The sequence below is a fragment of the Burkholderia sp. HI2761 genome (genome assembly GCF_002223355.1).
Classification (GTDB): domain Bacteria; phylum Pseudomonadota; class Gammaproteobacteria; order Burkholderiales; family Burkholderiaceae; genus Burkholderia.
Genome location: NZ_NKFN01000005.1, coordinates 113281 through 167880 on the forward strand (window position 1 = coordinate 113281; position 54600 = coordinate 167880).

General features: G+C 66.7%; 55 protein-coding genes, 2 tRNA genes and 1 pseudogene (2 of these 58 cut by a window edge). 29 read left to right on the forward strand and 29 right to left on the reverse strand.

Annotation, left to right across the window (positions count from 1 at the left end; genetic code table 11):
- On the forward strand, nt 1-2353 hold the 3' portion of the coding sequence (locus CFB46_RS16270) for an FtsK/SpoIIIE family DNA translocase (protein WP_089500499.1). The gene continues 2180 nt to the left of window position 1, outside the view; the window shows 2353 of its 4533 coding nt (coding positions 2181-4533); its start codon lies off the left edge, out of view; the stop codon is at nt 2351-2353.
- 94 nt (nt 2354-2447) lie between these two features.
- Here CFB46_RS16270 and CFB46_RS16275 read toward each other — a convergent pair whose 3' ends face one another.
- Nucleotides 2448-3692 carry a lactonase family protein gene (locus tag CFB46_RS16275; protein ID WP_027785052.1) on the reverse strand — a complete coding sequence of 415 codons (1245 nt, stop codon included), beginning with the start codon at nt 3690-3692 and terminating at the stop codon, nt 2448-2450.
- 165 nt (nt 3693-3857) lie between these two features.
- On the opposite strand from CFB46_RS16275, the gene CFB46_RS16285 reads away from it, so the two are divergent.
- Entirely contained in the window at nt 3858-5687 is a 1830-nt protein-coding gene (locus CFB46_RS16285) for a glycoside hydrolase family 15 protein (protein WP_027785053.1), read from the forward strand.
- Nucleotides 5688-5899: 212 nt separating this feature from the next.
- Nucleotides 5900-7390, forward strand: a complete 1491-nt coding sequence (locus CFB46_RS16290) for a polyhydroxyalkanoate depolymerase (protein WP_089500500.1) — start codon at nt 5900-5902, stop codon at nt 7388-7390.
- 109 nt (nt 7391-7499) lie between these two features.
- On the opposite strand, the gene CFB46_RS16295 is transcribed toward CFB46_RS16290, so the two are convergent.
- Nucleotides 7500-8132, reverse strand: a complete 633-nt coding sequence (locus CFB46_RS16295; RefSeq protein ID WP_027785055.1) for a TetR family transcriptional regulator — start codon at nt 8130-8132, stop codon at nt 7500-7502.
- A 156-nt stretch (nt 8133-8288) separates the two neighbouring features.
- On the opposite strand from CFB46_RS16295, the gene rsxB reads away from it, so the two are divergent.
- Together rsxB and nth are read left to right on the forward strand one after the other, a co-directional pair.
- The gene (rsxB, locus tag CFB46_RS16300) at nt 8289-9290 is read left to right on the forward strand and encodes an electron transport complex subunit RsxB (RefSeq protein WP_089500501.1); all 1002 of its coding nucleotides are present in this window, start codon (nt 8289-8291) and stop codon (nt 9288-9290) included.
- Entirely contained in the window at nt 9287-9931 is a 645-nt protein-coding gene (gene nth / locus CFB46_RS16305; protein WP_089500502.1) for an endonuclease III, read from the forward strand. Before rsxB ends, nth begins: the two co-directional genes overlap by 4 nt.
- A 58-nt stretch (nt 9932-9989) precedes the next feature.
- Here the strand turns inward: nth and CFB46_RS16310 are convergent, their stop codons facing one another.
- On the reverse strand, nt 9990-10919 hold the full coding sequence (locus CFB46_RS16310; RefSeq protein WP_027785057.1) for a DMT family transporter: 930 nt from the start codon (nt 10917-10919) through the stop codon (nt 9990-9992).
- 266 nt (nt 10920-11185) lie between these two features.
- Between CFB46_RS16310 and CFB46_RS16315 the strand changes: the two genes are divergently transcribed.
- Nucleotides 11186-11653 (forward strand): DUF1841 family protein, encoded by a 468-nt coding sequence (locus tag CFB46_RS16315; protein ID WP_373558192.1) that lies wholly within the window; start codon nt 11186-11188, stop codon nt 11651-11653.
- 100 nt (nt 11654-11753) lie between these two features.
- Here the strand turns inward: CFB46_RS16315 and CFB46_RS16320 are convergent, their stop codons facing one another.
- Nucleotides 11754-12113: a c-type cytochrome gene (locus CFB46_RS16320; protein WP_006490657.1), complete on the reverse strand. Its 360-nt coding sequence runs from the start codon at nt 12111-12113 to the stop codon at nt 11754-11756.
- A gap of 40 nt (nt 12114-12153) precedes the next feature.
- Entirely contained in the window at nt 12154-12513 is a 360-nt protein-coding gene (locus CFB46_RS16325) for a c-type cytochrome (protein WP_027785059.1), read from the reverse strand.
- Between the two features lie 245 nt (nt 12514-12758).
- Between CFB46_RS16325 and CFB46_RS16330 the strand changes: the two genes are divergently transcribed.
- The 5 genes from CFB46_RS16330 (at nt 12759) to CFB46_RS16350 (ending at nt 17892) form a co-directional block, all read left to right on the forward strand.
- On the forward strand, nt 12759-13601 hold the full coding sequence (locus CFB46_RS16330; protein ID WP_089500503.1) for an AAA family ATPase: 843 nt from the start codon (nt 12759-12761) through the stop codon (nt 13599-13601).
- Between the two features lie 27 nt (nt 13602-13628).
- Nucleotides 13629-14804 carry a vWA domain-containing protein gene (locus CFB46_RS16335; RefSeq protein WP_089500504.1) on the forward strand — a complete coding sequence of 392 codons (1176 nt, stop codon included), beginning with the start codon at nt 13629-13631 and terminating at the stop codon, nt 14802-14804.
- A gap of 54 nt (nt 14805-14858) precedes the next feature.
- Nucleotides 14859-16070: a benzoate/H(+) symporter BenE family transporter gene (locus CFB46_RS16340; protein ID WP_089500505.1), complete on the forward strand. Its 1212-nt coding sequence runs from the start codon at nt 14859-14861 to the stop codon at nt 16068-16070.
- Nucleotides 16071-16240: 170 nt separating this feature from the next.
- Nucleotides 16241-17194: a transaldolase gene (gene tal / locus CFB46_RS16345; protein ID WP_027785063.1), complete on the forward strand. Its 954-nt coding sequence runs from the start codon at nt 16241-16243 to the stop codon at nt 17192-17194.
- Between the two features lie 242 nt (nt 17195-17436).
- Nucleotides 17437-17892, forward strand: a complete 456-nt coding sequence (locus CFB46_RS16350; RefSeq protein WP_027785064.1) for a VOC family protein — start codon at nt 17437-17439, stop codon at nt 17890-17892.
- Nucleotides 17893-17980: 88 nt separating this feature from the next.
- Here CFB46_RS16350 and mctP read toward each other — a convergent pair whose 3' ends face one another.
- From mctP to CFB46_RS16365, 3 genes are all read right to left on the reverse strand, one after another.
- Complete coding sequence (gene mctP, locus CFB46_RS16355; protein WP_027785065.1) at nt 17981-19531, reverse strand: monocarboxylate uptake permease MctP; 1551 nt, start codon at nt 19529-19531, stop codon at nt 17981-17983.
- A complete protein-coding gene (locus CFB46_RS16360; protein WP_006478185.1) occupies nt 19528-19770 on the reverse strand; it encodes a DUF3311 domain-containing protein in 243 nt (80 codons plus the stop codon). Before CFB46_RS16360 ends, mctP begins: the two co-directional genes overlap by 4 nt.
- Before the next feature lie 198 nt (nt 19771-19968).
- On the reverse strand, nt 19969-20886 hold the full coding sequence (locus CFB46_RS16365) for a spermidine synthase (protein WP_027785067.1): 918 nt from the start codon (nt 20884-20886) through the stop codon (nt 19969-19971).
- Between the two features lie 268 nt (nt 20887-21154).
- Between CFB46_RS16365 and CFB46_RS16370 the strand changes: the two genes are divergently transcribed.
- From CFB46_RS16370 to CFB46_RS16380, 3 genes are all read left to right on the forward strand, one after another.
- Nucleotides 21155-21409, forward strand: coding sequence for a DUF5336 domain-containing protein (locus CFB46_RS16370; RefSeq protein WP_027785068.1), 255 nt, complete (start codon nt 21155-21157; stop codon nt 21407-21409).
- A gap of 102 nt (nt 21410-21511) precedes the next feature.
- Nucleotides 21512-22105 carry a nucleotidyltransferase domain-containing protein gene (locus CFB46_RS16375; protein ID WP_027785069.1) on the forward strand — a complete coding sequence of 198 codons (594 nt, stop codon included), beginning with the start codon at nt 21512-21514 and terminating at the stop codon, nt 22103-22105.
- The gene (locus CFB46_RS16380; protein WP_080681356.1) at nt 22083-22517 is read left to right on the forward strand and encodes a hypothetical protein; all 435 of its coding nucleotides are present in this window, start codon (nt 22083-22085) and stop codon (nt 22515-22517) included. Before CFB46_RS16375 ends, CFB46_RS16380 begins: the two co-directional genes overlap by 23 nt.
- A 263-nt stretch (nt 22518-22780) precedes the next feature.
- Here the strand turns inward: CFB46_RS16380 and CFB46_RS16390 are convergent, their stop codons facing one another.
- From CFB46_RS16390 to CFB46_RS16405, 4 genes are all read right to left on the reverse strand, one after another.
- A complete protein-coding gene (locus CFB46_RS16390; RefSeq protein WP_027785070.1) occupies nt 22781-23269 on the reverse strand; it encodes a DNA-deoxyinosine glycosylase in 489 nt (162 codons plus the stop codon).
- Nucleotides 23269-23865, reverse strand: a complete 597-nt coding sequence (locus tag CFB46_RS16395) for a chorismate--pyruvate lyase family protein (RefSeq protein ID WP_027785071.1) — start codon at nt 23863-23865, stop codon at nt 23269-23271. Before CFB46_RS16395 ends, CFB46_RS16390 begins: the two co-directional genes overlap by 1 nt.
- Before the next feature lie 8 nt (nt 23866-23873).
- Entirely contained in the window at nt 23874-25772 is a 1899-nt protein-coding gene (gene htpG / locus CFB46_RS16400; RefSeq protein WP_027785072.1) for a molecular chaperone HtpG, read from the reverse strand.
- A gap of 154 nt (nt 25773-25926) precedes the next feature.
- A complete protein-coding gene (locus CFB46_RS16405; RefSeq protein ID WP_027785073.1) occupies nt 25927-27387 on the reverse strand; it encodes an aminotransferase-like domain-containing protein in 1461 nt (486 codons plus the stop codon).
- A gap of 253 nt (nt 27388-27640) precedes the next feature.
- Between CFB46_RS16405 and CFB46_RS16410 the strand changes: the two genes are divergently transcribed.
- The 7 genes from CFB46_RS16410 to CFB46_RS16445 all read left to right on the forward strand — a co-directional run bounded on the left by CFB46_RS16410 (nt 27641) and on the right by CFB46_RS16445 (nt 35992).
- Nucleotides 27641-28333, forward strand: coding sequence for a VOC family protein (locus CFB46_RS16410; RefSeq protein ID WP_089500506.1), 693 nt, complete (start codon nt 27641-27643; stop codon nt 28331-28333).
- Between the two features lie 47 nt (nt 28334-28380).
- Nucleotides 28381-29289, forward strand: coding sequence for a DMT family transporter (locus CFB46_RS16415; protein WP_089500507.1), 909 nt, complete (start codon nt 28381-28383; stop codon nt 29287-29289).
- A 152-nt stretch (nt 29290-29441) separates the two neighbouring features.
- Nucleotides 29442-30623 (forward strand): aminotransferase-like domain-containing protein, encoded by a 1182-nt coding sequence (locus tag CFB46_RS16420; RefSeq protein ID WP_089500508.1) that lies wholly within the window; start codon nt 29442-29444, stop codon nt 30621-30623.
- A gap of 43 nt (nt 30624-30666) precedes the next feature.
- The gene (locus tag CFB46_RS16425; protein ID WP_089500509.1) at nt 30667-31125 is read left to right on the forward strand and encodes a RidA family protein; all 459 of its coding nucleotides are present in this window, start codon (nt 30667-30669) and stop codon (nt 31123-31125) included.
- 14 nt (nt 31126-31139) lie between these two features.
- On the forward strand, nt 31140-32024 hold the full coding sequence (locus tag CFB46_RS16430; protein ID WP_089500510.1) for a PhzF family phenazine biosynthesis protein: 885 nt from the start codon (nt 31140-31142) through the stop codon (nt 32022-32024).
- A gap of 216 nt (nt 32025-32240) precedes the next feature.
- On the forward strand, nt 32241-34580 hold the full coding sequence (locus CFB46_RS16440) for a bifunctional diguanylate cyclase/phosphodiesterase (protein ID WP_089500522.1): 2340 nt from the start codon (nt 32241-32243) through the stop codon (nt 34578-34580).
- Between the two features lie 203 nt (nt 34581-34783).
- Nucleotides 34784-35992, forward strand: coding sequence for a chromate transporter (locus CFB46_RS16445; RefSeq protein WP_089500511.1), 1209 nt, complete (start codon nt 34784-34786; stop codon nt 35990-35992).
- Between the two features lie 43 nt (nt 35993-36035).
- On the opposite strand, the gene CFB46_RS16450 is transcribed toward CFB46_RS16445, so the two are convergent.
- On the reverse strand, nt 36036-36482 hold the full coding sequence (locus tag CFB46_RS16450) for a multidrug/biocide efflux PACE transporter (RefSeq protein WP_089500523.1): 447 nt from the start codon (nt 36480-36482) through the stop codon (nt 36036-36038).
- Between the two features lie 112 nt (nt 36483-36594).
- Here CFB46_RS16450 and CFB46_RS16455 point away from each other — a divergent pair, with 112 nt between their 5' ends.
- Complete coding sequence (locus CFB46_RS16455) at nt 36595-37479, forward strand: LysR family transcriptional regulator (RefSeq protein WP_089500512.1); 885 nt, start codon at nt 36595-36597, stop codon at nt 37477-37479.
- Between the two features lie 51 nt (nt 37480-37530).
- Here the strand turns inward: CFB46_RS16455 and CFB46_RS16460 are convergent, their stop codons facing one another.
- From CFB46_RS16460 to CFB46_RS16495, 8 genes and pseudogenes are all read right to left on the reverse strand, one after another.
- Nucleotides 37531-37989: a CopD family protein gene (locus CFB46_RS16460; RefSeq protein ID WP_027785083.1), complete on the reverse strand. Its 459-nt coding sequence runs from the start codon at nt 37987-37989 to the stop codon at nt 37531-37533.
- Nucleotides 37990-38233: 244 nt separating this feature from the next.
- Nucleotides 38234-40555, reverse strand: a complete 2322-nt coding sequence (parC, locus tag CFB46_RS16465) for a DNA topoisomerase IV subunit A (protein WP_089500513.1) — start codon at nt 40553-40555, stop codon at nt 38234-38236.
- Nucleotides 40556-40624: 69 nt separating this feature from the next.
- Nucleotides 40625-42607 carry a DNA topoisomerase IV subunit B gene (locus CFB46_RS16470; RefSeq protein ID WP_089500514.1) on the reverse strand — a complete coding sequence of 661 codons (1983 nt, stop codon included), beginning with the start codon at nt 42605-42607 and terminating at the stop codon, nt 40625-40627.
- Nucleotides 42608-42827: 220 nt separating this feature from the next.
- Complete coding sequence (locus CFB46_RS16475) at nt 42828-44777, reverse strand: ATP-binding cassette domain-containing protein (protein WP_089500515.1); 1950 nt, start codon at nt 44775-44777, stop codon at nt 42828-42830.
- A gap of 263 nt (nt 44778-45040) precedes the next feature.
- Nucleotides 45041-45445, reverse strand: coding sequence for a DUF4399 domain-containing protein (locus tag CFB46_RS16480; RefSeq protein WP_089500516.1), 405 nt, complete (start codon nt 45443-45445; stop codon nt 45041-45043).
- A gap of 47 nt (nt 45446-45492) precedes the next feature.
- A pseudogene (locus CFB46_RS36760) lies at nt 45493-45696 on the reverse strand (Arm DNA-binding domain-containing protein); the annotation flags it as partial.
- Between the two features lie 136 nt (nt 45697-45832).
- Nucleotides 45833-45907, reverse strand: a tRNA-Arg gene (locus CFB46_RS16490).
- A 144-nt stretch (nt 45908-46051) separates the two neighbouring features.
- The gene (locus CFB46_RS16495) at nt 46052-46234 is read right to left on the reverse strand and encodes a rubredoxin (protein WP_027785088.1); all 183 of its coding nucleotides are present in this window, start codon (nt 46232-46234) and stop codon (nt 46052-46054) included.
- A 15-nt stretch (nt 46235-46249) separates the two neighbouring features.
- On the opposite strand from CFB46_RS16495, the gene CFB46_RS16500 reads away from it, so the two are divergent.
- Nucleotides 46250-46573 (forward strand): hypothetical protein, encoded by a 324-nt coding sequence (locus CFB46_RS16500; RefSeq protein ID WP_089500517.1) that lies wholly within the window; start codon nt 46250-46252, stop codon nt 46571-46573.
- Here CFB46_RS16500 and CFB46_RS35310 read toward each other — a convergent pair.
- From CFB46_RS35310 to CFB46_RS16520, 5 genes are all read right to left on the reverse strand, one after another.
- A complete protein-coding gene (locus CFB46_RS35310) occupies nt 46570-46917 on the reverse strand; it encodes a hypothetical protein (protein ID WP_143751624.1) in 348 nt (115 codons plus the stop codon). The genes CFB46_RS16500 and CFB46_RS35310 overlap by 4 nt on opposite strands.
- 169 nt (nt 46918-47086) lie before the next feature.
- Nucleotides 47087-47809: an O-methyltransferase gene (locus CFB46_RS16505; RefSeq protein WP_089500518.1), complete on the reverse strand. Its 723-nt coding sequence runs from the start codon at nt 47807-47809 to the stop codon at nt 47087-47089.
- 96 nt (nt 47810-47905) lie between these two features.
- Nucleotides 47906-48202, reverse strand: a complete 297-nt coding sequence (locus CFB46_RS16510; protein WP_027785090.1) for a 4Fe-4S binding protein — start codon at nt 48200-48202, stop codon at nt 47906-47908.
- A 2-nt stretch (nt 48203-48204) separates the two neighbouring features.
- Entirely contained in the window at nt 48205-48513 is a 309-nt protein-coding gene (locus tag CFB46_RS16515) for a hypothetical protein (RefSeq protein WP_027785091.1), read from the reverse strand.
- A 12-nt stretch (nt 48514-48525) separates the two neighbouring features.
- Nucleotides 48526-49107, reverse strand: a complete 582-nt coding sequence (locus tag CFB46_RS16520; RefSeq protein ID WP_027785092.1) for an RNA polymerase sigma factor — start codon at nt 49105-49107, stop codon at nt 48526-48528.
- 173 nt (nt 49108-49280) lie between these two features.
- Here CFB46_RS16520 and CFB46_RS16525 point away from each other — a divergent pair.
- Both CFB46_RS16525 and CFB46_RS16530 read left to right on the forward strand, forming a co-directional pair.
- Nucleotides 49281-49357 (forward strand) — tRNA-Met (locus tag CFB46_RS16525).
- Between the two features lie 218 nt (nt 49358-49575).
- Nucleotides 49576-49905, forward strand: a complete 330-nt coding sequence (locus CFB46_RS16530; RefSeq protein ID WP_027785093.1) for a hypothetical protein — start codon at nt 49576-49578, stop codon at nt 49903-49905.
- A 47-nt stretch (nt 49906-49952) separates the two neighbouring features.
- Here the strand turns inward: CFB46_RS16530 and CFB46_RS16535 are convergent, their stop codons facing one another.
- On the reverse strand, nt 49953-50693 hold the full coding sequence (locus CFB46_RS16535; protein ID WP_027785094.1) for an SDR family NAD(P)-dependent oxidoreductase: 741 nt from the start codon (nt 50691-50693) through the stop codon (nt 49953-49955).
- 115 nt (nt 50694-50808) lie between these two features.
- Between CFB46_RS16535 and CFB46_RS16540 the strand changes: the two genes are divergently transcribed.
- Nucleotides 50809-51432, forward strand: coding sequence for a TetR/AcrR family transcriptional regulator (locus CFB46_RS16540; RefSeq protein WP_027785095.1), 624 nt, complete (start codon nt 50809-50811; stop codon nt 51430-51432).
- 21 nt (nt 51433-51453) lie between these two features.
- Here CFB46_RS16540 and eco read toward each other — a convergent pair whose 3' ends face one another.
- The gene (gene eco / locus CFB46_RS16545; protein ID WP_027785096.1) at nt 51454-51954 is read right to left on the reverse strand and encodes a serine protease inhibitor ecotin; all 501 of its coding nucleotides are present in this window, start codon (nt 51952-51954) and stop codon (nt 51454-51456) included.
- A 143-nt stretch (nt 51955-52097) separates the two neighbouring features.
- Here eco and CFB46_RS16550 point away from each other — a divergent pair, with 143 nt between their 5' ends.
- Complete coding sequence (locus CFB46_RS16550) at nt 52098-52418, forward strand: hypothetical protein (RefSeq protein WP_027785097.1); 321 nt, start codon at nt 52098-52100, stop codon at nt 52416-52418.
- Nucleotides 52419-52613: 195 nt separating this feature from the next.
- Here CFB46_RS16550 and CFB46_RS16555 read toward each other — a convergent pair whose 3' ends face one another.
- On the reverse strand, nt 52614-53018 hold the full coding sequence (locus tag CFB46_RS16555; protein WP_027785098.1) for a hypothetical protein: 405 nt from the start codon (nt 53016-53018) through the stop codon (nt 52614-52616).
- A gap of 117 nt (nt 53019-53135) precedes the next feature.
- Here CFB46_RS16555 and CFB46_RS16560 point away from each other — a divergent pair, with 117 nt between their 5' ends.
- Nucleotides 53136-53516 (forward strand): DUF5594 family protein, encoded by a 381-nt coding sequence (locus CFB46_RS16560; protein ID WP_027785099.1) that lies wholly within the window; start codon nt 53136-53138, stop codon nt 53514-53516.
- Nucleotides 53517-53701: 185 nt separating this feature from the next.
- Nucleotides 53702-54600: the 5' portion of an MFS transporter gene (locus tag CFB46_RS16565; RefSeq protein WP_027785100.1), read on the forward strand. The gene runs 469 nt beyond the window's last position; only the first 899 of its 1368 coding nucleotides appear in the window; its start codon is at nt 53702-53704; its stop codon lies off the right edge, out of view.

Consider the following 54600-nt stretch of genomic DNA (forward strand, 5'->3'; position numbering starts at 1 on the left):
CGGCACGGCGTCCGCTTCGCCGTCGCAACCGGCCGCATCGGCACCGCCCGTTGCTTCCGCCGCGTCGGCGGCGCCGGCCGGTGTCGCGGGCATGACTTACGGTTCACTGTCCCGCGCTTCGACACCCGCATCGACCGATGCGCCCGCCGTGACGCCATCGGAGACCGGCGCATCGGGTTCGACGTTCGGTTCGACCGAGCAGGCGCCCGCAACGCCGGCGCCCGCCGCCGCGACACGCGCAACTTTCACGTCAGCGCCCGTCACTGCACCGTCGTCCGCGTCGGCATCGGCGCTTCCGGTCGACACGGCAACCCCGTCGACCGGCACGACGATCTTCGCTACATCCGGCTCATCGGGCACGGTCGCGCCGCAGCCGGCCATCAGCCTGCCCGTGTCGCCAACCGCGTCCGCCCCGGCGTCACCGTCCTTCAGCGTGATCGCGCCAACGACCACGGCCGCCGCCGCTCCGGCTCACCCGATCGCAGGCTCGCCTGCCGGTGCGGCCGGATCGCCGATGTCGATTGGTGCAACCGCTGCGACGCAGGCTCCGGCGATCACGTCCGTCCCCGCCGCAGTCGCAGCCCAGACGTTCACGACACAGCCCGCCCCTGCCGCGTCGTCGGCAAGCTGGTCGATGTCGCATGACGTGAGCGCAACGCCGGCCGCGACACCGCACGCGACACCCATCCCCGGCGCGAACCTCTCGCCCACGCCGGCAGCCGCGGTTTCCGCGCCGACGTCGCCCGCTACCCCGTCGATCGGCGCACCGGCCGCCGAAGCCATCGAAGCCATCGAGACAGCCGAACCGGCCCCGGTCGCCCCCGCCCGCCCGCCGCACCCGAACGCATTCGAATTCCACGCACCCGCGTCGTTCAACGTCGAACTGCCGACGCTCGACCTGCTCGAGCCCGCATCCGACGACGTCGAAACGATCACCGAGGAACACCTCGCGCAAACCGCGCAGGTGATCGAACAGCGGCTGCAGGAATTCAAGGTGCCGGTGACGGTGGTCGGCGCATCGGCCGGCCCCGTGATCACGCGCTTCGAGATCGAACCCGCGCTCGGCGTGCGCGGCAGCCAGATCGTCGGGCTGATGAAGGACCTGTCGCGCGGCCTCGGCCTCACGTCGATCCGCGTCGTCGAGACGATCCCCGGCAAGACCTGCATGGGCCTCGAACTGCCGAACGCGAAGCGCCAGATGATCCGCCTGTCGGAGATCCTCGAATCGCGCCAGTACCAGCATTCACCGTCGCAACTGACGATCGCGATGGGCAAGGACATCACCGGCCACCCGGTCGTCACCGATCTCGCGAAGGCGCCGCACATGCTCGTGGCCGGCACGACGGGTTCGGGCAAGTCGGTCGCGATCAACGCGATGATCCTGTCGCTGCTGTACAAGGCGACGCCGGAAGACGTGCGACTCATCATGATCGACCCGAAGATGCTGGAGCTGTCGGTCTACGAAGGCATCCCGCACCTGCTCGCGCCGGTCGTCACCGACATGAAGCTCGCGGCGAACGCGCTGAACTGGTGCGTCGGCGAAATGGAGAAGCGCTACCGGCTGATGTCGGCCGTCGGCGTGCGCAACCTCGCGGGCTTCAACCAGAAGATCCGCGACGCGCAAGCGAAGGAAAAGAAGATCGGCAACCCGTTCTCGCTGACGCCCGAGGACCCGGAGCCGCTGTCGAAGCTCCCGCTGATCGTCGTCGTGATCGACGAGCTGGCCGACCTGATGATGGTGGCCGGCAAGAAGATCGAGGAGCTGATCGCCCGCCTCGCGCAGAAGGCGCGCGCGGCCGGCATCCACCTGATCCTCGCGACCCAGCGGCCGTCCGTCGACGTGATCACCGGCCTCATCAAGGCGAACATTCCGACGCGCGTCGCGTTCCAGGTGTCGTCGAAGATCGATTCGCGCACGATCCTCGACCAGATGGGCGCGGAGTCGCTGCTCGGGATGGGCGACATGCTGTTCCTGCCGCCGGGCACCGGTTATCCGCAGCGCGTGCACGGCGCGTTCGTCGCCGACGAGGAAGTGCACCGGATCGTCGAGTACCTGAAGCAGTTCGGCGAGCCGCAGTACGAGGAAGGGATTCTCGACGGCCCGGCCGCCGACGGCGCGACGCAGGACCTGTTCGGCGATGCGCCGGATGCGGAAGCCGATCCGCTGTACGACGAAGCCGTCGCGTTCGTCGTGCGCACGCGGCGCGCGTCGATCTCGTCGGTGCAGCGGCAGTTGCGCATCGGCTACAACCGCGCGGCACGCCTCGTCGAGCAGATGGAAGCGGCCGGCCTCGTATCGGCGATGGGCATCAACGGCAGTCGCGAGGTGCTCGTGCCGGCCGCGGCCGACTGACGCCGGCGGCCCTCCGGCCGCGATGCATCGATACGGGCGGGCCGCGCAACGGCCGCCCGCAAACAAGGCGCTGCCTCGGCAGCGCCTTTTTCATTTACTGCACCGGCACCAGCTTGAAATCGACCGGCTTGCCGACCGCGACCTTCTGCGGATTCGCGCCGAGCTGCCCCGTTTCGACATCGCGACTGAACACGTAGAACGTGTCGCTGTCCTGGTTGCCGACGATCAGCCACTTGCCGGTCGGATCGATCAGGAACTCGCGCGGCGTCTTGCCGAGGCTTGACTGGCGGCCGACGTGCTTCAGCCGGCCGTCCGCCTTGTTCACCGCGTAGATCACGAGGTCGTTCGCGTCGCCGCGGTTGCTCACGTACAGAAAGCGCCCGTCCGGCGACAGGTGGATCGCGCCGCCGCCGACCTTGCCCTTGAAGCCCGGCGCCGTCATCGGCACCGTCTCGATCGGCGTCAGCTTGCCGTCGTGATAGCCGAACACCTCGACCGACGCGTTGAGTTCGCTCGTCACGTACGCGAACCGGCCGTCGGCGCCGAACACCATGTGACGCGGGCCCGAGCCGGCCTTCACCGGCGTGTAGCGCGTGTCGGTCGGGCTGATCAGCCCGCGGCTGCCGTCCACCGTGTAGCGGTAACCGTAGATCTTGTCCGCGCCGAGATCCTGCACGAACAGGTAGCGGCCATCCGGCGAAAACACCGTCGAATGCACGTGCGCGCCGTCCTGGCGGCCCTTCACCGGCCCGGTGCCTTCGTGGTGGACGGTCAACACGGCCTGGCCGACCGCGCCGTCGTCGCGCAGCGGGAACACCGCGAAGCTGCCGCCCGGATCGGCCGCGACCGAGTAATTGGCCGTCACGAGATACTTGCCGTCCGGCGACAGCGCGAGATAGCAAGGATCGTTCCCTTCCGACGATACGCGGTCGATGAAGCTCAGCGCGCCCGTCTTCGCGTCGAAGCGAAATGCGCTGACGCCGCCGCGCTGCGTCGCCGGTCCGTCGTCGCCGGGCAGTTCGTTGACGGCGTAGACGGTGCGACCGTCGCGGCTCGGCAACAGATACGACGGATTCACGGTCTTCGCCGACGACACCGGCGCGACGCTGCCGGTCTTGGTATCGAAGCGGTAAACGTAGATCCCGTCGCTGCCGCCGCCCGTATAGGTGCCGACGAGCAGGTTGTAGACGCCGTCGGCCGGGGCGGACGATTGCTGCGCGAATGCGTGGGTCGCGGACAGGGAAAGCACGATCGCGAAACCTTTCATCCAGTGAGCGAGCCTAAGCGGGAACCCTCGTGTCGAAGCGCGTGCGTCACGCTCGCGTAAACGGTTGGGCATTGAATCCTCCTTGCATCGAGTCGCTTCAAGTGTTGAGATAGGACGAAACGCCGGCCGTCATGCGCTCCGCCGCCCGGCCGAGTATACGGGGCGCGGCGCCCGGGCGTGAAGTCCGGGCCGCCGACGTCCGCATTGTGAACTCGAATACCCAAGGAACGCCTGCCCATGCCCGCCCTGATCGAAGACTACGCCCTCGTCGGCGATGGCCACACGGCCGCGCTGATCGCAAAAGACGGCTCCGTCGACTGGCTGTGCTGGCCCCGCTTCGATTCGGGCGCCTGCTTCGCGGCGCTGCTCGGCACGCCCGAGCACGGCCGCTGGCTGCTTGCTCCGGCCGCCGACGCCGCGATCACGCACACGACCCGCCGCTATCGCGGCGACACGCTGATTCTCGAAACCGATTACGAAAGCGCCGACGGCGCCGTCACCGTGATCGACTTCATGCCGCCCGGCAACGGCTGGTCCGAACTGGTGCGGATCGTCGTCGGCCGCCACGGCACGATGAAGATGCGCATGGAGCTCGTGTTGCGCTTCGACTACGGTTTCTCGATTCCGTGGGTCACGCAACTGACCCGCGAGGACGGCATGAAGGCCATCGCCGGCCCCGATACCGTCGTGCTGCGCACGCCGGTGCCGCTCACCGGCAAGAATCTCCATACGCTCGCGGAATTCACGGTGAGCGCCGACGAGCGCGTGCCGTTCTCGCTCGGCTACGCGGCATCGCACATGCGGCTGCCGCCGGCGCGCGACCCGCTGTCGATGCTCGCGCGCACCGAGAACTACTGGCTCGAATGGTCGGGCCGCTGCCAGGTGCAGGGCCGCTACGCGGCCGCCGTGCGCCGCTCGCTGATCACGCTGAAGGCGCTCGCGTACGAACCGACCGGCGGCATCGTCGCCGCGCCGACCACCTCGCTGCCGGAAAAGATCGGCGGCAGCCGCAACTGGGACTACCGCTACTGCTGGCTGCGCGACGCGACGATCACGCTGCTCGCGCTGATGCGCGGCGGCTACTACGACGAGGCGCGCGCATGGCGCACGTGGCTCGGCCGCGTGATGGCCGGCTCGCCCGAGCAGATCCAGATCATGTACGGGATCGCCGGCGAGCGCCGGCTGCCGGAAATGGAGCTCGACTGGCTGCCCGGCTACCAGGATTCGAAGCCGGTGCGCGTCGGCAACGGCGCCGCGAACCAGCTCCAGCTCGACGTGTTCGGCGAGGTGATGGCCGCGCTGCACCTCGCGCGCGTGGGCGGCCTGCAGGCCGACGATACGGTCTGGTCCGTGCAGTGCGCGCTGCTCGACCACCTCGAGAAGATCTGGGAGGAGCCCGACGAAGGCATCTGGGAAACGCGCGGCGGCCGCCGCCATTTCACGTTCTCGAAGGTGATGGCATGGGTCGCGTTCGACCGCGCGATCAAGTCGGCCGAAATGTTCCGGCTGCCCGGCTCGCTCGACCGCTGGCGCGCGCTGCGCGAGCGGATCCATGCGGACGTCTGCGCCAACGCGTGGCACGAAGGCAAGCAGGCGTTCGCGCAGAGCTACGGCAGCGACGAGCTCGACGCGAGCGTGCTGCTGCTGCCGCAGCTCGGCTTCCTGCCGCCCGAAGACCCGCGCATCGTCGGCACGGTCGACGCGATCGAACGGGAATTGCTGCACGACGGGCTCGTGATGCGCTACCGCACGACCGAATACGACGACGGCCTGCCGCCGGGCGAGGGCACGTTTCTCGCGTGCAGCTTCTGGCTGGTCGACAGCTACGCGCTGCTCGGCCGGATCGACGACGCGCATCGGCTCTTCAGCCGCCTGCTCGCGCTGTCGAACGACCTGGGGCTGCTCGCGGAGGAATACGACCCGGTGGCCGGGCGGCTCGTCGGCAATTTCCCGCAGGCGTTCTCGCACGTGGCGCTCGTGCATACCGCGATGAACCTGATGCACCACGAAGACGCGATGGCGCGCGCGGCCGGCCAGCCCGCGCCGGCCGTGGCGACCGGGCGCTGAGCGGCGCCGCGCGCCGTTGTTCATAGATCGTCAAATCGCAAAAATTTGATGAAAAAACCGGGAAATGTTGCATTGCACAACCGATCGTTGTCCGATATGATCGACGAGATTGTCCGGCTGCAATGCAACGTGGCCGGCCGCCGACCCACACGGCACGCCGCGACGCCCCACGCCGCCCTTGCGCACCGTCCCCCCACGCGGGAGTAGCCTGCATGCTTTACCAACTGCACGAATTCCAGCGGGCGATGCTCAGCCCGCTCACGGCCTGGGCCCAGGCCGCCTCGAAGTCGTTCGCGAATCCGTCCAGCCCGTTCTCGCTGATTCCCGGCGCACCGCGAATGGCGGCCGCCTATGAGTTGATGTATCGGCTCGGCAAGGATTACGAAAAGCCGGAATTCAACATCCATCAGATCGTCAAGGATGGCCACAACATTCCGATCGTCGAGCAGACGATCGTCGAGAAGCCGTTCTGCCGGCTGCTGCGCTTCAAGCGCTATTCGGACGATGCCGACGCCGTCACGCAACTGAAGGACGAGCCGGTCGTGCTGGTCTGCGCGCCGCTGTCGGGCCACCACTCGACGCTGCTGCGCGACACGGTGCGCACGCTGCTGCAGGATCACAAGGTCTACATCACCGACTGGATCGACGCGCGGATGGTGCCGATCGAGACCGGCCCGTTCCATCTGCACGACTACATCGCGTACATCCAGGAATTCATCCGTCACATCGGCGCGCGCAATCTGCACGTGATCTCGGTATGCCAGCCGACGGTGCCGGTGCTCGCGGCGATTTCGCTGATGGCGAGCCGCGGCGAGGACACGCCGCTCACGATGACGATGATGGGCGGCCCGATCGACGCGCGCCGCAGCCCGACTTCGGTGAACTCGCTCGCGACGCAGCACTCGACCGCGTGGTTCGAAAACAACGTGATCCACACGGTGCCCGCGAACTATCCGGGCGAAGGCCGGCAGGTGTATCCGGGCTTCCTGCAGCACACGGGCTTCGTCGCGATGAACCCGGAGCGGCACGCGCAATCGCACTGGGATTTCTACCAGAGCCTGCTGCGCGGCGACGAGGACGACGCCGAAGCGCACCGCCGCTTCTACGACGAGTACAACGCGGTGCTCGACATGGCCGCCGAGTATTACCTCGAGACGATCCGCGTCGTGTTCCAGGAATTCCGGCTCGCGGAAGGCACGTGGGACGTCGAAGGCGAGCGCGTGCGTCCGCAGGACATCAAGCACACCGCGCTGATGACGATCGAGGGCGAACTCGACGACATCTCCGGCAGCGGCCAGACGCACGTCGCGCACGAGCTGTGCACCGGCATCCCGCAAGACGATCGCCGCAGCCTGACCGCCGAGAAGTGCGGCCACTACGGGATCTTCTCGGGCCGCCGCTGGCGCACGATCATCTATCCGCAACTGCGCGACTTCATCCGCGAGCATGCGCCGGAACCGAAGAACGGCGCGACGAAGTTGCCCGTCGATGCCCAGGATGCGACCACGATCGGCGTCGTGCCGGCCGCCAAGCCCCAGCCGGAAACGACGGCGCGGGTCACCTCCGCGAAACGCGCACGCGCGAAAACGCCGGCCGTGACGGTCGCGCCCGCCAGGACGCCCGCCGCGAAGGCCGCGCCCGCCGCGAAGCGCACGGCAGGCACCCCGCGCGCAAAAACCGTGCGGGCCCGCAAGGCCGCCTGACACGCCGCGCTCCGACGCAAAAACGCCGCCGTGGCTTGCGCCCGGCGGCGTTTTTTTTATCCGGCCGCGGCCGCGAGCGGGCGGCTCGTCGGCTCGTCCGTCGGTCGCGTCAGCGCCGCAGCAGATACGCGAGCAGCACCTCGGTGTTCATCCGGACCATCTCGGCGCGCTCGTCGGTGTCGGTAAAGTCCTGGCCGAGCGTCGCGGCGAGCGTGAAGCGGTTCGACACGATGTAGTAGCCGAGCCCCGACAGCGTCACGTAGAAGCGCAGCGGATCGACGTCGCCGCGGAACAGCCCGGCCTTCTGGCCGCGCATCAGCACGTTGCCGAGCTTCGCGACGATCGGCGACATCATCTCGCGGATCCGCGTCGACTTGTGCAGATAGCGCGCTTCGTGCAGGTTCTCGTTGTTGATGAGCCTGAGCAGCTCCGGATGGTCGCGGTAGTAGTCCCAAACGAAATGCGCGAGCCGCGTGACGGCTTCGACCGGCGCGACGCCGTCGAGATCCAGCACGCGCTCGGCCTCGGTCAGCGCGGAAAACGCGTGTTCGAGCACCGCCGTGAAGAGCTGCTCCTTGCTGCCGAAGTAGTAATAGAGCATGCGCTCGTTCGTTTCGGCCCGGCGCGCGATCTGATCGACGCGCGCGCCGAACAGCCCTCCATTCGCGAACTCTTCGGCCGCCGCCATCAGGATGCGACGGCGCGTACCTTCAGGATCTCTTTTGATTTTCGGCTGATTCATGGTGGCGTTTTGCTATGTGAGCCGCTTGATCCGGACCGGCACCCCCACCGCCTCGGCGCCGGCCGCCCTGGAACGGGCGCGCCGCGGACGGCCGCCCTCCTGCTGAGCCCCTGCAAAAAAGCGGTTCGATTATGCGCATAGACGGCGTCCAGCGCAATGCGGGAAATCGGCGATAATCGAGCTTTGGCAAACCTTTCCGGCCGCGCCCGACGCGGCCGAGAGCCATTCGGCGCTGCCGCGCCCGCCGTTACCGTGACCGACTCCAAAACACTCGCGGATCGCATCGAAGATCTGCTTCCCCAGACGCAATGCACGAAGTGCGGCTATGACGGCTGCCGTCCGTACGCCGAGGCGATCGCCGCCGGCGACGCGAACTACAACCAGTGCCCGCCCGGCGGCGCCGAAGGCATCGCGCGTCTCGCGAGCCTGCTCGGCAAGCCGGTGATTCCGCTGAACCCCGTCAACGGCAGCGAGCATCCGCGCGCGGTCGCGTTCATCGACGAAAACCTGTGCATCGGCTGCACGCTGTGCATGCAGGCGTGCCCGGTCGACGCGATCGTCGGCGCGCCGAAGCAGATGCACACGATCGTCGCGTCGCTGTGCACGGGCTGCGACCTGTGCGTGCCGCCGTGCCCGGTCGACTGCATCGCGATGCTGCCGGTGACCGGCGATCGCACGGGCTGGGATGCGTGGTCGCAGGAACAGGCGGACGCCGCGCGCGAACGCCACGACCTGCGGCTCGCGCGCCAGCGCCGCGAGCGCGAGGCCGCCGAAGCGCGCGCCGCCGCCCGGCGCGCGGCCAGCGCCGCAAAGCCGGCCGCGGAACCCGCCGCCGCGCGGCCGGATGCGCCGGCCGCCGCGCCGGCCGCCGACGACGCCGAAGCGAAGAAACGCGCGATCATCGCCGCCGCGCTCGAACGCGCGCGCAAGAAGAAGGAAGAACTGTCCGGGCAAGGCGCCGGGCCGAAGAACACCGAAGGCGTGAGCGCGGCCGTCCAGGCGCAGATCGACGCGGCCGAGGCCCGTCGCAAGCGGCTCGCCGAGCAGCAAGCGCAGCGCGACGCCGAAGCGGCATCGGGCAGCCGCGGCAACGACAACGACGCAGGTAACGACGATCCGGACGGCCCGTCCGCGCCGCCCGACCAGAACGCTCCATGAACGCCAGCAAACGACGCGCGATCTACGAAACGCTGCAGAGCCTCAATCCGCATCCGACCACCGAGCTCGAATACTCGACGCCGTTCGAACTGCTGATCGCCGTGATGCTGTCCGCGCAGGCGACCGACGTGTCGGTCAACAAGGCGATGCGGAAAATGTTTCCGGTCGCGAACACGCCGCGACAAATCGTCGCACTTGGCGAGGAAGGCGTCACCGAGTACATCAAGACGATCGGCCTCTATCGCACCAAGGCAAAGAACGTGGTCGCGGCGTGCCAGATCCTGCTCGAGCGCTACGACGGCGAGGTGCCGGCCGATCGCGAAGCGCTCGAAGGCCTGCCGGGCGTCGGCCGCAAGACCGCGAACGTCGTGCTGAACACCGCGTTCGGCCAGCCGACGATCGCGGTCGACACGCATATCTTCCGCGTCGCGAATCGCACCGGGCTCGCGCCGGGCAAGGACGTGCGGGCCGTCGAGGCCGCGCTCGAAAAGTTCACGCCGAAGGAATTCCTGCAGGATGCGCATCACTGGCTGATCCTGCACGGGCGCTACGTGTGCAAGGCGCGGCGGCCCGAATGCTGGCACTGCGCGATCGAACCGCTGTGCGAATTCCGGCCGAAGACGCCGCCGCCCAACGAATAAGCGCACGCCGCGCAGGCAGGCTCCGTACGCGCCATCGCGACGCCCGCGCCCTTCCCGGCTACGCGTTGGACGTCGCCGTCGCGTCGTCGGCGGCCGCGCCGCCCGCGCGCACGAGCGCCAGCACGGCCGCCAGAATCGCGACGCCGCCCGCCCACTGCAGCGGCGACAACGCCTCCCCGAACAGCAGCGCCGCGAGCGCGACCGTCACGACCGGTTCGAGCGTCGACAGCATCGACGTACGCGCGGCCCCGAGTCGCTCGAGCCCGGAGAAGAACGCGAGCATGGCCGCGACCGTCGATACGAGCGCGATCGCGAGCATCGACGCCCAGCCGCCGGCCGTCGCGGGCCAGCGCGGCGGCGCGCCGAACGCCGCCGTGCGCACGACGGCGATCGCGACGAGCGTCGCGGTGGCCGACAGGCAGATGATCGCGGTGGTCGCGAGCGGATCGACGCCGCGCGTCGCCTTGGTGCCGCCGACGATGTACAGCGAATAGATCACCGCGGCCGCTAGCGCGAGCGCGATCCCGAGCGGCTCGCCGTGCCCGCCGCCGACCATCAGCGCCGAACCCGCGACGCACAACACCAGCGCGACGGCCTTTGCCCGCGTCAGGCGCTCGCCGAGCCACCACGCGGCCAGCAGCGTGACGAACGCCGGATACAGGTACAGCAGCAGCGCGACGAGGCTCGCCTGCGCGTGCTGCAGCGCGCTGAAATAGCAGAACGACTGCCCGACGTAGCCGAACGCGCCCATCGCCACCAGCGGCGCGAGCGTTCGCCCCCGTGGCCATGCGACGCGGCGGTGCCGCGCGATCGCGGCGAGCACCGCGCCGCCGATCGCGAAACGCACGATCAGCAATCCGAGCACGTCGACGCCGGCCGCATACGCGTAGCGGCCGAAAATCGCCATCGCGCCGAACGCGGCGGCGGACAACGCGACATAGAGCGCGCCCTGCAGGGCGGCAGACGAAGAGCGGGCGGTGGCGGCCATGACGGAACGGAAGAGAACGGCGCGGTGAAGGGAATCGTCGGAGTTTAGCGGCGCGGCGGCGGCAAGCCTAGGGCCCGTTCACGCTTACCCGTTTCTCCGATCCGGTACGGAGCGGCCGCAACTGGCTGCGGATTCAACCGGCCATCGCCGCGCACCCGCACCGCCACGCAGTTCGCCCCTACCGCTTGCCGCCTCAACCGCTCCGGCCCGCCGCCAGGCCGTCTCCAGCGCCGCCCGCCGCTCCGGCGTACAATGCGCGACGCGGCATGACGCCGCCCGAATCACGACGTTTCCCCACCATGTTCAATCCAAGCCGCGACGAAGTGCGTCGCTTTTTCACCGAGACCTGGCGCAAGCAGCGCGCGGGCGAAATCCTGACGCCGCTGGAAGCGATCGCAGCCGACTGGATCGTCGAGCATCCCGAATACCACGACGAACTGGCCGACGCCGATGGCGCGGCCGCGCGCGACTACACGCCCGAGGAAGGCCGCACGAACCCGTTCCTGCACCTGTCGATGCACCTCGCGATCAGCGAGCAGTTGTCGATCGACCAGCCGCCCGGCATCCGCGCCGCGCACGACAAGCTGGCCGCGAAGCTCGACTCGACCCACGACGCGCAGCACGCGATCATGGAATGCCTCGGCGAGACGATCTGGGAAGCGCAGCGCACGAACACGCCGCCCGATACCGACGCGTACCTGCAGCGCATCCTGCGCCGCGCCTCGCGCGACTGAGCGCGCGGCCGGCACATCGACCCGCGCCGGCCCGCGGACAAAAAAATACCCCGCCGAGGCGGGGCATCCTTGCTGCGCGAGCCCGTGAGGGCCGTCGCGCTTACTTCTTGAACACGAGGTCGGTTTCCTTCAGCGACTCGATGTAGGACGCGATGTCCTTCATGTCGCTGACCGACAGGTTCTGTACCTGCGCCTGCATGATCGCGTTGTTGCGACCGAGCAGCGGGTTCGTCAGCCCCATCTGGTACTGGCGCATCGCCCACACGAGGTAGTCGGCGTGCTGACCGGCGAGGCGCGGGTACTCCGCGTTGATCGGCTTGTTCAGCTGCGCGCCGTGGCAGGCCGCGCAGTTGTGCGATTCGACCAGTTCCTTGCCCTTCGAGATGTCCGCGGCGTGCGCGGTACCGATCGCGAGGCCGGCCGCCAGTGCCACCGCCGCCGTCTTGAATGCGTTGTTCATGAATGCTCCTGTCCCGCCGGAGAGATCGGCGGCGCGCGCTTTACTTGTAGGGGTTGTCCTTCGTGTCGGCCTTCTGGGCGGCGTAGTACGCCGACAGATCCGCGATGTCCTGATCGGTCAGCGAACCGGCGACCGCGTTCATCGACGGGAAGTGACGATCCTTCTTGCGGTAGGCCTTCAGCGCGTTCTCGAGGTATTGCTGGTTCTGGCCGCCGAGGACAGGCACCCGGTAGACCTCCGGGTACGCCGCGCGGTAGTCCTGGATGCCGTGGCAACCGATGCACATGGCGGCCTTGCTCGCCCCGTCCTTCGGGTTGCCGACCACACCGGCCGCCTGCGCGCTGCCCGCGAGCGCCACGAGCGCTGCGACAACGACGTGTTTGCCGACGAATTTGTTCATAGCTCTTGTAACCTAGCTTGAGGGGAAACTGGCGCCTAAGCGGCAACGGCCCGCGCCGTTTTGCTTATCGGATCGCCACGCAGGCCAAAAAAAACGGCCAGATTGTACCGCGCCGGCGGGGAATGCGTCCACCAGGCGCCCCGGTCCGCCTCGCCACAGCCCCGCTACGATACGCGGGCGCGGCCCAACCGCACAGCCCTTCTGACTTATACTGGGTTTTTTTCCCGAGAAAGATGAGCGCCGCCATGCGTTTCGAAGGGTCCTCGCACTACGTCGCCACCGACGATCTGAAGCTCGCGGTCAATGCCGCGCTGACGCTGCAACGCCCGCTGCTGATCAAGGGCGAGCCCGGCACCGGCAAGACCATGCTCGCCGAGGAAGTGGCCGCCGCGCTCGACATGCCGCTGCTGCAGTGGCACATCAAGTCGACCACCAAGGCGCAGCAGGGCCTGTACGAATACGACGCCGTGTCGCGGCTGCGCGACTCGCAGCTCGGCGACGAGCGCGTGAAGGACATCGCGAACTACATCGTCAAGGGCGTGCTGTGGCAGGCGTTCGACGCCGAGCACCCGAGCGTGCTGCTGATCGACGAGATCGACAAGGCCGACATCGAATTCCCGAACGACCTGCTGCGCGAGCTCGACCGGATGGAATTCCACGTGTACGAGACGCGCGAGACGGTCCGCGCGAAGCACCGCCCGCTCGTCATCATCACGTCGAACAACGAGAAGGAGCTGCCCGACGCGTTCCTGCGCCGCTGCTTCTTCCACTACATCCAGTTTCCGGACCCGGCGACGATGCAGAAGATCGTCGCGGTGCACTTCCCCGACATCCGCGAAGAGTTGCTGCGGGCGGCGCTCGAGAGTTTCTTCGAGTTGCGCGGCGTGTCGGGCCTGAAGAAGAAGCCGTCCACATCCGAACTGCTCGACTGGCTGAAGCTGCTGCTCGCCGAGAACATTCCGGCCGACGCGCTGCGCGGCGCGGACTCGAAGCAGATCGTGCCGCCGCTCGCGGGTGCGCTGCTGAAGAACGAGCAGGATCTGAGCCTGCTCGAACGGCTCGTCTACATGAACCGGCACAACCGGTAATCCTCCCTCACCCGCGAAGGCCCGGCCATGCTGCTCAATTTCTTCTACGCGCTGCGCGCAGCCAAGCTGCCCGTCTCGGTGAAGGAATACCTGACGCTGCTCGAATCGCTGAAGGCCGGGCTGATCTCGCCGTCGATCGACGCGTTCTACTTCCTCGCGCGGATGACGCTGGTCAAGGACGAGCAGTACTTCGACAAGTTCGACCAGGCGTTCGGCGCGTATTTCCACGGCGTGTCCGCGCTGCCGTCCGAGGCGTTCGACATTCCGCTCGACTGGCTCGAGAAGCGCCTCGAGCGCGAGCTGTCGCCGGAGGAGAAGGCGCAGATCGACGCGATGGGCGGGCTCGACAAGCTGATGGAGCGTTTGAAGGCGCTGCTCGACGAGCAGAAGGAACGCCACGAAGGCGGCAACAAATGGATCGGCACGGGCGGCACGTCGCCGTTCGGGTACGGCGGCTACAACCCGGAAGGCGTGCGCATCGGCGGCCCGTCGAACGGCAACCGCACCGCGGTGAAGGTGTGGGAAGCGCGCGCGTACCGCGACTACGACGATTCGGTCGAGATCGGCACGCGCAACATCAAGGTCGCGCTGCGCCGGCTGCGCCGCTTCGCGCGCGAAGGCGCGGCCGAGGAGCTCGACCTGCCCGGCACGATCCGCAGCACGGCCGCGAACGCCGGCTGGCTCGACCTGCGGATGGTGCCCGAGCGCCACAACAACGTGAAGGTGCTGATGCTGCTCGACGTCGGCGGCTCGATGGACGACCACATCAAGCGCACCGAAGAGCTGTTCTCGGCCGCGAAGGCCGAATTCAAGCACCTGGAATTCTTCTACTTCCACAACTGCGTGTACGACCACCTGTGGAAGAACAACCGCCGCCGCCACTCGGAACGCACCGCGACGTGGGACGTGCTGCACAAGTTCACGCCCGACTACAAGCTGATCTTCGTCGGCGATGCGACGATGAGCCCGTACGAAGTGCTGCAGCCCGGCGGCTCGGTCGAATACAACAATCCGGAAGCCGGCGCCGTGTGGCTGCGTCGCCTCGCCGACCAGTTCCCCCATCATGCATGGCTGAACCCCGAGCCCGAGCGGCTATGGGAGTACCGGCAGTCGGTCGCGGTCATCCGCGACCTGCTCGGCCAGCGCATGTATCCGCTCACGCTCGCCGGCCTCGAAACCGCGATGCGCGCACTCAGCAAGTAACGACACCACCCGCAGATACACAGGCCGCGTCCGAGCGGCCGCCCCGGAGATAGCATGAACCCTTCGCCCACCGCGAGCGCCGGCCGCGCCCGCGGCCGCCGTTTTTTTTCCGATACGTCCGTCTCCGCGCTCGTCGCCGGCTTCGTCGCGATGATGACCGGCTACACGAGCTCGCTCGTGCTGATGTTCCAGGCCGGCCGCGCCGCCCACCTCACCGATGCGCAGATCTCGTCGTGGATCTGGGCGCTGTCGATCGGCATGGCGCTGACGACCATCGGCCTGTCGCTGCGCTTTCGCGCACCCGTCGTCGTCGCATGGTCGACGCCCGGCGCCGCGCTCTTGATCGCGTCGCTGCCGGGCGTGCCCTACCCCGAGGCGATCGGCGCGTTCGTCGTATGCGCGCTGCTGCTGACGGCCGTCGGCGTCAGCGGGCTGTTCGACACGCTGATGAAGCGCATTCCGGCCGGCATCGCGGCCGCGCTGCTCGCGGGCATCCTGTTCGAGATCGGCATCGAGATCTTCCGCGCCGCGCAATTCCAGACCGCGCTCGTGCTCGCGATGTTCTTCACCTATCTGATCGTGAAGCGGCTCGCGCCGCGCTATGCGATCGTCACGACGCTGATCGTCGGCACGGCGGCGGCCGGCGGCCTCGGCCTGCTCGACTTCAGCCATTTCCGCATCGCGCTCGCGCAGCCCGTCTTCACGATGCCCGCGTTCTCGATCGCGTCGATCGTCAGCATCGGCATTCCGCTGTTCGTCGTCGCGATGGCGTCGCAGAACGTGCCGGGCATCGCGGTGTTGCGCGCGGACGGCTATTCGACACCGTCGTCGCCGCTGATCGCGACGACCGGCCTCGCGTCACTGCTGCTCGCGCCGTTCGGCTCGCACGGCGTGAATCTCGCGGCGATCACGGCCGCGATCTGCACCGGCCCCGAAGCGCACGAGGATCACGCGAAGCGCTACACGGCCGCCGTGTGGTGCGGCACGTTCTACCTGGTCGCCGGCATCTTCGGTGCGACGATCGCCGCCCTGTTCGCGGCGCTGCCGAAGGCGCTCGTCGTGTCGGTCGCGGCGCTCGCGCTGTTCGGCTCGATCATGAGCGGGCTCGCGAACGCGATGCAGGACGTGAAGCAGCGCGAAGCGGCGCTCGTCACGTTCATGGTGACCGCGTCGGGCCTCACGCTGCTGTCGATTGGCTCGGCGTTCTGGGGGCTCGTCGCGGGCGTCGTCACGCAGGTGATCCTGAACGCGCGGCGCCCCGCCTGATGCGGCTCGCGGCCTGCCGCGGCGCGCGTCCGACACGCCAAAACGTGCCCGACACGAATCGGGCCTAAAATGATGGATCGGAAGCGGCGCCCGGCGCCGCTTCGCTTCGCCGCCGCGCTCGCGCGCGGCCCGTGAGAACCCGGCGCCCCGCGCTCTTCTTCCGAATCGCCATGACTACCGCACTCGACCAGCTGAAGCAGTACACGACCGTCGTCGCCGACACGGGCGACTTCCAGCAGCTTGCGCAATACAAGCCGCAGGACGCGACCACGAACCCGTCGCTGATCCTGAAGGCCGTCCAGAAGGATGCGTACAAGCCGATCCTCGAGAAAACCGTCCGCGATCATCGCAACGAAAGCACCGATTTCATCATCGACCGCCTGCTGATCGCATTCGGCACCGAAATCCTGAAGCTGATCCCCGGCCGCGTGTCGACCGAAGTCGACGCACGCCTGTCGTTCGACACGCAGCGCTCGATCGACAAGGGCCGCGAGCTCATCAAGCTGTACGAAGCCGCCGGCGTCGGCCGCGAGCGCATCCTGATCAAGCTCGCGTCGACGTGGGAAGGCATCCGCGCGGCCGAGGTGCTGCAGAAGGAAGGGATCAAGTGCAACATGACCCTGCTTTTCTCGCTCGTGCAGGCCGCCGCGTGCGCGGAAGCCGGCGCGCAACTGATTTCGCCGTTCGTCGGCCGCATCTACGACTGGTACAAGAAGCAGGCCGGCGCGGAATGGAATGAAGCGCGGGATGGCGGCGCGAACGATCCGGGCGTGCAATCGGTGCGCCGCATCTATACGTACTACAAGACGTTCGGCTACAAGACCGAAGTGATGGGCGCGAGCTTCCGCACGACGAGCCAGATCACCGAACTCGCCGGCTGCGACCTGCTGACGATCAGTCCCGATTTGCTGCAGAAGCTGCAGGAGAGCAACGAGACGGTCGCACGCAAGCTGTCGCCGGAAACGTTGCAGGACAAGCCCGCCGAGCGCGTCGCGATCGACGAGGCATCGTTCCGCTTCCAGCTGAACGACGAAGCGATGGCGACCGAAAAGCTCGCCGAAGGCATCCGCGTATTCGCCGCCGACGCAATGAAGCTCGAGAAGCTGATCGACGCGCTGCGCTGAGCCGCGTCGCGCGTCAGTTGCTGTCAGCACGACTGGCGGCAGCCGTCGGCACGCGCGCTGCAAACGGCCGCGAACGTGATGTTCGCGGCCGTTTTTATTTTTCATTCCATCGTCAAGCGCGCGCACTACAATCCACGTCACGGGTGCGGCGGCCGCCTCCCGATGTGCCCCTTTCCCAGTCAGTCTTGCACGACGCCAAGCCAGCGCCGACGCGCCGGCACGGCTCATCCCAGGAGACAACGATGCAAGTTCAACCGTACCTGACGTTCTACGGTCGTGCCGACGAAGCCCTTCAGTTCTACGAAAAGGCACTCGGCGCGAAAACGATGTTCAAGATGCACTTCAAGGACGCACCGCCGAATCCCGATTACCCGATGTCGCCGGAAATGAGCGACAAGGTGATGCACGCGAGCTTCACGATCGGCGACTCGATGATCATGTGCTCGGACGGCGATTGCAGCCAGCCTGCCGGCGCCGCGCACGCCGGCTATTCGCTGTCGCTGAACCCGGCGACGGTCGACGAAGGCCAGAAGCTGTTCAATGCGCTCGCCGACGGCGGCGAAGTGACGATGCCGTTCGGCAAGACGTTCTGGGCGCTCGGCTTCGGGATGGCGAAGGACCGTTTCGGCGTGCACTGGATGGTCAACGTCGAGGATCTGTCGCAGCGCGAGGATCTCGCGAAACGCGCGCAGGGCTGACGCAAAAGAAACGCCCGCCACCTTGCGGTGGCGGGCGTTTTCGTTGCTGCCCGGCGCGTGCGCGGCACGCCGCCGCGCACGGCCCGTCTCAACCCTCGACGACGTCGAGATAATCCTCCGGCCGCGTGCGATCCTCCGCATGCGCCATGCCCATCACGCGCACCAGCACGCTCACCGCAACCGACACCACCAGATTCACGACCAGCGACCACACGGCCGCATAGCCGGGGATCGCGAGGCCGAACAGGTGGATCGTGAAGATCGAAGTGGCCAGCTTCAGCGAGATCGCCATCCACGTGCCGCAGACGATGCCGGCCGCCCAGCCGGCCAGCAAGCCGCGATGGTCGAGCACGCGCGTGTACAGGCCGAGCACGATCGCCGGCAGCGTCTGGATGATCCAGATCCCGCCGAGCAGTTGCAACTGGATCGCGTAGGTCAGCGGCAACCCGAGGATGAACGCCACCGCGCCGACCTTCACGATCAGCGACACGAGCTTCGCGACGTGCGTCTCCTGGTCGTGCGACATGTTGCGGTTCACGAACTCGCGGTGGATGTTGCGCGTGTACAGGTTCGCGGCCGCGATCGACATGATCGCCGCCGGCACCAGCGCACCGATGCCGATCGCCGCGAACGCGACGCCGACGAACCACGACGGGAAATACTCGAGGAACAGCGCGGGCACCGCGAAGTTCGGGCCGAACGCCTTGAAGTACGGCGCGTACTGCGGCATGTCCTTCACGCCGGAGGCGAGCGCCATGTAGCCGAGCAGCGCGAGCAGGCCGAGCACGAACGAGTACGCGGGCAGCATCGCCATGTTGCGGCGGATCGAGTTGCCCGACGACGACGACAGGATCGCCGTGACCGAGTGCGGATACAGGAACAGCGCGAGCGCCGAGCCGATCGCGAGCGTCGCATACGCGCTGTAGCCGTTCAGGCTCGCCGCGTCGGGCGCCTTCAGCAGCAGCTTCGCGGGCGGCACCGCGGCGAAGATGTGCCCGAAGCCGCCGAGCTTCGCGGGGATCACGATGACCGCGGCGGCGATCGTGATGTAGATCAGCACGTCCTTCACGATCGCGATCATCGCGGGAGCGCGCAGCCCCGACGTGTACGTGTACGCGGCGAGGATCGCGAACGCGATGATCAGCGGGAGGTCGCCGACGAAGCCGGTCGTATCGAAACCGAGCGCGCCGATCACCACCTCGATGCCGACGAGCTGCAGCGCGATGTACGGCATCGTCGCGAGGATGCCCGTCACCGCGATCGCGAGCGCGAGCATCCGGCTGCCGTAGCGCGCGTTGACGAAATCGGCGGCCGTGACGTAGCCGTGCCGCTTCGCGATGCTCCACAGCTTCGGGAACACGACGAACGCGAACGGATAGATCAGGATCGTGTACGGCAGCGCGAAGAAGCCCATCGCGCCGGCGCCGAACACGAGCGCGGGCACCGCGACGAACGTGTAGGCCGTGTAGAGATCGCCGCCGAGCAGGAACCACGTGACGACCGTGCCGAAGCGGCGTCCGCCGAGGCCCCATTCGTCGAGATGGGCAAGATCGCCGCGCCGCCAGTTCGCGGCCAGGAAACCGATGATCGTGACGCCGATGAACAGCAGGACGAAGACGAAGGTCGCGCCGAGATTCATTGCGCACCTCCTTGCGTGCCGCTCGCCTTCCACGCGTTCTTGGTCTTGAAATACACGAACGCGGTAATCACCGCGCTGATGAAGACCCAAAGCAACTGGTACCAGTAGAAAAACGGAAAACCGAACCATTGCGGTTCGATCTTGCTGTACGACGGCACCCAGACCATCGCGATCAGCGGCAGTACCAGCAGCCAGAGCCAGCGCTTGGCGGCCCGGTTGGCGTCGGCATCGTGAGCCATGACGTCTCCTCTTCTATCCCGGTTATCGATCTTGTTGAGCGGGTACGGCAGCGAGAGGAGCAGCAAAACGGGTAGGCTGCGGCGCCCCTGGCTTCGCGCCAGTATAGGAGCCGCGAGCACGCGGTCAAGCAGGGGCGAACCCGAGGTGATCCGCCCCTTGTCGCGGGTTGCACCGGCCTGTCGCCGATGCATCCGGCGTCAGATCGCGAACGCGGCGTCGCGGGCGCCGGTCGTTGCTTTCAAAGCTTTCACCCACTTGCGCGCGGGCAGCTTCAGCGTGTCCTCGATCAGCTTCGCGCGGGCGTCGAGCTGCGCGAACGGCACGTCGAGCGCGGGGCCCGAAAACGCGATCGCGATCCGGTTGCCGTCGTGCACTTCAGGCAGCGCGATCACGCGGTGATCGAACGCCGCGTTCAGGTGCTTCATGTTGCGCACGAAGCTCGGATGATCGCCGAACAGGTTGATCGTCGCGATGCCGGCATCGGCGAGGCAGCCGCGCACCGCGCGGTAGAACGCGACGCTGTCGAGCACGGGGCCGCGCGCGGTCGCGTCGTACAGGTCGATCTGAATCGCGCCGGTCGTGCCGCGGTTGGCCGGATCGTTGACGAAATCCCACGCGTCGGCTTCGTGCACGGCGAGGCGCGCGTCGTCCGGCGGCAGCGCGAACATCGTGCGCGCGGCGACGATCACGGCCGGGTTCAGCTCGACGGCCTCGACCTTCGCGTGCGGCAGAAATCGATGCGAGAACTTGGTCAGCGCACCGGTGCCGAGGCCGAGCTGGACGATCCGCTCGGGCGTTTCGAGGAACAGCAGCCACGCCATCATCTGCTGCGCGTATTCGAGCTCGATATGCAGCGGCTTCGAGATCCGCATCGCGCCTTGCACCCATTCGGTGCCGAAATGCAGGAAACGCACGCCGCCCTCTTCGGAGAACGTGACGGGCGCGAAGCGCGGCTTGCGCGGCGCTTCGAGCACCGGCACGTCGTCGTGTTCGTCGATGTCCGGGCGGCGCTTCACGCGCGGCGGCTGGAGCTTTTCGGAGCCGTTGTAGGCGGACGCCTTGCGTTGCTTGAACGCGCGCGCCTCGGCGGACGCGCGCTTGATCAGTCGGGTCATGATGATTGAATCTCGCTGGGGTGACGCTGGATGAGCGGACGAGAGGATAGCATTGGTGGGAGGACGAACGGTCGGAGCCCGCCCGGCCGTTGTGCGCCCGCGATCCATTCGCACGCCGTGAGCGGCGTGCACGATAATGCAAGGCAACCACACGGAAGGAAGCTCGCTGACGGAGCTGGCCGCTTTTGCGAAGCGATGCGCTATCGTCAGCGCCACGCCGGCTCACGGGACCATCCTCGCCACAACCGGCAGACGATGAGGGGACACCATGAGGTCGAACGACAGGAATATCTGGTTTCCGGCGAAACGCTACGGATGGGGATGGGGTTTGCCAGTGGCATGGCAGGGCTGGGTCGTACTGCTGCTGTTCGCGATCGGAATTGTCGCGAGCGCGTCGCTGCTGCCGCCGCAACGCTCGCCGGTTGCGTTCGGCGCGTGCATCGTGGTGCTGGTCGCACTACTGACCGCGGTGTGCTGGATCAAGGGCGAGAAACCGCGGTGGCGATGGGGCAAGGACGATTGAGCGCCGCGGACGGCCGACATCGGCATCAAGCACGAATCGCCCGAGCCAAAATCCGGCTCGATCGTGCTAATTTTTGGCTCGATCGTGCTAACATCGCAACCTATGACCAAGCTCGGCGACGCCCTTTTCTCCAACGCACAGCAACCCATTCTGGCCTGCCTGTTTGGGCGGCCCGAACAGTGGTTTCACGTCAAGGAGTTGATTCGGCTGACGAATCTGGGCAGCGCCAGCGTCCAGCGCGAATTGAATCGCCTCGAAAAAGGCGGGCTCATCGAAACCCGACGCATCGCCAATCTCAAACAGGTACGGGCCTTCGCAGGCAGCCCCATTTTCAGCGAGCTGCGGCTCATCGTGCTCAAAACTTTCGGGGTCGTCGAGGTACTCCGCGAAGCGCTGTCATCGCTGGCTTCAGAGATAAAACTCGCCTTTGTGTACGGCTCGGTTGCCCAAGGCAGCGACCACGCAGGCAGTGATGTCGACATTATGTTGGTCAGTGAGACCCTCAGCTATGGACAAATCATGGCCGCACTCGAGCCGGCTGAACGGCAGCTCGGCCGGGCGATCCAGATTACCCAGTACATTCCCGGCGAGTTTCTCGAACGGAAGCGCAACAATCATCCATTTCTTGCGGAAGTGCTGCGCCAGCCGAAGCTTATGGTTATAGGAATCGAGGATGACATCGAACAGATTGGATAACCTCGTACGCATTGGAAAACTAAAACCTTTCCCGGCGAACCGCAGCGAATTCGAGCATCTGCTTGGCCTCGCTCGAACCTTGCTCGACACCGTCACAAGCAGTAGCGCAATGGCAACGGAAAGCCAGTTCATTCTCGCCTACGACGCTGCTCACGCCGCATCACGCGCCGCGTTGCGGGCTCATGGATATCGGAGTGACGACAGATACCTGGTTTTTCAGTGCCTCGAACACACGATCGGATGGCCAACCGAAAAGTGGCGCGTGCTCGATACCTGCCATCGGCGGCGTAACGCGGCCGGATACGAGGGCAACATAGATCTCCCAGCGAGTTTGACGGCCGAGTTGGTCGGGCTTACGACCGAGCTCGTTGAAACCGTATCTCGACTCAAACATCTGCTACCGCCCACCTGATACTGCTTCACCGAATACTCGAAATCCGGCGAGTCTCGGAAGCGCAGTCCGCGCCATATCACCTGCTTCTGTTCAAACGAAAGCATCGAATTTGCTGGACTTGACGAGCGGCAATGGTCCACGTCGACCTGCGGTTTCCCCGTGCCGTTTCTGCGGGAATCGATCATTCCGTTCGGTGCGTCGGAATATGTCGCGCTGTTCGAGACCGACGACCATCGGACGGTGACGAGCCTTGCGGTGCGCGATCAGCAGGAAAGCGATTGCTATGGAAGCCGGCTGGAAAGAATCTCGCGCCAACACGCCAGCTTCTGCTCGAACGACAGCATCGCATTCGCCGGGCTCGACGAAGGCAGCACGAGCGTTTCGTACCCGGCCTGGCCGATCACGTCGGCGAATCGCCCTGCCGTCTTGCCGTTGAAGCACACGCGCTTCAGCAACGGCGCATGCTCGCGCAGCGAATCGAAGTCGTTCGGCTTTGCGTTCCGGATCGCCGAATCGAGACTGCCCTGCCGGTGGCACGCATCGAGGACGTCCCAGATGCCGATGCCGTGCGACAGCACGCGCTCGAGCCGCGCGTCGTACGGCAGTTCATGCAGCGTCGGCTCGCCGAGCACCGCGCCGAGCAGTCGCCAGAACTGGTTGCGCGGATGCGCGTAGTACTGCGCGGCGTCGAGCGACGCCTCGCCCGGAAAGCTGCCGAGAATCATCGTGTGCGTATTCGGCGCGACGACCGGCGGAAAGCCTTGCAACATCACGCGCTTCCGTGCGGCCCGACCGATCGCGGCCCATCGCCGTACGCATCGAGATGGCGCCACAGCGCCGGCAGCATGCACTCGGTGACCATCAGCGGCTTGCCGTGACGCTGGAACACGGAGCGCCGCGCGGCAAACGCATGCGGCGCACGCGCGCCCTGCAATGCATGGCTCGCGAGCGCATACAGCGGATGACCGGCGATCACGCGCCGGCTCACGAGCGCCGAGCGCTCGACCTGCGGATCGCTGTACAGCAGCTCCGCGAGCGGCCGCGTACGCAGCCGCCGCATCGCCTGCCACACGCCCTTGCTGGCCGCGAGCGGCGCAATGCTGTGCGCGGCGACGTACGGCGTGCCGTCGACCGACAGGATCACCTCGCGCACCCACATCGGCGCGCGCGGCGAACTGGCGAGTGCATCCGGCTCGTCGAACCACGCACGGTCGACGGCCTCGCGCGTCACGCGCACGTTCACGCGGCCGAGCCGCGCGAGATGCGCGGTCAGCGATCCGCCGCGCGTCAGCCAGTCGCGCTGGTCGAGCGTGCAGCCAGGCCGCGGCGTCTCGCGCCAGCCGGCCCGAGCGCCGTCGAATCGCATGCGCACGTTCACGCGGCGCGCGACAGCAGCAGCGCGTTGGTCCGCTTCACGAAGCTCGCCGGATCGTCGAGCATGCCGCCTTCGGCCAAGAGCGCCTGATCGAACAGCAGATGGCACCAGTCGCCGAAATCGGCGCTGTCGGCATTCAGCTGCTTCACGAGCGCATGCTCCGGATTGATCTCGAGGATCGGCTGCATCGCAGGCGCGTTCTGGCCGGCGGCCTTCAGCATCCGCTGCAGGTAGCCGCTCATGTCGTTGTCGTCCGCGACGAGGCACGACGGCGAATCGGTCAGACGGAACGTGACGCGCACTTCCTTCACCTTGTCGCCGAGCGCTTCCTTCATCTTCTCGACGACCGGCTTGATCGCCTCGCCGGCCTGCTCCTGCGCCTTCTTCTCCTCGTCGTTCAGCTCGCCGAGATCGAGATCGCCGCGGGCCACGCTCGCGAGCGGCTTGCCGTCGAATTCGTGCAGGAACGACAGCATCCATTCGTCGACGCGGTCGGTCAGCAGCAGCACCTCGACGCCCTTCTTGCGGAACACTTCCAGATGCGGGCTGTTCTTCGCGGCCTGCCACGTATCGGCGGTCACGTAGTAGATCTTGCTCTGCTCGGGCTTCATGCGCGACACGTAGTCGGCGAGCGACACGTCCTGCGCGTCGGTGTCGCCGTGCGTCGACGCGAAGCGCAGCAGCTTCGCGATGCGTTCGCGGTTCGCGTGGTCCTCGCCGAGGCCTTCCTTCAGCACCTGGCCGAACGCGCCCCAGAACGTCTTGTACTTCTCCTTGCCGGCATCCTCTTCCGCGTTCGCGAGTTCCTCGAGCATGGACAGCGCGCGCTTGGTCACGCCTTCGCGGATCGCCTTCACGTCACGGCTTTCCTGCAGGATCTCGCGCGACACGTTCAGCGGCAGGTCGGCCGAATCGACCACGCCCTTCACGAAGCGCAGGTATTGCGGCAGCAACTGCTCGGCGTCGTCCATGATGAACACGCGCTTCACGTACAGCTTCAGGCCGCCGCGATAGTCGCGGTTCCACAGGTCGAACGGCGCGTGCGCCGGCACGAACAGCAGCTGCGTGTATTCGCTGCGGCCCTCGACGCGGTTGTGGGTCCACGTGAGCGGATCCTGATGATCGTGCGCGATGTGCTGGTAGAACTGCGTGTACTGCTCGTCGGTGACGTCGCTCTTCGAACGCGTCCACAGCGCGCTCGCCTGGTTGACGGTCTCGTCCTCGTCCTTCAGGACCATCTCGCCCTTTTCCTGATCCCACTCTTCCTTCTGCATCAGGATCGGCAGCGCGATGTGGTCGGAGTACTTCTGGACGATCGACTTCAGGCGGTGCGACGACAGCAGGTCGTCCTCGCCTTCGCGCAGGTGCAGCGTGATCGTCGTGCCGCGCTGCGCGCGCTCGATCGCGTCGATCGTGAAATCGCCCTCGCCGGCGCTTTCCCAACGCACGGCTTCGCTCGCCGGCAGGCCCGCGCGGCGCGTTTCGACGGTGATCCTGTCCGCGACGATGAAGCCCGAGTAGAAGCCCACGCCGAACTGGCCGATCAGCGCCGCGTCCTTCTGCTGGTCGCCGGACAGCTTCGTGAAGAATTCCTTGGTGCCCGAACGCGCGATCGTGCCGAGGTTCGCGATCGCCTCGTCGCGGCTCATGCCGATGCCGTTGTCGTCGATCGTGATCGTGCGCGCGGCCTTGTCGTAGCCGATGCGGATGCGCAGGTTCGGATCGTTCTCGTACAGCGCGTTGTCCGCGAGCCCTTCGAAACGCAGCTTGTCGGCTGCGTCGGACGCATTCGACACCAGTTCGCGCAGGAAGATTTCCTTGTTGCTGTAGAGCGAATGGATCATCAGGTGGAGGAGTTGCTTGACCTCTGCCTGAAAGCTCATCGTTTCATGTGCCATGGATATTGTTTCCTCTTACTTGAACTGAAAAGGGGTAACGCCGGCGCCCGGCGCGCGATGCCGGCGGCCCCACGAAGGACGACCGCCTGGCGCCGGCGGTTTGCGCGCCTATCTGGGGACGGCACGCGGCATTTCAAGAGCCCGCCGCGCCGCGTCAGGACGCGCGCCGCGCCGCCGAGTCGATATAGCGCGCCAGCAGCCCCGGCAGCGCCGGATCGCCGCAGTTCGCGACGTTGAAGCGCATCCACGTGGACGGCGACTGCTGCGGCGAGAACAGGCTGCCCGGCGTCAGCAGGAAGCCGGCTTCGTGCGCGACCGCCGCGAGCGCGTCCGAATCGACGCCCGTGTCGGCCCACAGGAACATCCCCGCCGCCGGCATCGTGAAGAGCCCGAGCCCCGTGCGCTCGAGCATCCGAGCGGTCTTGTCGCGCACGCCGTCGAGCCGCGCGCGCAGCCGCTCGACGTGGCGCCGGTAATGCCCTTCGGTCAGGATCTTGTACAGCACGCGTTCGTTGAGCTCGGGCGTCGTCATCCCGACCAGCATCTTCTGGTCGGTGACCGCCTTCGCGATCTCCGGCGCGCAGGCCACGTACCCGACCCGCAAGTTCGCCGCGAGCGTCTTCGAATAGCTGCCGAGATAGATCACGCGCTTCAACTGGTCGAGGCTCGCGAGGCGCGTGGCCGGATAGCTGGGCGGACACAGATCGCCGTACACGTCGTCCTCGACCACGAGGAAATCGTAGGCCTCCGCGAGCTTCAGGATCCGGAACGCCTGCGCGGCCGACAGCGACGTGCCGGTCGGGTTCTGCAGCACCGAGTTGATCACGAGCATCTTCGGCCGCCACATCTGCACCAGGGTTTCGAGCGCGTCGAGATCGGGGCCGTCGGGCGTATACGGCATCCCGACGAGTTGTGCGCCCTGCGCCGCGAAACGGCCGAACATCTGGAACCACGCGGGATCGCCGACGATCACCGCATCGCCCGGCCGCATGTAGATCCGCGAAATCAGGTCGATGGCCTGCGTGATGCCGGAAACCAGCACGATCTGTTCGGGCTTCGCGCCGATCTCGACTTCGGCGAGGCGCGTCTGCAGTTGCTGGCGCAGCGGCAGGAAGCCCTGCGCGGTGCCAAAGCCGAGCATCTGCGCGCCCGACTGGCGCCCGAGCGCGCGCAGTGCACCGGTGATCAACTCGCCGTCGAGCCAGCGGCCCGGCAGGTAGCCGAGGCCCGGGCCCTTCTCCGGGCTGACGGTGTGCAGCATGTTGCGCAGCAGCCAGACGACGTCGATCGTGTTGTGCACGGGCGCGGCCTCGGCCACGCGCGCGACGCTGTCGGCCGGCTGCGGCCCGGCGCCCGTGCGCTCGCGCACGTAGAAGCCGGAGCCGCGCCGCGAGTCGAGGTAGCCCTGCGCAACGAGGCGCTCGTAGGCCTCGACGACGGTGAAGCGCGACACGCTCTTGTCGAGCGCGAGCTTGCGGATCGACGGCATGCGCATGCCGGGACGGAACACGCGTTCGTCGATGCGCCTGCGCGCCCACTGGACCAGCTGGTCGACGAGCGTGAGCGTGGCCGTGTCGTGCGGCGCGGGAATCTGGGCGAGTGGGACGGTGGACATGGGCGGCAGCTCCAACTGTACCGAAGGCTATCGCGCCGATTGTACCGTTACTGTGCCGGTAGCGACGATTACAGTTGACCGGAATGGCGATCGTGCGGCCGCCGTTCGCGCCCCGCCGCACCAGGCGCTGGGGCGCCGGCCCGTATTACGGCCCGTATTACGGCTCGTACCGCGGCCGGTGCGGCGGCCGGTCCGGCCGCCGCCCGGCTCGTCGCCCGCCTACCATGACACTTTCGTTTCCCGACCCACGTTCATGCCTGCTCGCTCCCTGACACTCGACCATCTCGTGATTGCCGCGCGCACCCTCGACGAAGGCGTGCGCCATGTCGCCGACGCACTCGGCATCGAACCGGCCGGCGGCGGCCGCCACCCGCTGATGCGGACCCACAATGCGCTGTTCGGCGCGTGGGGCGGGCTCTACCTCGAAGTGATCGCGATCGATCCCGACGCGCCCGCGCCGGACGACGAGGCGAAGCCGCCGCGCGCGCGGCTGTTCGGCCTCGACGATCCGGCGATCCACGCGCGGCTCGCGCAGGGCCCGTTTCTCGCGCACTGGGTCGCGCGCGTCGACCGCCCGCGCCAGCTTGCGCTGTGGCAGCGCCAGTATCCGGCCCGTATCGCGCCCGTCGTCGCGATGCGACGCGGCGACCTGAGCTGGGGCCTCACGGTGCCCGACGACGGCAGCTTCCCCGCCTGGCACGGCGCAGGCGACGGCCTCGTGCCGTCGCTGATCCAGTGGGACAGCCCACGCCATCCGGCCGAATCGCTGCCCGGCGACGGCATCGCGCTGAAAGCGCTCAAGGGGGCCCACCCGCGCGCGGATACGATCCGCGAGCAGCTCGACTGGCTCGGCGCCGCTCACCTGCTCGACGTCGAACCGACCGACGGTCCGCCGGCGCTCGTCGCCGAATTCGACACGCCGCAGGGCCCGCGCACGCTGCGCTGAACGCCCGCCCAATCACGACCACCCTGCAAGACGGAGACACCCACGACATGAATTCGCGCGAAACCCGGGGCATGCTGCTCGGCCTCATCGGCGTGATGATTTTCAGCCTGACGCTGCCGATGACGCGGATCGTCGTATCCGAACTCAACCCGCTGCTCAACGGGCTCGGCCGCGCGCTCGCCGCCGCCGTGCCGGCCGGGCTGCTGCTGTGGTGGCGCCGCGAGGCGCTGCCGACGCGCGCGCAACTGAAAAGCCTCGCGATCACGTCGGCCGGCGTGATCATCGCGTATCCGGTGTTCTCGGCCTGGGCGATGAAATCGGTGCCGGCGTCGCACGGCGCGGTGGTCAACGGGTTGCAGCCGTTGTTCGTCGCGCTGTATGCGGCATGGCTGTCGCACGAACGGCCGTCGAAGGCGTTCTGGGTCAGCGCGGTGGCCGGCAGCGCGCTCGTGATCGCGTTCGCGCTGCGCGACGGCGGCGGCACCGTGCAGGCCGGCGACGCGCTGATGCTCGTCGCGGTCGGCATCGGCGCGCTCGGCTATGCGGAAGGCGCGCGCCTTGCGCGCCAGATCGGCGGCTGGCAGGTGATCTGCTGGGCGCTCGTCGTGTCGGCGCCGCTCCTCGTGCTGCCGGTCGGCTGGCTCGCGTGGATGCAGCACGCCGCGCATCCGGGCCCGCTCGCGCTGCGCACGTGGCTCGCGTTCGGCTACGTGACCCTCTTTTCGCAGTTCATCGGCTTTTTCGCGTGGTACGCGGGACTCGCGATGGGCGGCACCGCGCGCGTCGGCCAGGTGCAACTGCTGCAGATTTTCTTCACGATCGCCTTTTCCGCGCTGCTGTTCGGCGAAACGGTCACATCGTCGACGTGGCTGTTCGCGGCCGCCGTGATCGCGACCGTGGTGCTCGGGCGCCGCTCGGCGGTCGCCACCACCGCGCAACCGGCTCGCGCCGGCTGAACAGGTGCGCCATAATGACCGTTTTGCCTGATCGGTTTTGCCCACCCAGCCGTGAAGGCTCGATCGCACTCGCGTTCGCCCACCCGGCAGCGTCGAAGCGATCCGCCCGAACGACCTTTCTTGACTGACCACGATATCCGAACGAGGAGACTATGAATCCGAGCGACCTGCATCCGCCGCACTGGCAGCTTTCCGAACGCGCCCGCAAGCTGACGAGCTCTGCGATCCGCGAGATCCTGAAGGTCACGGAACGCCCCGAGGTCATCTCGTTCGCCGGCGGCCTGCCCGCCCCCGCGACGTTCCCGGCGGAACGCATGCGCGCCGCCGCCGACCGCGTGCTGCGCGACGCGCCGGCCGCCGCGCTCCAGTACAGCGCGACCGAAGGCTACCTGCCGCTGCGCGAGTGGATCGCCGAACGCTACGGCGTGCGCGTGTCGCAGGTGCTGATCACGACCGGCTCGCAGCAGGCACTCGACCTGCTCGGCAAGTCGCTGATCGACCCGAACAGCCCGATCCTCGTCGAAACGCCGACCTACCTCGGCGCGCTGCAATCGTTCTCGCTGTACGAGCCGCGCTACGTGCAGGTGCCCACCGACGAGCAGGGCCTGCTGCCGGAAGGTCTCACGCCCGAACTCACGCAAGGCGCGCGCCTGCTGTACGCGCAGCCGAACTTCCAGAACCCGACCGGCCGCCGCCTGCCCGTCGAGCGCCGCCGCGCGCTCGCCGCGTTCGCGCAGTCGAGCCCGTTCCCGGTGCTGGAAGACGATCCGTACGGCGCGCTGAACTACCAGGGCGAGCCGCTGCCGACGATGCTGTCGATGGCGCCCGACCACGTCGTGCACCTCGGCACGTTCTCGAAGGTGCTCGCGCCGGGCCTGCGGATCGGCTACATCATCGCGCCCGAGGAACTCCACTTCAAGCTCGTGCAGGCCAAGCAGGCCACCGACCTGCACACGCCGACGATCACGCAGCGCATCGCGCACGAAGTGATCAAGGACGGCTTTCTCGACGAGCACATCCCGACGATCCGCGAGCTGTACAGCGCGCAGTGCGACGCGATGCTCGGCGCGCTCACGCGCCACATGCCGGAAGGCGTCACCTGGAATCGCCCGGAAGGCGGGATGTTCATCTGGGTGAACCTGCCCGCGCAGATCGACAGCATGAAGCTGCTCGCCGCGGCCGTCGACAACCACGTCGCCTTCGTGCCGGGCGCGCCGTTCTTCGCGGAGAACGCGCAGCAGAACACGCTGCGCCTGTCGTTCGTGACGGTGCCGCCCGAGAAGATCGAGGAAGGCGTCGCGCGCCTCGGCAAGCTGCTGCGCGAGCGCCTCTGATCCCCTTTTTCCCTGTCACGACTCTCTACGAGGAATCGAACGCATGGCTAACGTCTACGACAAACTGAAGTCGCTCGGCATCGAACTCCCGAACGCCGGCGCACCGGCTGCCGCCTACGTGATGAGCGCGCAAAGCGGCAACACGGTCTACCTGTCGGGCCACATCGCGAAGAAGGACGGCAAGGTCTGGGCCGGCAAGCTCGGTGCGGATCTGCAAACGGAAGACGGCAAGGCGGCCGCCCGCTCGATCGCGATCGACCTGCTCGCGACGCTGCACGCGCACACCGGCGACCTGAACAAGGTCACGCGCATCGTCAAGCTGATGAGCCTCGTCAACTCGACGCTCGACTTCACCGAACAGCACGTCGTGACGAACGGCGCATCGGAGCTGATCGCCGAAGTGTTCGGCGACGCGGGCAAGCATGCGCGCTCGGCGTTCGGCGTCGCGCAGATCCCGCTCGGCGCGTGCGTCGAGATCGAACTGATCGCCGAAGTCGCGTAACGGGGCACATCGCGATGCCTGGCCGTCTCGTTCGTTTCAAGCAGGTCGACGTGTTCACGTCGGTGCCGTTCAAGGGCAATCCGCTTGCCGTGGTGTTCGACGCCGATTCGCTCGGCGACGACGCCATGCTCGAGATCGCCCGCTGGACAAACCTGTCGGAAACGACATTCCTCTGCACGCCGACCGATCCGCAAGCCGACTATCGCGTGCGGATCTTCACGACGGGCGGCGAACTGCCGTTCGCCGGCCACCCGACGCTCGGCACCGCGCATGCGTTCCTCGAAAGCGGCGCGCGGCCGCGCACGCCGGGCCGGCTGATCCAGCAGTGCGGGGTTGGCCGGGTCGCACTGCGCGAGCAGGCCGGCGGCTGGGCATTCGCCGCGCCGCCGGCACGCGTCACGCCGCTCGACCGTTCGGACTACGCGGCACTGGCCGCCGCGCTGCGCAGCGACGCGCTCGACCTGGACGCCGAGCCGTGCGCGGTGGACAACGGCGCGCCGTGGCTCGTCGTGCGGCTGAAGTCGGCCGACGCGTGCATCGGCCTGTCGCCCGATCCGGCCGCGCTCGCGGCGCTTACCCACAGCTACGGCGTGCACGGCGTGGCCGCCTACGCGCCGCACGCCGAAGGCGGCCCCGCGACGTTCGAGATTCGCTGCCTGATGACGGGCGACAAGTTCGGCACCCCCGGCGAGGATCCCGTCACCGGCAGCGCGAACGCCGCGCTCGCCGGGTTGCTGACGCGCCAGGATCGCCGCCCCGGCCCGTCGTACACGGCCCGCCAGGGCACGGCGATCGGCCGCGACGGCCGCATTTTCGTCAGCTACGACGAAGACGGCACGACCTGGATCGGCGGCCACGTCGTCACGGTCGTCGACGGCACGTTCCGGTCGCCCGCCTGACATTTCGCGATGTGCGATGGCGCCGGCTCGTCCGGCGCCCTACGCTTTGCCCAACTATCGCAAAAACGTTCCAGCCAGTAATATCGGGCCTAATCCGTTGTTTCGGAGGTCTGTCCATGGTTGCGCGTCCCGCGAACGAACAGACGTCGGGACAATCCGAACCATAGCCGGCCATCCAGACGGATGGCGCACGCGAGCAGGACGCCGCCCTCTTCGATGAGCTCCGCCCGGTCCAACCACACGCCGCCGAACCGGCCGCTGCGCGCGCCGCGCAAATCGCGCCGGCGTGCGCTGTTTGCCATCCCGCTGCTCGGGATGCTGGCGCTCGCGCTGCTGTGGGCCGTGATCATCGCGCGTCTGTCCGTTGAAAAGGACAGCGCCTACAAGGAAGCGGCGGCCTCCGCGGCGATCCTGTCGTCCGCGCTCGAGCAGCATACGGTCAAGGCGATCCACCAGGTCGACCAGATCACCCGCTTCGTCAAGTTCGAATTCGAGAAATCGCCGGCGCGCTTCAATCTCGCGAGCGCCGTCGAGAAAGGCGTCGTGCCGAGCGACACGCTGATCCAGGTGTCGCTCGTCAACGCGAAGGGCATCCTGTTCGCGAACACCGCCGAGCTCCATCCGCAGCCGATCAACCTCTCCGACCGCGAGCACTTCAAGGTTCACCTCGCGCACAACGACGACCGCCTCTTCATCAGCAAGCCCGTGCTCGGCCGCGTGTCGAGCCACTGGACGCTGCAGATGACGCGGCGCCTGAACAACCCGGACGGCAGCTTCGCGGGCATCGTCGTGGTGTCGGAAGACCCGAGCTACTTCACGAACGATTTCTACAACAACGCGGCCATCGGCAAGGAAGGCGTGATCTCGGTCGTATCCGACACGGGCGCGGTGCTCGCGCGGCGCACGGGTTCGGTGAGCAACGCTCCGGGCGCGTTTTCGGCCTCGGGCGTCTACCCGATCGCGGAGCGCGTGACGGGCACGATCGTCGATCCGATCGACGGCGTGACGCGCATCGTGTCGTACCGCCACCTCGACGGCTACCCGCTCGCGGTGATGGTCGGGCTGTCGCAGACGGAGGAGTTCGCGGACTACTACCACACGCGCAACGTCTACCTGCTGATGACGAGCTTCATCACGCTCGCGATGCTCGCGTTCTTCGGCGTCGCGACGGGGCTGATCGGCAAGCTGCTCGGCCGCGAGCGCGAAATGACGCAGCTCGCCGAATACGACCTGCTCACCGGCCTCGCGAACCGCTATGCGACGCTGCGCGGGCTGCGCAACGACGTGTCGATGCCCGCGAGCCTGTCGCGGCTCGGCCTGCTGTTCATCGATCTCGACAACTTCAAGACCGTCAACGACACGCTCGGCCACAACGCCGGCGACATCGTGCTGCAGATGACCGCGTCGCGCCTGGCCGATGCGGTCGACGACGAAGGCTCGCTCGCGCGCATCGGCGGCGACGAGTTCGTGGTCGTGATGAAGGGCGACGACGTCGAGCGGCGCGCGGTGCGGCTCGCGGAAGCGATCATCCGGATGTTCAGCGAGCCGTTCGACGTACGCGGCAGTTCGTTCGTGCTGCATGCGAGCATCGGCATCGCGCTGCACACCGTCGCGAACGAAAGCGAGATCGACCTGCTGAAAAAGGCCGACCTCGCGATGTACAGCGCGAAGGACGCCGGCAAGAACTGCTACCAGTTCTATGCGCCGCATCTGTCGCACCGCGCCGACCACCTGATGCGCTGGGAACAGCAATTGCGCGTCGCGCTCGCCGAGGGGCAGCTGTTCCTCGCGTACCAGCCGAAGATCGACCTCACGCACCGCACCATCACCGGCTTCGAGGCGCTCGCGCGCTGGGATCATCCGGAACACGGCGTCATCTCCGCGAACGAATTCATTTCGATCGCCGAATCGACCGGCCTGATCGTGCCGATCGGCGACTTCGTGATCCGCACCGCGTGCGAGCAGATCGCGCACTGGCGCGACGAAGGCCACGACACGCTGACGCTCGCGGTCAACATCTCGCCCGTGCAGTTCTGGCGCGGCGACCTGATCGAGACGATCTCGCAGGCGCTGCAGGACACCGGCATCGACGCGAACCGGCTCGAGCTCGAGATCACCGAAACCGCGATGATGGAATATCCGGAACTCGTGTCCGAGAAGATCGTCGCGCTGAAAAAGCTCGGCATCCGGATCGCGCTCGACGATTTCGGCACCGGCTATTCGTCGCTGTCCTATCTGCACCGCTTCTCCGTCGACACGCTGAAGGTCGACCGCTCGTTCGTGCAGGCGATTCCGACCGATCGCAGCGTGTGCGTGATGGTGTCGTCGATCGTGCATCTCGCGCGCTCGCTCGGGCTGACCGTCGTCGTCGAGGGCACGGAGACCGAGGAGCAGATCACGTGGCTGTCCGCGCTCGGCGAAATCGAGGCGCAGGGCTTCCTGTTCTCGCGCCCGGTGCCGGCCGATGCGATTCCCGCGCTGATCGCACGCTTCGGCGTGCGCGGCGATCATCCGAACGTCGTCGCGCATCGCGCGACCGGCAGCACGGGCGCCTGAGCGCCGCGCCGCTGCCGCCGTTGCGCGCGTTGCGCGCTGCCGCAATTGTTCCGTTTTCCGATCCTATCGTTTAGTTCATTAACTAGCGTTTTCGCGCATGGCAGTGTCATGATGCGCGGCGGACAATCGGGAGGGCCTACGTGTCGGCGGGCCGCCGGCATGACCATACGCGAGAGATCCGGCCCCGCGCCAACCACACGATCATGACTACCGTCGAAGTCGAAGCGACCGCTCGTGTCGAAGAGGCACCGGCATCCCTATGGGCCTTGTTCAAGGTCGTCGCCGGTATTTCGGCCGTCTCGTGGGGCGGGCTTTCGATGATGGCGCAACTCGAACGCCATTACGTGGAGCGGCTGCAGCGCATCGAGCCGCACGTCTTCGGCGATCTCGTCGCGCTCGCGTGGCTCGTCCCGGGCCCCGTCGGCTGCAACGTCGCCGTGCAGGTCGGTCAGGTGCTGCATGGCCGGGCGGGCGCATGGGTCGCCGGCACGGCGAGCGTGCTGCCGTTCTCGATCCTGATGACGCTGTTCGCGATCTTCTATCAGACGCCGCTCGTGCGCTCGCTTGCGGCGCCGATGCTGATCAATCACTTCGGGATGGTGCTTGCCGCGTTGATCGGCGTCACGTGGGTCAAGCAGTTGCGCTCGCTCGCGCGCACGCGGCTCGAACAGTCGATCGCCGCGCTATCGACGATTCTGCTCGCTTTCGCGCATAGTCCGGCCGCTTTCGTCGGGATTCTGTTCGCCGCATTTGCAGCGGGCTGGCTGACGGGGCCGTCGCAACGCGACGCGGTCGATTTCACGCTGTCGAAACGCGACCGCGGCCTGCTCGTGCTGCTCGGCGTGCTCGTCCTGCTGTTCGCGGTGCCACTGCCCGGCGATTACCAGGACGAGTTGCTGTGGCCGCGCCTCGCGGGCGCCGGCATGACGTTGTTCGGCGGCGGCTTCTCCGCGCTGCCGGTGCTCAAGACGCTGTTCGTCTCGCCGGCAACCGGCATCTCCGATCACGACTTCACGCTGGCGTTCGCGCTGTCGCCGGTCGCGCCGGGGCCGTTGCTGAATGTGGTGCCGTTTCTCGGCTACCTGACCGACGGCTGGGTCGGCGCGCTGCTCGCCACCGCCGCGCTGTTCATTCCGTCGGGATGCCTCGTCGTGTTCGCGCAGAACCACCTGTTCCGGCTCAAGCGCCATTCGCGCTTCGAGCACGGGATGCGCCTGCTGCGCGCGGCGACGACGGGCTTTCTCGTGGTCGCCGTCGTGAAGATCCTGCATCGCGAGCCGGCCGACCCGATTTACTGGCTGACGGGCGCCTTCGCGACGCTGTGCTTCACGCGCTTCAAGGTGCCCGTCTATGCCGTGTACGGCGCGGTCGCCGTTGCATGCAGCGTGTGGCTGTGGGCCGCCGCGCGTTGACGGGCGGCGGCCTTCCCTGCGAGGCCTGGCGTACCCGGCTCCGTCAACCGGCCTGCACCGCGACCCGGCGGGCCATCCAGCGGGCGCGCAGCGCGTCGTATGCGAGGTTGAAGCAGAACGTGTAAGGCAGGAAGAACAGCACGATGCCGAGGTCGAGCAGCAGCGCCTCGACGAGGCTCACCTCCAGCCACCACGCGGCAACCGGCACCACCATCGCGACGAGGCCGAGCTCGAACATCACCGCGTGCGCGACCCGCATGCCGAGCGTGCGCGACAACCCGGCCCGCCGCTCGAAGCGGTCGAACAGCGCGTTGAAGGTCATGTTCCACGCCATCGCGATCAGCGACACCATCACCGTCAGCACACCGACGTGCGACACCGGCATGTCGAGCAGCCACGCGCCGATCGGCGCGCACAGGGCGATCGCCACCAGTTCGAACGTCAGCGCGTGCAGCAGCCGTTCCGTCACCGTTTTATTCGTCTGTTTCATGATGCTCTCCAATGCATGACCTGATCCATGTCGGCCATTCTGATCGGCGATACCGCGTGAATCCAGTTTGATATCATCGGTTTTACCGATATAACGCCGCCAGGAGCATTGCATGCACCACGCCCCCGAAGCCCTGCTCGCATTCGCCGAAGCGGCGCTCCTCGGCTCGTTTACGGCCGCCGCACGCAAGCTCGGCAAGCGTCAGTCGACCGTGTCGGAGGCGATCGCGAACCTCGAAATCGATCTCGGCGTGCAGTTGTTCGATCGCTCGACGCGCACGCCGACGCTCACCGACGCCGGGCGCGCACTGCTGCCGCAGGTGCAGCGCGCGCTCGAAGCCGGCGCGGCGATCGACCGCACGGCCGCCCGGCTCGCGCACGGCGAGGAAGCGCGCCTCACGCTCGTCGTGTCGGATACGTACCAGTCGAAGCGCTACGAAGAGACGTTGATGGCGCTCGAACGGCGCTTTCCGGCACTCGAGCTCGAATGCCAGATCGCCGAGCACGACGACGTGCTCGACCTGATCCAGCAAGGCCGCGCGCAACTCGGGCTGATGGCCGCGCGCGCGACCTACCCGGCCGATATCGGCGCGGCGACGGTGGCGGAGGAATCGGAGATCGGGCTGTTCGTCGGCCGCACGCACGCGCTCGCCGAATACGGCGACGCCGAGGTGCCGCACGCGGCGCTGCGCGACGTGCGCGAACTGCGCCTCAATACGTACGTGAAGACCGAAGGCCGCGGCACCGACGACCGGATCGTCGTCGGCACGCAGCACTGGCTGGCGCCGAGCTACCTGATGCTGCTGGAGATGGCCGTACTGGGGTTCGGCTGGGCGGAACTGCCGCGCTGGATGGTCGAGCACTTCGCACGCGACCGCTTGTGCGAGCTGCGCTCGCGCGGCTGGCCGCGCCGCGTACGGGTGGATGCGGTCTGGTCGCGCAACCGGCCGCTCGGGCCGGCCGGTTCATGGCTGCTCGACGCGATGCTGGCCGCGTAGCGGCGCGTGCGGCCGCGCTGCGGCCTGTGGCCGAGAGCTGGCGCCGGCCCGTCAGAAACCGCGCGAAAGCACGGCCGCGCCGATCGTGACGACGCCGAGCACGAGGTTCACGACGACGAGCATGCGCACCGCGTTCACCGCGCGCGCGCCGTCCGGCCAGTTCTGCGCCTGCACCGCACGGCGAATGCGCGGGAACAGCGCGAAGCGGATGTGCCCGAAGATCAGCATCATCACGACGCCGAGCCCGGCCATCGCATGCAGTGACCAGGTCGCGTGCGCCCCGCCGAAGCTCATCAGCAGGAACCCGCCGGACAGCAGGATCACGATCACGGCCCCCGACACCCAGTTGAAGAAGCGGCCGAACACGCCTTCGATCAGCGGCAACCGGAGCTGCGGCGACAGGTCGGACAGCGCCGGGCGCAGGCAGAAGTTCGCGAAGACCATCCCGCCCACCCACACGGCGACGGCCAGCAGGTGAAGAAACAGCGCGACGGCAACGGCATGGGACATGGGGACGATCCTGTGATGAGTGGGGTGCAGCGAACGGCCGCGTCGCACGCGGCATCAAGCGACGTTCGACCCGCCAGCCGCGTCGCGGTTCAGGCCCTCGGCGCGATTTCACATTATTTTGCAAGTTCCGCGTGTCAACGCCACGCTTGCTTACCCGAATCCCGCGCCGGAAAGAAAAAGCCGCACGCCCGCCGAAGCGGACGTGCGGCCTTCGATCGCGGCTGAACCGTGCGACCGCGTAGCGTCAGCCGAGCAGCGGCCGCAGCTCGTTGACGACCCTGAGCTTCGTCTCCGGCGCGCGGCCCTTGCGTGCGCGCTTGCCGATGTGCGGCGCGAGCCCGGCATACGACAGCGTGTCGTCCTGCGCCTTGCCGCCGCGGCCGGTGCCGATCAGCACGACGCCCGCCGGATCGATCGCCAGCGCCTGCACGAGCGTTTCCTTGTCGTCGAGCGCCATCAGGATCACGCCGCGTCCGCCGCCGGACAGCGTCTTCATCTCGTCCATCCCGAACACGAGCAAGCGCCCGCCGCTCGACAGACACGCGACCTGCGTCGCATTCGGCAGCACCGGCATCGGCGCGAGCGGCACCGCGCCCGCATCGATGGTCATGAACGACTTGCCGGCCTTCACGCGGCTCACCATGTCGCCGACCTTCGCGAGGAAGCCGAAGCCGTTGCTCGACGCGAGCAGCAGTTGCTGGTCGGCCGGCGCCGCGTAGTAGTGCATCAGGTGCGAGCCCGATTCGAGCTCGATCAGCGACGTGACCGGCACGCCGTCGCCGCGCCCGCCCGGCAGCACCGACACGTCGACCGAATACACGCGGCCGCTGCTGCCCCATGCGATCAGGCGATCCGGCGTGCGGCACTGGAATGCCGCGTACAGGTGGTCGCCCGCCTTGAACGTGAAGCCGGCCGGGTCGAGCCCGTGGCCCTTCAGCGCACGCACCCAGCCCTTCTGCGATACGACCACCGTCACCGGCTCGTCGACCACCTTCGCCTCGAACGTCGCGCGCTTTTCCTGCTGGATCAGCGTGCGGCGATCGTCGCCGTACTGCTTCGCATCGGCCTCGATTTCCTTGATCATCAGCCGCTTCATCGCGCTTTCGTTCGCGAGCAGCTCCTCGAGCTTCGCCTTCTCGTCGCGCAGCGTCTCGAGTTCCTTCTCGATCTTGATCTTCTCGAGCCGCGCCAGTTGACGCAGGCGGATTTCGAGGATGTCCTCGGCCTGCCGCTCGCTGAGGCCGAACGCGCTCATCAGCGCGGCCTTCGGCTCGTCCGACTCGCGGATGATGCGGATCACCTCGTCGATGTTCAGGAAGACGATCATCCGCCCTTCGAGGATGTGGATGCGGTCGTCGACCTTGCCGAGACGGTGGCGCGTGCGTCGCGTCATCGTCAGCTGGCGGAACTTCACCCATTCGTCGAGAATCGTCAGCAGGCCCTTCTGGCCCGGCCGGCCGTCGGCGCCGATCATCACGAGGTTCAGCGTCGCGTTCGATTCGAGGCTCGTGTACGCGAGCAGCGTGTTCACGAATTCCGTCTGGTCGATCGTGCGCGACTTCGGCTCGAACACGAGCCGCACCGCCGCTTCCTTGCCCGACTCGTCGCGCACCGCGTCGAGCAGGTCGAGCATCGCCTTCTTCGTGTTGAGCTGCTCGGGCGTCAGCGTCTTCTTGCCGAGCTTGAGCTTCGGGTTGGTCAGTTCCTCGATTTCCTCGAGCACCTTCTGGCCCGACGTGCTCGGCGGCAGCTCGGTCACGACGAGCTGCCACTGGCCGCGCGCGAGATCCTCGATCTTCCACTTCGCACGTACCTTCACGCTGCCGCGGCCCGTTTCGTACGCCGCCGAGATTTCGGTATCGCTCGAGATGATCTGGCCGCCGCCGGGGAAATCCGGACCGGGGATCAGGTTCATCAGCTCCGCGTGCGTGAGCTTCGGATTGCGGATCAGCGCGACCGCCGCGGCCGCGACCTCGCGCAGGTTGTGCGACGGGATTTCGGTGGCCAGGCCGACCGCGATGCCCGACGCGCCGTTCAGCAGCACGAACGGCATGCGGCTCGGCAGCGTCTTCGGCTCCTCGAACGAGCCGTCGTAGTTCGGCATGAAGTCGACCGTGCCCTGGTCGATCTCGTCGAGCAGCAGCTTCGCGATCGGCGTGAGGCGCGCTTCCGTGTAACGCATCGCCGCCGCGCCGTCGCCGTCGCGCGAGCCGAAGTTGCCCTGCCCGTCGATCAGCGGATAGCGCAGCGAGAAATTCTGCGCGAGACGCACGAGCGCGTCGTACGCCGACTGGTCGCCGTGCGGATGGTATTTACCGAGCACGTCGCCGACCACCCGCGCCGACTTCACCGGCTTCGCGTCGGGCCCGAGGCCCATTTCGTTCATCGCGAACAGGATCCGGCGCTGCACCGGCTTCTGGCCGTCGCACACGTCGGGCAGCGCGCGGCTTTTCACGACGCTGACCGCGTAGCTGAGATACGCCTGTTCCGCGTAGTTGCCGAGCGTCAGCGCGTCGCTCTCGGGCGCGTCGGGGCTGGCAAAGAGATCGGAAGTATTGTCGTCCATCTGAATTCCGTATTCGTAAGTGGCGTGAGGCCGGACCGGGCGTCATGCCCGGCCGCGCGGAAGCTCCGCTTAAATGTCCGCTTCGACGTCGTTGCCCTTTTCTTCGAGCCAGCCGCGCCGCGCAGCTGCCTCGCCCTTGCCCATCAGCATCGTCATCCGCGCGACGGTCGCGTCGTAGTCGAGCTCGCCAAGCTTCACCGGCATCAGGCGGCGCGTGTCGGGATTCATCGTCGTGTCCCACAGCTGCTCGGCGCTCATTTCGCCGAGGCCCTTGAAGCGGCTGATGCTCCACTGCGTGTCGCGCACGCCGTCCTTGCGCAGCTTGTCGAGCGTCGCCTCGAGTTCGCCGTCGTCGAGCGCATAGAGCTTCTGCGCGGGCTTCTTGCCGCGCGCGGGCGCGTCGACGCGGAACAGCGGCGGCCGCGCCACATAGACATGGCCGCGCTCGATCAATTGCGGGAAATGCTTGAAGAACAGCGTGAGCAGCAGCACCTGGATGTGCGAGCCGTCGACGTCCGCGTCCGACAGGATGCAGATCTTGCCGTAGCGCAGGTTCGACAGGTCGACGGTGTCGTCCGGGCTGTGCGGATCGACGCCGATCGCGACCGAGATGTCGTGCACCTCGTTGTTCGCGAACAGACGGTCGCGCTCGGTTTCCCACGTGTTCAGCACCTTGCCGCGCAGCGGCAGGATCGCCTGGTATTCCTTGTCGCGGCCCATCTTCGCGGAGCCGCCCGCCGAGTCGCCCTCGACGAGGAACAGTTCGTTGCGCGCGATATCTTCCGTCTCGCAGTCGGTCAGCTTGCCGGGCAGCACCGCGACGCCCGAGCTCTTGCGCTTCTCGACCTTCTGGCCCGCGCGCGTACGCGCCTGCGCCTGCTTGATCACGAGTTCCGCGAGCTTCTTGCCGTGCTCGACGTGCTGGTTCAACCACAGTTCGAGCGCCGGACGCGAGAACGACGACACGAGCTTCACCGCGTCGCGGCTGTTCAGCCGCTCCTTGATCTGCCCCTGGAACTGCGGATCGAGCACCTTCGCGGACAGCACGAACGACACGCGCGCGAACACGTCTTCCGCGAGCAGCTTCACGCCCTTCGGCTGCAGGTTGTGCAGTTCGACGAAGCTCTTCACCGCCTGATAGAGACCGTCGCGCAGGCCCGACTCGTGCGTGCCGCCGGCCGGCGTCGGGATCAGGTTCACGTACGACTCGCGCACGAGCGAGCCTTCCTCGCTCCATGCGACGACCCACGATGCGCCCTCGCCCTCGGCGAAGGTTTCGTCGGTCGAACGCGAATCGGCGAAACGCTCGCCTTCGAACAGCGGGATCAGCAGCTCGCTGCCGTTCATTTCGTCGAGCAGGTAGCCGCGCAGGCCGTCTTCGTACTTCCACGTCTGGCGCTCGCCGGTTTTCTCGTTGACGAGCACGACCTCGACGCCCGGCAGCAGCACGGCCTTCGAGCGCAGCAGGCGCTGCAGCTCGCCGAGCGGCAGGTTCGGCGAATCGAAGTACTTCGGATTCGGCCACACCTGCACGCGCGTGCCGGATTTCTTCTCGCCGCGCCCCGCGCCTTGCGTCGCGAGCGGCTTCACGACGTCGCCGTCGGCGAAACCGAGCTCGGCGATCTTGCCGTCGCGCCAGACCGTCACGTCGAGACGCGTCGCAAGTGCGTTCGTCACCGACACGCCGACCCCGTGCAGGCCGCCCGAGAACGTATAGGCGCCGCCCGCGGCCTTGTCGAACTTGCCGCCCGCATGCAGGCGCGTGAACACGATCTCGACGACCGGCACGCCTTCTTCGGGGTGCATGCCGAACGGGATGCCGCGGCCGTCGTCGTCGACCGACACCGACTGGTCGGCGTGCAGCGTGACCGTGATTTGCTTGCCGTAACCGCCGAGCGCCTCGTCGGACGCGTTGTCGATGACTTCCTGGATGATGTGCAGCGGATTTTCGGTACGGGTGTACATGCCGGGCCGCTGCTTGACCGGCTCGAGACCCTTGAGCACCTTGATCGATGCTTCGCTATAGGCCGCGCTGGGTTTCTTCGTTGACATAGGCGCTGAATTTCGTCATTCATCGGGACGTTGTCCACACCTCGTGTGGATAACGTCGTGGACAAAACGTTGAGTTCTGTAAAAAAGCGAATCGAAACAACGGTGTGCTTGGACTGCTCCGAAAGCGGGCGCGCGGCGTGCGCGGCGCGCTCCTGAACGCGCGGTATTTTACTGGTTCCGCGTGACGCGCCAATCGCGGGATCGGCGCGCACCGCACGCGTCACGCCGGCTTGCGCTTCGCCTCGAGCGTTTCCCACCGTTCGAGCGCGGCGAGCAGTTCGTCGTCGATCGCCGCGAACCGCTCGGTCAGGCGCGTGCCTTCCTGCGGATCCTTCGCGAAAATCGAGCCGTCGTCGAGCTGCGCATTGATCGTCTTCTGCTCCGCTTCGAGCGCGGCGATCTTCTCCGGCAGCGAATCGAGTTCGCGCTGCTCGTTGAACGACAGCTTCACCGTGCGCTGCGCGTTGCGACCCGCCGCGCTCTTCGCCGGCTCGTCCTTCGCGGGCGCCGCTTCCTTGACCGTGCGCTTCGCCGCCTCCTGCTGCGCGAGCTGCTCAGAGCGTTCGCTCTGGATCTGCCAGTCGGTGAAGCCGCCGACGTATTCGCGCCACTTGCCGTCGCCCTCGGCCGCGATCACCGACGTCACGACGTTGTCGAGGAACGCGCGATCGTGGCTGACGAGCAGCACCGTGCCGTCGTAGTCGGCCAGCAGCTCTTCGAGCAGTTCGAGCGTCGGGATATCGAGGTCGTTGGTCGGTTCGTCGAGCACCAGCACGTTGGCCGGCCGCGCGAACAGGCGCGCGAGCAGCAGCCGGTTGCGCTCGCCGCCCGACAGCGACTTCACCGGCGAACGCGCGCGTTCCGGCGCGAACAGGAAATCGCCGAGATAGCTCATCACGTGCTTGCGCATGCCGCCGATCTCGACCCATTCGCTGCCGGGGCTGATCGTATCCGCGAGGCTCTTCTCCTGGTCGAGCTGCGCGCGCATCTGGTCGAAATACGCGACCTGCAGGTTCGTGCCGGTGCGCACCGTGCCTTCGTCGGGCTTCAGGTCGCCGAGGATCAGCTTCAGCAGCGTCGTCTTGCCGGCGCCGTTCGGGCCGACGAAGCCGATCTTGTCGCCGCGCATGACCGTCGTCGAGAAACGGTCGACCACCGTGCGGCCGCCGTAACGCTTCGTCACATCGGTCAGCTCCGCGACGATCTTGCCGGACTTCTCGCCCTGCGCGACGTCGAGCTTCACGTTGCCCTGCGCATTGCGGCGCTCGGCATGTTCGTTGCGCATCTGCACGAGCCGCGCGATGCGGCCGACGCTGCGCGTACGGCGCGCTTCGACGCCCTTGCGGATCCACACCTCTTCCTGCGCGAGCAGCTTGTCGAATTTCTCGTTCTCCACGCGCTCGACTTCGAGCTGCTGCGCCTTGCGCGTCTGGTACGCGGAGAAATTGCCCGGATACGACAGCAGCCGGCCGCGATCGAGCTCGACGATGCGCGTCGCGACGCGGTCGAGGAACGCGCGATCGTGGGTGATGAACAGCAGCCCCGCGCGCTGCGCGACGAGCAGCTCCTCGAGCCAGCGGATGCCGTCGAAGTCGAGGTGGTTGGTCGGTTCGTCGAGCAACAGCACGTCGGGTTGCAGCACCAGCGCGCGCGCCAGCGCGACGCGCTTCTGCATCCCGCCCGACAGTGCGTCGACGCTGGCGTCGCCGTCCTGCAGGCCGATCTGCGCGAGCGTCATCGATACGCGCGTGCGCCAGTTCCACGCGTCGTGGGTGTCCAGCGACGACTGCAGTGCGTTCATCCGCGCAAGCAGCGCATCGTGCTCGGCGCCTTCCGGTATCTCCGCGAGACGGTGTGCGATCGAATCGTATTCTTCGAGCAGTTCGCGCGTGTGCGCCAACCCCGACGCGACCGCGTCGAATACCGTCGCGCCCGGCTCGAATTCGGGCTCCTGCGGCACGTAGACGGTCACCAGCTCCTGCTGGCGCGTGATCAGCCCGTCGTCGGCCTTCGCGAGGCCGGCCACGATCTTCAGCAGCGACGACTTGCCCGCGCCGTTGCGGCCGATCAGGCCGACGCGCTCGCCGGCTTCCAGCGAGAAATCCGCGTGATCGAGCAACGCGACGTGACCGAACGCGAGCTGCGCGCCGGTAATGGAATAGAGCGACATGGGGAGACGGCGAAGAGAGGAATCGGAAGCGCCCATTGTACCGGTCGCGGAGGCCGGTATCGGCTCGGCCGGATGGACGAACGCCGCAGGTCGCGCTTGAAGCGCATCGGCGCGGTGCCGTGAGCGGGTTGCGGCCGGTTTCCGGTACGGATGCCGGCCGCGGTTTGCGTACCCGCGAAAACGGCCGAATGCCGGCCGGATGCCAGGGCCGGCCGATCGGCGGATCCCGCGCGCGGCGCGTCGAGCCTGCGCGGGATGCGCGGTTATTTCACGTTGACCGTGATCGTCGAGCTCATTTCGGGGCCGTACGAACGGTGCGCACCGTCACCGAGCTGCAGCGTCAGCGTGTGCTGGCCGGGCGGCAGCTTCACGTCGGTTTCGGTCTGGGCCTTGCCGAAATGCAGCGAACGGTCGGTCGCCGGGATCACATCGCCCTTCGGCACCGGCTTGCCGTCGATCAGCAGATGATGGTGACCGGTATCCGGGGTCATGTCGCCGGCCGGCTTGAGCGCCATGCCTTCGAGACCGAACTTCACGTGCACGGGGCTCGACACCGTCGCGCCGTCCTGCGGCTCGACGAAGAACACACGCGCTTCGGCGCGCGCGAGTGTCGACACGGCCAGCGCCGCGACACAGACTGCACCCGCGATCCACTTTCTGTTGAGCATCGTTACCTCCTTCAGATTGACAGGCTCACGAAGCATACACTGCATGCGCGGCCGACGCGTCGGCGTCGAAGCGTTACGGTCGGATAGATGCCCAAGGCGAGCGTCTTCTGCTTGCCAAGGAAGCGGTAAGACGAGCGCCGGTACTTCGCGGCGCTCGGTTGGACGAGCAAGAACATCCCGCCACCGTCCGTGAGTTTGTACCGTGCCGCGCTGGCCTTCGCGTTCCGTACCTGTACGTCAGTGAGAGGCATTGTTGGTATCTGCCGATACCAACACTTTCTCCGGCTGTCACTGAGCAACCTTGGGTAACGATGTGAGGAGAGCGTCGCCAGACGGGCCTGAACGGGGCGATGTCTTGTGAATCTTGGGGATGGTTTGGAGCTTGACTGGTCCCCCCGACAGGAATCGAACCTGTATCTAGCGCTTAGGAGGCGCTTGTTCTATCCATTGAACTACGGGGAGGGCCATGTCCGCAGTCGCGTAAAAAACGCGAACCGGACGGCGGCATGGACAGCGCGCAGAGTATAGCAAACGCGCGGCGCGTCGGCGGGGCGGAATGCACACCGACGTGCGTGTCAATTAATCAACCGCGATCGGAACGGAAAATCAGAAATCGACGACGACGAAATCGTCCTTACCCACGTCGCACAGCGGGCAGCGCCAGTCGGCGGGAATGTCGGCGAAACGGGTGCCGGCCGCGATGCCTTCGTCGGGCAGTCCTTCAGCTTCGTTGTAGACCCACCCGCAAATCAGGCAGACCCAGCTCTGGTATTCGGTTACTTCACTCATGTTGCGCTCGGGATAATGAAATTCGGCGATACCGTCCGCAGCCTCGCCGGCGGACGAAAGGCGCAATGGTACCGGAATTTCGCCGAACACCTGCGCAACGTCGTTTTAAACGTACGCATCGCGAACAACGCGACAGCACGGAAGAAGCGCGACGAGGCCGGCGAGCAGACCGCGGCTGACATCAATCCGGGCAGAAGGACGCGAAACGGGCTGCCGAAATCGCGGCGGCGACCGGTCAATGTCATCCACGCCATTTGCCCACCTTCCCTTGCTGCGACTCCGGATGCGGGGGCCTCACTCGTGCTAGCGTTAGCCGCAGTGCCGCATGTTTCAACCTAGCGGCCGACGAATGGAGATACTGCACCCGCCCACATTCCAAGAAGAACCAGACACTCGATGGCGAACATTACTTGGTCGTATGTATTGCGAAGCGCTGATCGCATCGCATAAACGACGTAAATCAATGTAAAGAGCGGGGTGACGACCCACGTGGCAGCGGTCAACAAAACGAAGCCCGTTGTGCCGGCTGTAAAAATTCCGCTATGAAATTCGCCGACCTCGACATAGCAGTATGCAAAGCCGATCCACGGAATCCACAATCCGATGAAGGTAGCGATAGCGAGCGTGATCGCACCTGATGAAGGCCCAGATTCAGCGCTCTCGATGTCTTGTGATTCGTTCATAGTGTCGTTCCTCTCAGGAACGGACTCTACACCGCCACCGCACCAAACGCGGAGAACAGATCAACAAATCTCAGGAACGCTCACCATCTACTTGTCCAACCTAGAAATATGAATTCTGTCAGGGGGATCAGCCAAGCTCCAAACTTCCCCCAAGATTCAAGCCCCCCGCTCAAGCCACGACCACCGTAAACTCGACCCCCGACTCAAAATCCAGCGTCGTGGTCGAAAACCGCGGATCCTCGTCGAGGTAATGCTTGTACGGTCGGACGGCGTCTTCGGCCGTGTACATGTTGTCAGCCAGCACGACCGATCCCGGCCGCAGCAGGCGCTCGATCTGCTTGAACAGCTTCAGATAGGCGTCAGCCCATACGTCGATAAACACCATGTCGACGGTCCCGTCCAGTTCGGCAACCGTCTCGAACACATCGCCCTCCCGCAAGTCGACATAGGCGTCCAGCCCTGCTGTTTCGACGTGAGCCCGCAAACGCGCGCATTTGAGCGCATCACGTTCGGTCGCGATGACCACGCCACGGCCCAACATACGCAGCGCGTCGGCGAAATACAGAGTCGACACGCCACAGGAACTGCCAAGTTCAAGAATTCTGCCCGACCGTTGCGACAACACGGTGTTGCGCAAGAATCGTCCCGTTTCCGCCGACACGGCCAACGATAGCGCACCGCTTTCCGACGATTCGAAATCGTCGCTGAAGAGGCCGAACGTTTCGAGAAAGCGCCCTCGCAGCCGGGGTGCGAGCGCTTCGTATTCGTCGACGAGCGTCGGAAACGCCGCATTCGGCCCCTGGAACTGCGCGCGGGCCCGGGCGATGATTTCGCTCCGGCTTTCTTCATGAAGCCGTTGCAGAAGAACGTCGATGGTTGAAGCCAAGTGCATTCCTTGACGAGATTGATCACATGAACGGCGTATCCAGCGGCTGCCATCCGCCCGACTGCCGCGATACCGCTCCATCATCTGCGAGCACGGCCGACGCTACGCCCTTCTGGCGAGCGTGATCGCGCGTTCGGGACACGCCGTCACGCAAAGCCCGCATGATCGGCAGGCTTGCGCATTCGGCGTGTAGGCGACTTTCATTCCATGCACGCGCAGTTTCAAGCGATGCATCAGACCGAGGTCGACGTAATCGGCCTGATCGATGCGCCGCACCTCGAACACGTTTTCCGGGCAAACGGTGACGCAATCCCCCTTGCCTTCGCAACGTTTCAGATCGACGACCGGCGCAATCACACCCGCCTTCTGTTTGCAGTCGTCCGATGATTTTTCGCGCATGTTCACTCCTCCGTGCGCCGGGTGCCGCGCGATCGCCATGCGGCCCGGAACTGCTCGCGCTCTTCGGGCGTCATGGCTTCCCACTTGCGCCAGTGGCGCCGGCCGTGCCAGCCGCGGTGTCCGCGAAATCCACCGAACAGGATGCGGCTCAACACGAGGAGGCCCAGCGCATGGGCGAAGTCGATCGTCCGGGCGCCGACGAATAGCGCCGGAACCACCCAGTTCCACAGCATCATGACGACCCATCCGAGCACGCCTATGGCGACCACCACGAGCAGCGCCTTGCCCGCACATCTGATTCGAAAATTCATCCGTCGACTCCTCTAGCTATCCAGTTCGTCATAAATGGGTTGCAGCCGAGCACGCAGATGCAAGACCGCGTAGCGTTTGCGCGCAAGCAGCGTATTGAGCGTGACGCCGCTTTGCGCGGCCATCTCCTTGAAGGACAGCCCCTCCAGTTCGTGTGCGATAAAAACCTCGCGCTGATTCGCCGGCAACTCGTCGAGCGCATCCTGCAACGCCTTGAGCAACAGCGTGCGAGCGTAGAGCGCTTCAGGGCCGGCATCGTGCGCCGGTAACGCGAGATCCAGCCGATATTCGCTGTCCGCTTCGTCGTCGGCATCGACCAGATCGGTCAGCGGCTGCTCCTTCCTTTTGCGAAAACGATCGATGATGCGGTTGCGCGCGGCACGGAACAGCCACGCACTCGCCTGTTCGATCGGCGCGGGAAGTCGATAAGCCTGGACGAATTCGTGGAGCACATCCTGCAGAACGTCCTCGGCATCGTCCGGGTCGCGTATCCGGCGCCGAATGAAGTTCCCTAGCCTCGTTCGTTCACGCATCACCGTCGCAGTGATGTCGCGGTCTGGGTCGGTCATCGTTTGCGAAGTGGGTGGCGGTTCCATGCGTCTGAAGACGTTTCAGGCCCGCGAATATTGTGGCGAGTATGAAAAATTTCCGGCCGTACGCGTCGGCTTCACTGCGTCGCAGCCGTTTCAAGGAACAGGCCCGATATGTCATCGGACCGTCTTCGCACGAATCGTTTGACTCTGCGCACCGACCCAAGTACACTTCGCGCCGCGGGGTGGAGCAGTCTGGCAGCTCGTCGGGCTCATAACCCGAAGGTCGTAGGTTCAAATCCTACCCCCGCAACCAAATGCCGAAGCCCGCTTTGCGAAAGCAAGCGGGCTTTTTGCTGTTGGACGGTCCGGGAATGTTGATTGCGCGCGCAGATAGCACACGAATGATGTGTGCAATCGAGCATTCGCCACGATATGCAACACGCGAGCGCACCTCGTCCGTTCGCCGCAGAGATGCGCCGAACGTTGCGTAGAATTCCGAACCTTCTTCGGTTCAGCACACGGACTTCACCCATGCTTCGGACGATCGCGGCGCTCGCCGCGCTTTCAGCGATGATCGGCACGGCCAACGCCGCCGACACCGGCACGGCCTCCGCCAAACAGCGCTACGTCAGCCCGGGCATCGCCAACGTAACTGCCTCGGCAGCCCCGCGTGCGGATAATACTTCCCCCGACGCCCGCTGCCGGGAACTGGCCGCCGGCATCGACGCGGTCACGCACTCGCCCGATCGCGGCCAGAAGGTCGTGCGCGGGATGGGCCCGGACGGCAAGCCGCGCAACGAACTGCGGGCCTACGACAAACGGGCCGACCTGGAAGCCGAGCACCAGCGGCTCGGCTGCTGATAACGCCTCCCACCGATACCCGGCCCGCTCACGCCCGGCATCGGCCTTTACGCATTCGCCCCGCCGTCGATCGTCAAGCCGGTCCCGTTGATCGATCGTCCTTCCGGCCCGACGACGAACGCCACGAGCGCGGCCACGTCGTCGGCCTTGCCGTATTCCTGAATCGCCATTCGCGAACGTTGCGCATCGGCATGTTCGCCGTCGGCCGGGTTCATATCGGTATCGGTCGACCCCGGATGCACGATGTTGACCGTGATGCCGCGCGAGCCGAGATCACGCGCGAGCCCTTGCGTCCAGCCGATCAACGCAGCCTTGCTCGCCGCATAGAGGCTCATCCCGGCATCGGGCACGCGCGTCGCGAGGCAACTGCCGGTCGACACGATGCGCCCGCCCTCCCCGAGATGACGCGCCGCCGCCTGCGATGCGACGATCACCGCACGCACGTTCACGTTCAGCGTCGCGTCGATATCGTCGAGCGTGAGGTCGTCCAGCGCGCCGGCCCGGAAAATCCCTGCGTTGTTGACGAGAACGTCGAGGCCGCCGAACGCCTCCGCGGCACGATCGACCGCGTCGCGCACGGCAACCGGATCGGCGCTGTCGGCCTGGATCGCAATGGCGCGACGGCCCAGCGCTTCGATGCCGGCGACGACGGCCTGCGCCCGCTCGGCCGATTTTTCATACGTGATCGCCACGTCGGCGCCATCGGCCGCCAGCCGCTTTGCGATCGCCGCGCCGATGCCGCGGCTACCGCCCGTGATGAGTGCACGCTTGCCCTGAAGTCGGTTCATGTCGGTTCCTTTCCTCATTTATGTAACAACCAACACAGAATGTGACAAGTTGCGTCGCACAGTCAATTGATTTATTGTGTCGATCGATACAGATATCAACGAAGGGACGGACGCAATGGCTGAACGAGGCCGACCGAGAAGCTTCGACAAGGAAGCGGCGCTGGATCGCGCGATGGAGGTGTTCTGGCGTCTCGGCTACGAAGGGGCGTCGATGACGGATCTGACGGCCGCGATGGGCATCGCGTCGCCGAGCCTGTATGCGGCCTTCGGCAGCAAGGAAGCGTTGTTCCGGCAAGCCCTCGATCATTACCGCACAACCGAGGGACGGGAAATCTGGGGGGGTGTCGAACGGGCGGCCAGCGCGTACGACGCCGTGCGGAACTACCTGATGGAGACCGCACGCGTGTTCACGCGGCGCTCGAAGCCGGCCGGCTGCCTGATCGTGTTGTCGGCGCTGCATCCGGCCGAACGTTCCGACATGGTCCGGCAAACGTTGATCGCGATGCGCGAGGGCACGGTCGATGCGCTGCGGGAGCGGCTCGCGCAAGGCGTCGCGACCGGCGAAATATCGGCGCACGCGAACCTCGATGCGATCGCGCGCTACTACGTGACGGTTCAGCAGGGCATGTCGATCCAGGCGCGCGACGGCGCGAGCCGCCGCGATCTGGAGGCCGTCGCGCAGGCCGCGCTGGCCGCATGGCCGGCGCTCGTCGGCACGCGCAGCGCGGCCGGTGTGTAGCGGCAGGACGCCGCCGGGAGATTACTGCTTCGCGGCTTGCTGCACGTCCTTCGACGCATGCCACACGCGATAGCGTACGTCGAAGCCATCCGGTACATACACGACGAGCGGCAGGCGGCTGTTGTAGCGCAGCAGCTGACCGTCGCCGCGCACCTGCACGAACCGTTGCTGCGGCGCCTGGCCCGGGCACGCCATCAGCGTCGACGCCGGCCCCTTCACGTCGGTGAGCCGGTAATACGTGTAGCCCCAGCCCTTCACGTCCTCGGCGGTCAGCTCGCCGCCGAACCACTGCTGATTGCAGTCGGTCTGCAGCGTCTTGCCGATCATCAGCTCGACGCGCGCATCGCCCTCGTTCTCGAGCGCGGGCAGCGCGATCACGGCGCGCTGCTGACCGGCTTCGGCCTGCGGAAACATCTTGATCGACTCGGCGGGCACGGCGGGCGCGGATGCCGGCGCGGCCACGCATGCGGCGGCCGTCGTCACGCAGAAGGCGGCCAGCGCGGCCCGGATCGCAAATTTCATCGATGTGCTCCTGAAAAACAAATGAGCCCCGGATGCTAACACTTTCGTCGCAAGACCTTACGAGGCTGTAATTTGGCGACACAATTGCAAACAGCCGGCAATCCGCGGGCGCGGTACTTATAGCGTAACCAACGGAGAACATCATGCTGAAGCTCATTGCTGCCGCCGGCGTCGCCACCCTGCTGGCCGGCTGCGTCGTCGCCCCGGACGCCGGATACGGCTACGGGCAGCCCTACTATTCCGATCCCGGCTATGCGTATGCCCCGTCTCCCGTGTACGGGACGGTCAACATCTGGGGCGGTGGCGGCGGACGCGACTGGGATCGCGGCCGGCGCGACTACCATCGCTGGGACGGCGATCGCGGCAACCGCGGCAACGGCTGGGGGCGCGGCGGCGGACGCCGCGGCGACTGGAACGAAGGCGGCGGTGGCGGCCGCGGCGACGGCGGCGGTCATCGCCACTGACACCCAATTGCAACCGTTTGTATCCACGCACGGGCCGCCGATAGCCGGCGGCGCATCACACCGGCGAACGGACGGCCACGCCCAAGACAAAGGCCCTCGCATCGAGCGAGGGCCTTTCGTCGTCCGGCCCGGCGAAGCGATCGATCGTCGGCGGGTGCGCGGCCGTCCGGCCCGAACCCGCTCGCGCGCCGCCGCTTACCAGCCGGCCGGTTGCGCGTAGCCGCCCTGCTGCACCGGCGCCCCACACACGTACGCACGCTGGTAGCGGTCGTAGCAATAGTTCGGGCCGTCGTCCTGGTACTGCGCCTGCTGATAGGTCGGGTAGGCAGGCTGCTGGTACGCGGGCGCCTGATAGTAGGTCGGCGGCTGATAGGCCGGCGCCTGGTACGCGGGTGCCTGATAGGCGACGGGCGGATTCATCGCCGACGTCACGATCGCGCCCAGCACCGCGCCGCCGATCAATGCGCCGATGACGGCGCCGCCGTCGCGGCCATGCGCGGACGCCGGGCCCGCGACCGCGAGCGAACCGGCAAGGACACATACTGCGGCAATCTTTTTCATGATGGACTCCCACGCGAAGTGGTACTGGATGCGATGCATTGTGGCGGCACGCGACCGTAATAGATGCAGCAAGTGGTAACGCGCGATTACCGGTATCGCACCCATCGAAACGCGTCGTCGCCGTGCTACGATTTTCGGCATACAGGAGACGCCGTCATGCAGCCCGAAACCGCCCGCCGTTTCGATACCGAATTCGCACCGCGCATCGCGCAGGCGATCGCCGCGTTCTTCGCCGAGCACGTGCAAGCCGATGTCGTCCCCTATGGCGGGCACGGGCACCCGACGCGCGTGCGGATCCGCAGCGCGCCGCACGAGCACGTGAGCGGCTTCGTGCATCCGCTGAATCTCGAACTGACGTGGGACACCGACGAGATCGAGCGGCTGATGGAACCGGACGGCCCGCAGCGCTTCGAGCACTATCTGGCCGCGCTGCCGAGAAAGCTGGGCGCGTGGCAGGCCGCGCGCGACATCGATCTCGCGTCGCGCACGCAGGCCGACCCGCTCGTGCGGCTCGGCGGTCTGGATTTCGAAGGCTGAATGCGCGCGCCGGCCGGCCACCGCGCGGCGCGGCGTCGCGCGATGCGGGCCGGTGATACACTCGACCGGCCCCGTTCCGGTGCAGCCGCGCCGGCCGGGCCGTTCATCGCCGCCGCCTCCCTTGCACGTGGTTGCGCACGCAACCGGCAAGCGGGCGCGCGGACAACCACGCTCTCGCTCCCGTCATGAACGCCGATACCGGCCTGCCGCTTCCGCAACGCTACTGGGCGATCGTCTGCGTCGCCCTGGGCATCACGCTCGCCGTGCTCGACGGCGCCATCGCGAACGTCGCATTGCCGACCATCGCGCGCGACCTGCACGCGTCCGACGCCGCGTCGATCTGGATCGTCAACGCGTACCAGCTCGCGGTCACGATCACGCTACTGCCGCTCGCGTCGCTTGGCGAACGCATCGGCTATCGCCGCATCTACATCGCCGGGCTCGCGCTGTTCACCGCCGCGTCGCTCGGCTGCGCGCTCGCCGGCTCGCTGCCGATGCTGGCCGTGATGCGCGTGATCCAGGGGTTCGGCGCGGCCGGCATCATGAGCGTCAACGCGGCGCTCGTGCGGATGATCTACCCGTCGTCGATGCTCGGGCGCGGGCTGTCGATCAATGCGATGGTGGTCGCGCTGTCGTCGGCGATCGGGCCGACGGTCGCATCGGCGATCCTGTCGTTCGCATCGTGGCCGTGGCTCTTCGCGGTCAACGTACCGATCGGCATCGCGGCCGTGCTCGGCAGCCTGCGCGCGCTGCCGGCCAACCCGCTGCACGATGCGCCGTACGACTTCGCGAGCGCGCTGATGAACGCGTGCGTGTTCGGCCTGCTGATCACGGCCGTCGACGGGCTCGGTCACGGCGAGGGTCATGCGTACGTCGCGGCCGAACTGGCCATCGCATTCGTGGTCGGCTACTTCTTCGTGAAGCGTCAGTTGTCGCAGCCGGCGCCGCTCCTGCCGGTCGACCTGATGCGCATCCCGATGTTCGCGCTGTCGGTCTATACGTCGACGGCGTCGTTCACGTCGCAGATGCTCGCGTTCGTCGCGCTGCCGTTCTGGCTGCAGAATTCGCTCGGTTTCTCGCAGGT

Coding starts and splice junctions, on each gene's coding strand:
- CFB46_RS16275 (WP_027785052.1), bottom strand. CDS start 3,692: ATGCCCAACCGTTTACGCGAGCGTGACGCACGCGCTTCGACACGAGGG.
- CFB46_RS16285 (WP_027785053.1), top strand. CDS start 3,858: ATGCCCGCCCTGATCGAAGACTACGCCCTCGTCGGCGATGGCCACACG.
- CFB46_RS16290 (WP_089500500.1), top strand. CDS start 5,900: ATGCTTTACCAACTGCACGAATTCCAGCGGGCGATGCTCAGCCCGCTC.
- CFB46_RS16295 (WP_027785055.1), bottom strand. CDS start 8,132: ATGAATCAGCCGAAAATCAAAAGAGATCCTGAAGGTACGCGCCGTCGC.
- rsxB (WP_089500501.1), top strand. CDS start 8,289: ATGCGGGAAATCGGCGATAATCGAGCTTTGGCAAACCTTTCCGGCCGC.
- nth (WP_089500502.1), top strand. CDS start 9,287: ATGAACGCCAGCAAACGACGCGCGATCTACGAAACGCTGCAGAGCCTC.
- CFB46_RS16310 (WP_027785057.1), bottom strand. CDS start 10,919: ATGGCCGCCACCGCCCGCTCTTCGTCTGCCGCCCTGCAGGGCGCGCTC.
- CFB46_RS16315 (WP_373558192.1), top strand. CDS start 11,186: ATGACGCCGCCCGAATCACGACGTTTCCCCACCATGTTCAATCCAAGC.
- CFB46_RS16320 (WP_006490657.1), bottom strand. CDS start 12,113: ATGAACAACGCATTCAAGACGGCGGCGGTGGCACTGGCGGCCGGCCTC.
- CFB46_RS16325 (WP_027785059.1), bottom strand. CDS start 12,513: ATGAACAAATTCGTCGGCAAACACGTCGTTGTCGCAGCGCTCGTGGCG.
- CFB46_RS16330 (WP_089500503.1), top strand. CDS start 12,759: ATGCGTTTCGAAGGGTCCTCGCACTACGTCGCCACCGACGATCTGAAG.
- CFB46_RS16335 (WP_089500504.1), top strand. CDS start 13,629: ATGCTGCTCAATTTCTTCTACGCGCTGCGCGCAGCCAAGCTGCCCGTC.
- CFB46_RS16340 (WP_089500505.1), top strand. CDS start 14,859: ATGAACCCTTCGCCCACCGCGAGCGCCGGCCGCGCCCGCGGCCGCCGT.
- tal (WP_027785063.1), top strand. CDS start 16,241: ATGACTACCGCACTCGACCAGCTGAAGCAGTACACGACCGTCGTCGCC.
- CFB46_RS16350 (WP_027785064.1), top strand. CDS start 17,437: ATGCAAGTTCAACCGTACCTGACGTTCTACGGTCGTGCCGACGAAGCC.
- mctP (WP_027785065.1), bottom strand. CDS start 19,531: ATGAATCTCGGCGCGACCTTCGTCTTCGTCCTGCTGTTCATCGGCGTC.
- CFB46_RS16360 (WP_006478185.1), bottom strand. CDS start 19,770: ATGGCTCACGATGCCGACGCCAACCGGGCCGCCAAGCGCTGGCTCTGG.
- CFB46_RS16365 (WP_027785067.1), bottom strand. CDS start 20,886: ATGACCCGACTGATCAAGCGCGCGTCCGCCGAGGCGCGCGCGTTCAAG.
- CFB46_RS16370 (WP_027785068.1), top strand. CDS start 21,155: ATGAGGTCGAACGACAGGAATATCTGGTTTCCGGCGAAACGCTACGGA.
- CFB46_RS16375 (WP_027785069.1), top strand. CDS start 21,512: ATGACCAAGCTCGGCGACGCCCTTTTCTCCAACGCACAGCAACCCATT.
- CFB46_RS16380 (WP_080681356.1), top strand. CDS start 22,083: ATGACATCGAACAGATTGGATAACCTCGTACGCATTGGAAAACTAAAA.
- CFB46_RS16390 (WP_027785070.1), bottom strand. CDS start 23,269: ATGTTGCAAGGCTTTCCGCCGGTCGTCGCGCCGAATACGCACACGATG.
- CFB46_RS16395 (WP_027785071.1), bottom strand. CDS start 23,865: ATGCGATTCGACGGCGCTCGGGCCGGCTGGCGCGAGACGCCGCGGCCT.
- htpG (WP_027785072.1), bottom strand. CDS start 25,772: ATGGCACATGAAACGATGAGCTTTCAGGCAGAGGTCAAGCAACTCCTC.
- CFB46_RS16405 (WP_027785073.1), bottom strand. CDS start 27,387: ATGTCCACCGTCCCACTCGCCCAGATTCCCGCGCCGCACGACACGGCC.
- CFB46_RS16410 (WP_089500506.1), top strand. CDS start 27,641: ATGCCTGCTCGCTCCCTGACACTCGACCATCTCGTGATTGCCGCGCGC.
- CFB46_RS16415 (WP_089500507.1), top strand. CDS start 28,381: ATGAATTCGCGCGAAACCCGGGGCATGCTGCTCGGCCTCATCGGCGTG.
- CFB46_RS16420 (WP_089500508.1), top strand. CDS start 29,442: ATGAATCCGAGCGACCTGCATCCGCCGCACTGGCAGCTTTCCGAACGC.
- CFB46_RS16425 (WP_089500509.1), top strand. CDS start 30,667: ATGGCTAACGTCTACGACAAACTGAAGTCGCTCGGCATCGAACTCCCG.
- CFB46_RS16430 (WP_089500510.1), top strand. CDS start 31,140: ATGCCTGGCCGTCTCGTTCGTTTCAAGCAGGTCGACGTGTTCACGTCG.
- CFB46_RS16440 (WP_089500522.1), top strand. CDS start 32,241: ATGAGCTCCGCCCGGTCCAACCACACGCCGCCGAACCGGCCGCTGCGC.
- CFB46_RS16445 (WP_089500511.1), top strand. CDS start 34,784: ATGACTACCGTCGAAGTCGAAGCGACCGCTCGTGTCGAAGAGGCACCG.
- CFB46_RS16450 (WP_089500523.1), bottom strand. CDS start 36,482: ATGAAACAGACGAATAAAACGGTGACGGAACGGCTGCTGCACGCGCTG.
- CFB46_RS16455 (WP_089500512.1), top strand. CDS start 36,595: ATGCACCACGCCCCCGAAGCCCTGCTCGCATTCGCCGAAGCGGCGCTC.
- CFB46_RS16460 (WP_027785083.1), bottom strand. CDS start 37,989: ATGTCCCATGCCGTTGCCGTCGCGCTGTTTCTTCACCTGCTGGCCGTC.
- parC (WP_089500513.1), bottom strand. CDS start 40,555: ATGGACGACAATACTTCCGATCTCTTTGCCAGCCCCGACGCGCCCGAG.
- CFB46_RS16470 (WP_089500514.1), bottom strand. CDS start 42,607: ATGTCAACGAAGAAACCCAGCGCGGCCTATAGCGAAGCATCGATCAAG.
- CFB46_RS16475 (WP_089500515.1), bottom strand. CDS start 44,777: ATGTCGCTCTATTCCATTACCGGCGCGCAGCTCGCGTTCGGTCACGTC.
- CFB46_RS16480 (WP_089500516.1), bottom strand. CDS start 45,445: ATGCTCAACAGAAAGTGGATCGCGGGTGCAGTCTGTGTCGCGGCGCTG.
- CFB46_RS16495 (WP_027785088.1), bottom strand. CDS start 46,234: ATGAGTGAAGTAACCGAATACCAGAGCTGGGTCTGCCTGATTTGCGGG.
- CFB46_RS16500 (WP_089500517.1), top strand. CDS start 46,250: ATGAAATTCGGCGATACCGTCCGCAGCCTCGCCGGCGGACGAAAGGCG.
- CFB46_RS35310 (WP_143751624.1), bottom strand. CDS start 46,917: ATGAACGAATCACAAGACATCGAGAGCGCTGAATCTGGGCCTTCATCA.
- CFB46_RS16505 (WP_089500518.1), bottom strand. CDS start 47,809: ATGCACTTGGCTTCAACCATCGACGTTCTTCTGCAACGGCTTCATGAA.
- CFB46_RS16510 (WP_027785090.1), bottom strand. CDS start 48,202: ATGCGCGAAAAATCATCGGACGACTGCAAACAGAAGGCGGGTGTGATT.
- CFB46_RS16515 (WP_027785091.1), bottom strand. CDS start 48,513: ATGAATTTTCGAATCAGATGTGCGGGCAAGGCGCTGCTCGTGGTGGTC.
- CFB46_RS16520 (WP_027785092.1), bottom strand. CDS start 49,107: ATGGAACCGCCACCCACTTCGCAAACGATGACCGACCCAGACCGCGAC.
- CFB46_RS16530 (WP_027785093.1), top strand. CDS start 49,576: ATGCTTCGGACGATCGCGGCGCTCGCCGCGCTTTCAGCGATGATCGGC.
- CFB46_RS16535 (WP_027785094.1), bottom strand. CDS start 50,693: ATGAACCGACTTCAGGGCAAGCGTGCACTCATCACGGGCGGTAGCCGC.
- CFB46_RS16540 (WP_027785095.1), top strand. CDS start 50,809: ATGGCTGAACGAGGCCGACCGAGAAGCTTCGACAAGGAAGCGGCGCTG.
- eco (WP_027785096.1), bottom strand. CDS start 51,954: ATGAAATTTGCGATCCGGGCCGCGCTGGCCGCCTTCTGCGTGACGACG.
- CFB46_RS16550 (WP_027785097.1), top strand. CDS start 52,098: ATGCTGAAGCTCATTGCTGCCGCCGGCGTCGCCACCCTGCTGGCCGGC.
- CFB46_RS16555 (WP_027785098.1), bottom strand. CDS start 53,018: ATGCATCGCATCCAGTACCACTTCGCGTGGGAGTCCATCATGAAAAAG.
- CFB46_RS16560 (WP_027785099.1), top strand. CDS start 53,136: ATGCAGCCCGAAACCGCCCGCCGTTTCGATACCGAATTCGCACCGCGC.